General features: G+C 31.8%; 58 protein-coding genes and 1 tRNA gene (1 of these 59 running past the window's edge). 11 read left to right on the forward strand and 48 right to left on the reverse strand.

What is annotated here, in order from left to right; all coding sequences use genetic code 11:
- Positions 1–1,000 (reverse strand): elongation factor Tu (gene tuf, locus ACCQ40_RS03155; RefSeq protein ID WP_410032581.1); only part of this gene is annotated, 1,000 nt, incomplete at its 3' end.
- 126 nt (positions 1,001–1,126) lie between these two features.
- Here tuf and ACCQ40_RS03160 point away from each other — a divergent pair.
- A tRNA-Thr gene (locus tag ACCQ40_RS03160) sits at positions 1,127–1,202 on the forward strand.
- A gap of 145 nt (positions 1,203–1,347) precedes the next feature.
- Here ACCQ40_RS03160 and ACCQ40_RS03165 read toward each other — a convergent pair.
- Positions 1,348–3,765, reverse strand: coding sequence for a glycoside hydrolase family 3 protein (locus ACCQ40_RS03165; RefSeq protein WP_410032582.1), 2,418 nt, complete (start codon positions 3,763–3,765; stop codon positions 1,348–1,350).
- Between the two features lie 161 nt (positions 3,766–3,926).
- On the opposite strand from ACCQ40_RS03165, the gene ypfJ reads away from it, so the two are divergent.
- Positions 3,927–4,844: a KPN_02809 family neutral zinc metallopeptidase gene (gene ypfJ, locus ACCQ40_RS03170; RefSeq protein ID WP_394011636.1), complete on the forward strand. Its 918-nt coding sequence runs from the start codon at positions 3,927–3,929 to the stop codon at positions 4,842–4,844.
- A 28-nt stretch (positions 4,845–4,872) separates the two neighbouring features.
- Here the strand turns inward: ypfJ and ACCQ40_RS03175 are convergent, their stop codons facing one another.
- From ACCQ40_RS03175 to glmM, 10 genes are all read right to left on the reverse strand, one after another.
- On the reverse strand, positions 4,873–5,316 hold the full coding sequence (locus tag ACCQ40_RS03175; protein WP_394011637.1) for a Fur family transcriptional regulator: 444 nt from the start codon (positions 5,314–5,316) through the stop codon (positions 4,873–4,875).
- 113 nt (positions 5,317–5,429) lie between these two features.
- Complete coding sequence (gene rplL / locus ACCQ40_RS03180; RefSeq protein WP_410032583.1) at positions 5,430–5,816, reverse strand: 50S ribosomal protein L7/L12; 387 nt, start codon at positions 5,814–5,816, stop codon at positions 5,430–5,432.
- 82 nt (positions 5,817–5,898) lie between these two features.
- Positions 5,899–6,480 carry a 50S ribosomal protein L10 gene (gene rplJ / locus ACCQ40_RS03185; RefSeq protein ID WP_410032584.1) on the reverse strand — a complete coding sequence of 194 codons (582 nt, stop codon included), beginning with the start codon at positions 6,478–6,480 and terminating at the stop codon, positions 5,899–5,901.
- Between the two features lie 201 nt (positions 6,481–6,681).
- The gene (rplA, locus tag ACCQ40_RS03190; RefSeq protein ID WP_394011640.1) at positions 6,682–7,395 is read right to left on the reverse strand and encodes a 50S ribosomal protein L1; all 714 of its coding nucleotides are present in this window, start codon (positions 7,393–7,395) and stop codon (positions 6,682–6,684) included.
- A gap of 38 nt (positions 7,396–7,433) precedes the next feature.
- Entirely contained in the window at positions 7,434–7,862 is a 429-nt protein-coding gene (gene rplK, locus ACCQ40_RS03195; RefSeq protein ID WP_394011641.1) for a 50S ribosomal protein L11, read from the reverse strand.
- 60 nt (positions 7,863–7,922) lie between these two features.
- Positions 7,923–8,525, reverse strand: coding sequence for a transcription termination/antitermination protein NusG (gene nusG, locus ACCQ40_RS03200; RefSeq protein WP_394011642.1), 603 nt, complete (start codon positions 8,523–8,525; stop codon positions 7,923–7,925).
- A gap of 12 nt (positions 8,526–8,537) precedes the next feature.
- Entirely contained in the window at positions 8,538–8,720 is a 183-nt protein-coding gene (secE, locus tag ACCQ40_RS03205) for a preprotein translocase subunit SecE (protein WP_410032585.1), read from the reverse strand.
- A gap of 9 nt (positions 8,721–8,729) precedes the next feature.
- Positions 8,730–8,879: a 50S ribosomal protein L33 gene (gene rpmG / locus ACCQ40_RS03210; RefSeq protein WP_203127412.1), complete on the reverse strand. Its 150-nt coding sequence runs from the start codon at positions 8,877–8,879 to the stop codon at positions 8,730–8,732.
- A gap of 76 nt (positions 8,880–8,955) precedes the next feature.
- Complete coding sequence (locus tag ACCQ40_RS03215; RefSeq protein WP_394011644.1) at positions 8,956–9,273, reverse strand: aspartate 1-decarboxylase (aspartate alpha-decarboxylase); 318 nt, start codon at positions 9,271–9,273, stop codon at positions 8,956–8,958.
- Complete coding sequence (gene glmM, locus ACCQ40_RS03220; RefSeq protein ID WP_410032586.1) at positions 9,266–10,618, reverse strand: phosphoglucosamine mutase; 1,353 nt, start codon at positions 10,616–10,618, stop codon at positions 9,266–9,268. Before glmM ends, ACCQ40_RS03215 begins: the two co-directional genes overlap by 8 nt.
- Before the next feature lie 117 nt (positions 10,619–10,735).
- Between glmM and ACCQ40_RS03225 the strand changes: the two genes are divergently transcribed.
- The 4 genes from ACCQ40_RS03225 to rsmI all read left to right on the forward strand — a co-directional run bounded on the left by ACCQ40_RS03225 (position 10,736) and on the right by rsmI (position 15,758).
- Positions 10,736–12,160: an aldehyde dehydrogenase family protein gene (locus ACCQ40_RS03225; RefSeq protein ID WP_410032587.1), complete on the forward strand. Its 1,425-nt coding sequence runs from the start codon at positions 10,736–10,738 to the stop codon at positions 12,158–12,160.
- 67 nt (positions 12,161–12,227) lie between these two features.
- Positions 12,228–12,929, forward strand: a complete 702-nt coding sequence (locus ACCQ40_RS03230; RefSeq protein WP_410032588.1) for a tRNA1(Val) (adenine(37)-N6)-methyltransferase — start codon at positions 12,228–12,230, stop codon at positions 12,927–12,929.
- Positions 12,930–13,004: 75 nt separating this feature from the next.
- Complete coding sequence (locus ACCQ40_RS03235; RefSeq protein ID WP_410032589.1) at positions 13,005–14,870, forward strand: FAD-binding protein; 1,866 nt, start codon at positions 13,005–13,007, stop codon at positions 14,868–14,870.
- Positions 14,871–14,936: 66 nt separating this feature from the next.
- Positions 14,937–15,758, forward strand: coding sequence for a 16S rRNA (cytidine(1402)-2'-O)-methyltransferase (rsmI, locus tag ACCQ40_RS03240; protein ID WP_410032590.1), 822 nt, complete (start codon positions 14,937–14,939; stop codon positions 15,756–15,758).
- A gap of 21 nt (positions 15,759–15,779) precedes the next feature.
- Here rsmI and ACCQ40_RS03245 read toward each other — a convergent pair whose 3' ends face one another.
- The 3 genes from ACCQ40_RS03245 to ACCQ40_RS03255 form a co-directional block, all read right to left on the reverse strand.
- Positions 15,780–16,763, reverse strand: a complete 984-nt coding sequence (locus tag ACCQ40_RS03245; RefSeq protein ID WP_410032591.1) for an NAD(P)-dependent oxidoreductase — start codon at positions 16,761–16,763, stop codon at positions 15,780–15,782.
- An 87-nt stretch (positions 16,764–16,850) separates the two neighbouring features.
- Positions 16,851–17,030, reverse strand: coding sequence for a 30S ribosomal protein S21 (rpsU, locus tag ACCQ40_RS03250; protein ID WP_101540532.1), 180 nt, complete (start codon positions 17,028–17,030; stop codon positions 16,851–16,853).
- 59 nt (positions 17,031–17,089) lie between these two features.
- Complete coding sequence (locus ACCQ40_RS03255; protein ID WP_410032592.1) at positions 17,090–17,425, reverse strand: histidine triad nucleotide-binding protein; 336 nt, start codon at positions 17,423–17,425, stop codon at positions 17,090–17,092.
- A 140-nt stretch (positions 17,426–17,565) separates the two neighbouring features.
- Here ACCQ40_RS03255 and ACCQ40_RS03260 point away from each other — a divergent pair, with 140 nt between their 5' ends.
- Positions 17,566–18,237 (forward strand): NAD(P)H-binding protein, encoded by a 672-nt coding sequence (locus ACCQ40_RS03260; protein ID WP_410032593.1) that lies wholly within the window; start codon positions 17,566–17,568, stop codon positions 18,235–18,237.
- Positions 18,238–18,268: 31 nt separating this feature from the next.
- On the opposite strand, the gene mtaB is transcribed toward ACCQ40_RS03260, so the two are convergent.
- The 8 genes from mtaB to ACCQ40_RS03300 form a co-directional block, all read right to left on the reverse strand.
- A complete protein-coding gene (gene mtaB / locus ACCQ40_RS03265) occupies positions 18,269–19,564 on the reverse strand; it encodes a tRNA (N(6)-L-threonylcarbamoyladenosine(37)-C(2))-methylthiotransferase MtaB (protein ID WP_410032594.1) in 1,296 nt (431 codons plus the stop codon).
- Positions 19,564–20,682, reverse strand: coding sequence for a molecular chaperone DnaJ (dnaJ, locus tag ACCQ40_RS03270; protein ID WP_394020550.1), 1,119 nt, complete (start codon positions 20,680–20,682; stop codon positions 19,564–19,566). The genes mtaB and dnaJ overlap by 1 nt, the downstream gene beginning before the upstream one ends.
- A 107-nt stretch (positions 20,683–20,789) precedes the next feature.
- A complete protein-coding gene (gene dnaK / locus ACCQ40_RS03275) occupies positions 20,790–22,604 on the reverse strand; it encodes a molecular chaperone DnaK (RefSeq protein WP_394011655.1) in 1,815 nt (604 codons plus the stop codon).
- A gap of 12 nt (positions 22,605–22,616) precedes the next feature.
- Positions 22,617–23,198, reverse strand: a complete 582-nt coding sequence (gene grpE / locus ACCQ40_RS03280) for a nucleotide exchange factor GrpE (RefSeq protein ID WP_394011656.1) — start codon at positions 23,196–23,198, stop codon at positions 22,617–22,619.
- A gap of 12 nt (positions 23,199–23,210) precedes the next feature.
- The gene (gene hrcA, locus ACCQ40_RS03285; protein ID WP_410032595.1) at positions 23,211–24,224 is read right to left on the reverse strand and encodes a heat-inducible transcriptional repressor HrcA; all 1,014 of its coding nucleotides are present in this window, start codon (positions 24,222–24,224) and stop codon (positions 23,211–23,213) included.
- A 72-nt stretch (positions 24,225–24,296) separates the two neighbouring features.
- Complete coding sequence (hemW, locus tag ACCQ40_RS03290) at positions 24,297–25,421, reverse strand: radical SAM family heme chaperone HemW (protein WP_410032596.1); 1,125 nt, start codon at positions 25,419–25,421, stop codon at positions 24,297–24,299.
- A 50-nt stretch (positions 25,422–25,471) separates the two neighbouring features.
- A complete protein-coding gene (locus tag ACCQ40_RS03295; RefSeq protein ID WP_394011659.1) occupies positions 25,472–26,203 on the reverse strand; it encodes a hypothetical protein in 732 nt (243 codons plus the stop codon).
- A 53-nt stretch (positions 26,204–26,256) separates the two neighbouring features.
- Positions 26,257–27,414: an AI-2E family transporter gene (locus ACCQ40_RS03300; RefSeq protein WP_410032597.1), complete on the reverse strand. Its 1,158-nt coding sequence runs from the start codon at positions 27,412–27,414 to the stop codon at positions 26,257–26,259.
- A gap of 71 nt (positions 27,415–27,485) precedes the next feature.
- On the opposite strand from ACCQ40_RS03300, the gene ACCQ40_RS03305 reads away from it, so the two are divergent.
- Entirely contained in the window at positions 27,486–27,848 is a 363-nt protein-coding gene (locus tag ACCQ40_RS03305; protein ID WP_394011661.1) for a VOC family protein, read from the forward strand.
- Positions 27,849–27,883: 35 nt separating this feature from the next.
- On the opposite strand, the gene lepA is transcribed toward ACCQ40_RS03305, so the two are convergent.
- Both lepA and lepB read right to left on the reverse strand, forming a co-directional pair.
- Positions 27,884–29,704, reverse strand: coding sequence for a translation elongation factor 4 (gene lepA, locus ACCQ40_RS03310; RefSeq protein ID WP_394011662.1), 1,821 nt, complete (start codon positions 29,702–29,704; stop codon positions 27,884–27,886).
- The gene (gene lepB, locus ACCQ40_RS03315; RefSeq protein ID WP_394011663.1) at positions 29,705–30,349 is read right to left on the reverse strand and encodes a signal peptidase I; all 645 of its coding nucleotides are present in this window, start codon (positions 30,347–30,349) and stop codon (positions 29,705–29,707) included.
- Between the two features lie 151 nt (positions 30,350–30,500).
- On the opposite strand from lepB, the gene rpsT reads away from it, so the two are divergent.
- Positions 30,501–30,770, forward strand: a complete 270-nt coding sequence (gene rpsT / locus ACCQ40_RS03320; RefSeq protein WP_410023593.1) for a 30S ribosomal protein S20 — start codon at positions 30,501–30,503, stop codon at positions 30,768–30,770.
- Between the two features lie 60 nt (positions 30,771–30,830).
- Here rpsT and holA read toward each other — a convergent pair whose 3' ends face one another.
- Positions 30,831–31,847, reverse strand: a complete 1,017-nt coding sequence (gene holA, locus ACCQ40_RS03325) for a DNA polymerase III subunit delta (protein ID WP_410032598.1) — start codon at positions 31,845–31,847, stop codon at positions 30,831–30,833.
- On the reverse strand, positions 31,844–34,024 hold the full coding sequence (locus ACCQ40_RS03330; protein WP_410032599.1) for a DNA internalization-related competence protein ComEC/Rec2: 2,181 nt from the start codon (positions 34,022–34,024) through the stop codon (positions 31,844–31,846). Before ACCQ40_RS03330 ends, holA begins: the two co-directional genes overlap by 4 nt.
- Before the next feature lie 67 nt (positions 34,025–34,091).
- Here ACCQ40_RS03330 and ACCQ40_RS03335 point away from each other — a divergent pair, with 67 nt between their 5' ends.
- Positions 34,092–34,718, forward strand: a complete 627-nt coding sequence (locus ACCQ40_RS03335; RefSeq protein ID WP_410032600.1) for an alanyl-tRNA editing protein — start codon at positions 34,092–34,094, stop codon at positions 34,716–34,718.
- Positions 34,719–34,769: 51 nt separating this feature from the next.
- On the opposite strand, the gene ACCQ40_RS03340 is transcribed toward ACCQ40_RS03335, so the two are convergent.
- The 21 genes from ACCQ40_RS03340 to hflX form a co-directional block, all read right to left on the reverse strand.
- Positions 34,770–35,360 carry a TVP38/TMEM64 family protein gene (locus tag ACCQ40_RS03340; RefSeq protein WP_394011668.1) on the reverse strand — a complete coding sequence of 197 codons (591 nt, stop codon included), beginning with the start codon at positions 35,358–35,360 and terminating at the stop codon, positions 34,770–34,772.
- Between the two features lie 69 nt (positions 35,361–35,429).
- Positions 35,430–36,023: a TVP38/TMEM64 family protein gene (locus ACCQ40_RS03345; RefSeq protein WP_394011669.1), complete on the reverse strand. Its 594-nt coding sequence runs from the start codon at positions 36,021–36,023 to the stop codon at positions 35,430–35,432.
- Between the two features lie 125 nt (positions 36,024–36,148).
- Positions 36,149–36,859 carry a DUF5518 domain-containing protein gene (locus ACCQ40_RS03350; RefSeq protein WP_394011670.1) on the reverse strand — a complete coding sequence of 237 codons (711 nt, stop codon included), beginning with the start codon at positions 36,857–36,859 and terminating at the stop codon, positions 36,149–36,151.
- Positions 36,859–37,575, reverse strand: a complete 717-nt coding sequence (locus ACCQ40_RS03355) for a DUF5058 family protein (RefSeq protein WP_394011671.1) — start codon at positions 37,573–37,575, stop codon at positions 36,859–36,861. Before ACCQ40_RS03355 ends, ACCQ40_RS03350 begins: the two co-directional genes overlap by 1 nt.
- A 97-nt stretch (positions 37,576–37,672) precedes the next feature.
- Positions 37,673–38,281 carry an NAD(P)H:quinone oxidoreductase gene (gene wrbA / locus ACCQ40_RS03360; RefSeq protein WP_410023597.1) on the reverse strand — a complete coding sequence of 203 codons (609 nt, stop codon included), beginning with the start codon at positions 38,279–38,281 and terminating at the stop codon, positions 37,673–37,675.
- Positions 38,282–38,416: 135 nt separating this feature from the next.
- Complete coding sequence (gene leuS, locus ACCQ40_RS03365) at positions 38,417–40,828, reverse strand: leucine--tRNA ligase (RefSeq protein ID WP_410032798.1); 2,412 nt, start codon at positions 40,826–40,828, stop codon at positions 38,417–38,419.
- Between the two features lie 29 nt (positions 40,829–40,857).
- On the reverse strand, positions 40,858–42,246 hold the full coding sequence (gene asnS, locus ACCQ40_RS03370; RefSeq protein WP_410032601.1) for an asparagine--tRNA ligase: 1,389 nt from the start codon (positions 42,244–42,246) through the stop codon (positions 40,858–40,860).
- Entirely contained in the window at positions 42,236–43,555 is a 1,320-nt protein-coding gene (locus tag ACCQ40_RS03375; RefSeq protein ID WP_410032602.1) for a replication-associated recombination protein A, read from the reverse strand. Before ACCQ40_RS03375 ends, asnS begins: the two co-directional genes overlap by 11 nt.
- 45 nt (positions 43,556–43,600) lie before the next feature.
- A complete protein-coding gene (gene nrdR / locus ACCQ40_RS03380) occupies positions 43,601–44,071 on the reverse strand; it encodes a transcriptional regulator NrdR (protein WP_394011675.1) in 471 nt (156 codons plus the stop codon).
- A gap of 1 nt (position 44,072) precedes the next feature.
- The gene (gene ftsZ / locus ACCQ40_RS03385; RefSeq protein ID WP_394011676.1) at positions 44,073–45,188 is read right to left on the reverse strand and encodes a cell division protein FtsZ; all 1,116 of its coding nucleotides are present in this window, start codon (positions 45,186–45,188) and stop codon (positions 44,073–44,075) included.
- Between the two features lie 31 nt (positions 45,189–45,219).
- On the reverse strand, positions 45,220–46,050 hold the full coding sequence (locus ACCQ40_RS03390; protein ID WP_410032603.1) for a cell division protein FtsQ/DivIB: 831 nt from the start codon (positions 46,048–46,050) through the stop codon (positions 45,220–45,222).
- 1 nt (position 46,051) lies between these two features.
- Positions 46,052–47,137 (reverse strand): undecaprenyldiphospho-muramoylpentapeptide beta-N-acetylglucosaminyltransferase, encoded by a 1,086-nt coding sequence (gene murG, locus ACCQ40_RS03395; RefSeq protein WP_394011678.1) that lies wholly within the window; start codon positions 47,135–47,137, stop codon positions 46,052–46,054.
- Positions 47,134–48,459, reverse strand: coding sequence for a UDP-N-acetylmuramoyl-L-alanine--D-glutamate ligase (gene murD, locus ACCQ40_RS03400; RefSeq protein ID WP_410032604.1), 1,326 nt, complete (start codon positions 48,457–48,459; stop codon positions 47,134–47,136). The genes murG and murD overlap by 4 nt, the downstream gene beginning before the upstream one ends.
- Positions 48,456–49,406: a phospho-N-acetylmuramoyl-pentapeptide-transferase gene (mraY, locus tag ACCQ40_RS03405; protein ID WP_394011680.1), complete on the reverse strand. Its 951-nt coding sequence runs from the start codon at positions 49,404–49,406 to the stop codon at positions 48,456–48,458. Before mraY ends, murD begins: the two co-directional genes overlap by 4 nt.
- Position 49,407: 1 nt before the next feature.
- The gene (locus ACCQ40_RS03410; protein ID WP_394011681.1) at positions 49,408–49,800 is read right to left on the reverse strand and encodes a hypothetical protein; all 393 of its coding nucleotides are present in this window, start codon (positions 49,798–49,800) and stop codon (positions 49,408–49,410) included.
- Between the two features lies 1 nt (position 49,801).
- Positions 49,802–50,722: a 16S rRNA (cytosine(1402)-N(4))-methyltransferase RsmH gene (gene rsmH, locus ACCQ40_RS03415; protein WP_410032605.1), complete on the reverse strand. Its 921-nt coding sequence runs from the start codon at positions 50,720–50,722 to the stop codon at positions 49,802–49,804.
- Position 50,723: 1 nt separating this feature from the next.
- Positions 50,724–51,137: a division/cell wall cluster transcriptional repressor MraZ gene (mraZ, locus tag ACCQ40_RS03420; RefSeq protein ID WP_394011683.1), complete on the reverse strand. Its 414-nt coding sequence runs from the start codon at positions 51,135–51,137 to the stop codon at positions 50,724–50,726.
- 130 nt (positions 51,138–51,267) lie between these two features.
- Positions 51,268–52,071, reverse strand: a complete 804-nt coding sequence (gene lgt, locus ACCQ40_RS03425) for a prolipoprotein diacylglyceryl transferase (RefSeq protein WP_410023605.1) — start codon at positions 52,069–52,071, stop codon at positions 51,268–51,270.
- The gene (locus ACCQ40_RS03430; protein ID WP_410023606.1) at positions 52,071–52,805 is read right to left on the reverse strand and encodes a YebC/PmpR family DNA-binding transcriptional regulator; all 735 of its coding nucleotides are present in this window, start codon (positions 52,803–52,805) and stop codon (positions 52,071–52,073) included. The genes lgt and ACCQ40_RS03430 overlap by 1 nt, the downstream gene beginning before the upstream one ends.
- An 8-nt stretch (positions 52,806–52,813) precedes the next feature.
- Positions 52,814–53,449 carry a YigZ family protein gene (locus tag ACCQ40_RS03435; RefSeq protein WP_410032606.1) on the reverse strand — a complete coding sequence of 212 codons (636 nt, stop codon included), beginning with the start codon at positions 53,447–53,449 and terminating at the stop codon, positions 52,814–52,816.
- Positions 53,424–54,662, reverse strand: a complete 1,239-nt coding sequence (gene hflX, locus ACCQ40_RS03440) for a GTPase HflX (protein WP_410032607.1) — start codon at positions 54,660–54,662, stop codon at positions 53,424–53,426. Before hflX ends, ACCQ40_RS03435 begins: the two co-directional genes overlap by 26 nt.
- A 137-nt stretch (positions 54,663–54,799) precedes the next feature.
- Here hflX and ACCQ40_RS03445 point away from each other — a divergent pair, with 137 nt between their 5' ends.
- On the forward strand, positions 54,800–57,671 hold the 5' portion of the coding sequence (locus ACCQ40_RS03445; RefSeq protein ID WP_410032608.1) for a penicillin-binding protein 1A. It continues 113 nt past the right edge of the window; 2,872 of the gene's 2,985 nt are visible here — the first part of the coding sequence; the start codon lies at positions 54,800–54,802; the stop codon falls past the right edge of the window.

Raw genomic sequence — 57,671 nt, forward strand, 5'->3', positions numbered from 1 at the left:
GTGGTCTGTATCCACTGAAGAATGGTGTATGACGTCCACCTTCTTCTTTGGTTAGTACGTATACTTGGCCTTCGAATTCTGTGTGTGGTTGTACGCTTCCTGGTTTTGCTAGTACTTGTCCTCTTGAGATTTCGTCTCTTTGTACTCCTCTTAGTAGGATTCCTACGTTATCTCCTGATTCTGCTTGTTCTAGTTGTTTGTGGAACATTTCTACTCCAGTTACTACTGCTTCTGAAGTTTTGTCTGTTAGTCCTACGATTTCTACTGTATCGCCTACTTTTAGTGTTCCTTTTTCTACTCTACCTGTTGCTACTGTACCACGTCCTGAGATTGTCATTACGTCTTCTACTGGCATTAGGAATGGTTGGTCGTTGTCTCTTTCTGGGATGTCAAAGTAGTTGTCTACTTCTTCCATTAGTTTAAGGATTTTGTCTGACCATTCGCCTTCTCCACCTTCTTGTAGGGATTTTAGTGCTGATCCTACTACTACTGGTGCTTCGTCTCCGTCGTATTCGTATTCTGAAAGTAGGTCTCTTACTTCCATTTCTACTAATTCGATTAGTTCGTCATCATCTACTTGGTCTTGTTTGTTTAGGAATACTGCGATTTTTGGTATTCCTACTTGGCGTGCTAGTAGGATGTGTTCTCTTGTTTGTGGCATTGGACCGTCGGCTGCACTTACTACGATGATTGCACCGTCCATTTGTGCTGCTCCTGTGATCATGTTTTTAACGTAGTCGGCGTGGCCTGGAGCGTCGATGTGTGCGTAGTGTCTGTTTGCTGTTTCGTATTCTACTACTGATGTGTTGATTGTGATTCCACGTTCTCTTTCTTCTGGTGCTTTATCGATGTTTTCGTAGTCTACGAATTCACCTGTACCGTATTTTTTGTTTAGAGCTTGTGTAATCGCTGCTGTTGTTGTTGTTTTACCGTGGTCTACGTGACCGATTGTTCCGATATTAATATGTGGTTTACTTCTGTCAAATTGTGCTTTAGACATTTTATCCTCCCAAATTTAATCATTTATCAATATTCTACCATAAAAAGTTACAAAATTCTATATTTCTAGAATATTATTATTTTTATTTGCTTATATCTAAATTATAGTGTATACTATATAAGTAATGCCACTTTAGCTCAGTAGGTAGAGCGCATCCATGGTAAGGATGAGGTCCTCGGTTCGATCCCGGGAAGTGGCTCCATTTTTTTGCCCAAAATGCATTTTTTCAACGTTTTTTAAGATAATATTACACGATATTTCGCGATTTTTTGGCTGTATTGGTAACACGTTGGTAACGCAACATATTGGTACAATATACAATAAAAAAGAGGACAGAGTCCTCTTTTTTATTTATTCTTTTTACTAAACACAAAGGTAGTTGATGCTGTGATAAGAGTTACTATAACGCTTGCCATACCACTGATACCTGTACTTGGGTTTAGTTTTGTTCTTCCTTCTCTTTTTGTTTCGATGCTTTTAATGGGTGTATCTTTTACAATTTCTTGCTTATTTTCATCAACTTCATCTGCCAATGATTTTTCATCAGCATTATTATCTGATAGAATTTCTGCACCTTTTAATCTTGTTTCTAAACCATAGCCTAATTTATAAGCTATTTCATCATTATATTCAAAGTCTTCTGTAAGTCCTGGTACATCTACAGGTAATTTTCCGGTGGATGCTACTTTACCAAAAATTATATCTAGAGAATAAGGAATATTTGGTCCAAATGTTTTAGCTGGATCTTTACCTTTTTCTGTTGGATCCATTCCCTTTGACCCATAGGCTAAGACATGAGCATCAGAATTTTGGTATCTATCTAAATCATATGGTTTACCAATACTTAATATAGTAGACTTTTTATTATTTTCTTTTGCATAACTTGTAAGCATATCTGGAATTTGTGCTAGCCAGTCATCTTTACTTAATTGACCTGCCCTACCTATTTCACTAACTCCTATAATATAGTCATAATCTTTTGTATATTGTTTAATTACTTCTTTAGCGTCATTTGGATTTTCTTTAAAACTTTCAAAGCTAAATACGTCTAATAATGCATCTTTATCTATGATTCCTTCATCTTGTAGCTTTTCAAATCCATATTTAAAACCTGGTATTTCATTTTCATATGGTGTGTATATTAAAACTTTTTCTCCTGCTTTTGGATATAAAGGAAGAGCATTATTTACGTTTTTAGTTACAGTTATAGCCCTATCTGTAATTTCTCTTTGTTTTTCAAAGTGTTCTTTATTCCCCACAACTTTTAAAGCATTATCTATCTTTTCTTCTAAAGGTTTATTGTATTGATCTAAATCTAATATGCCCCTTCTATATTTAAGGTCTAGGATTCTATATACTGAATTGTCAATTTGCTTTTCAGTAATATTTCCTAAATCTAATTCATTTTTAATTCTACCCACAATATTATCCAATTTTTCTAAATCAGCATTTTTTTGAAGTAATGCTGGCATAAGAGGGATATCTACTCCTGCTTTTATAGCCATTATAACTGCATCTTCTTCTCCAAAATGATCAGCTATGGCTTGCATTTTCATAGCATCAGTGATAACTATGCCATCATAGTTCATTTTTTTTCTTATAATTCCGGTGATTATATCATCAGATAATGTTGCAGGAATACCTACTATACTGTCATCTTTCTTTGAAATAGCTGTGTCTTTTTCAAGGTGAGGGTAGGAAATATGAGCTGTCATTATCATATCCACTCCTTCATCCGCAGCTTTTATAAATGGAAATAATTCCAATTTTTCTACTTCTTCATATGATTTATCCACCACTGGCAAACCTAGATGACTATCAGTTGCTGTATCTCCATGACCAGGAAAATGTTTAATTGCAGCAGATACTCCTTGATCTTGCAGACCTCTTAGAACTTCTGAACCTAACTCTCCTACAAGTTTAGGATCTGAAGATATAGAACGCAATCCAATTACAGGGTTGTTTGGATTGTTATTAGTATCCATTACTGGTGCAAGGTTTACGTTTATACCTAGGGCTTTTATTTCATCTGCAATAATTTTCCCGTATTCATAAGCTAATTTTTTATCTCTAGTAGCTCCAAGTGCCATATTGCCAGGTAAGGATGTCCCAGTTCCTAGTCTTACTACAATACCTCCTTCTTGATCTATAGAAATTAATAAAGGGTCTAGACCATTTTCTATAGCAGCTTTCTGGATATTATGAGTAAGTTTTGTAGTTTGTTCGGTATCACGAACATTCTCTGCAAAAAGAATAACTCCACCGACCTTGTATTTTACAATGGCATTTTTTATATCTTCATTTAATTCAGTTACTTCTTTGAGTTCACCATTTTCATCTTCCCAGCTTCTGAATTCTAGCATAAGCATTTGGCCAATTTTTTCATCTAAGGTCATTTTTGCTATCTTATCTTCTATTTTTTTATCTCTAGGTTTATTATTATCATTTTTCCTATCAATGTTATTAGTACTTATTTCACTTGTACTAACTTCTTCATTCTTAGTAGTGGATTCACTAGCATTTTCTGCCTTATAAGCTTGATTTTCGAGATTTTCTTCTTCAATAGGTGTGTTCTCTTCAGAATTTGGTTCATTATCTTTAATAAGCTCTTCCATGTCTTGGCTAAAAACATCATCTAAATTTTGTGCATCATACTCTATAACTGCTTGTTGATTTGTCTCAGAAGCTAGTGCTATATTATTGGGCAGGGTGCCTACTCCCAAAGCTAATAGCATTGCTACACCGTAGCGGTATTTTTTATTCATATATCCCTCCTAGTTTATATATTTTTAGTATAAATTGTTAGAAGTTATAAGTCAAGAAAACATTTTCAAATTTTGTTATATTGTATTTGAAATTTTCTCTATAATTAAATTATCAAATTATTGGGTAATAAATAATATATTAAGATTTATGGAGGAGATATATGAAATGGCAAGATAGACGAAGGAGCTCAAATGTAAGACGAGGTCCAAGCATGGGCGGTGGTGGAAGAGGCGGATATCGAGGCCCAGTATTCTTACCCACTGGCGGACGTGGTGGTCTAGGTGGAATCATTTTATTTTTTATTTTAATGGCACTTTTCAGAGGTATTAGCGGAATCGGTTCAGATGTAGGAAACGATAATGCTAACAATCAAGACCAATACCAAGAACAAATTCAAGTAAATCCAAATTCTCGTAGCAATGATCAATCCAGTGAACGTGATAGACTGGAGGACTTCTTGGCGGTAGTTTTAGCTGATACAGAAGATGTATGGCATGCTAAGTTTGAAGAAATGGATGCAATTTACGAAGAACCTACTATGGTTCCTTTTACAGGATCTACAAGATCAGCTTGTGGAGTTGCTCAATCAAATATGGGACCCTTTTACTGTCCGATTGATGAAAGTATCTATATTGATGTGGACTTTTATAATCAATTAGTTAATCAATTCGGGGCAGGTGGTGACTTTGCCTTTGCCTATGTTTTAGCTCACGAGGTTGGCCACCATGTTCAAAATCAACTGGGTATCTTAGAGCAAACTAACAAACTTAGACAAACTTTACCTACCAAAGAATACAATAAATATTCTGTAGCCCAAGAGCTACAAGCAGATTATTTTGGTGGACTATTTGCTTATTATGTCGAAGAAAAAGGTTATTTAGAGCCTGGAGACATAGATGAAGCAATGAATGCTGCTGCAGCTATAGGTGATGATAAAATTCAAGAAATGTCAGGTAGAAATGTAAATGTAGATACCTTTACCCATGGTTCATCAGCTCAAAGAAAAGAAGCTTTTGACCTAGGATATAAATATCATGATATAGAACATTCTATGGTATTTTTTGATAGAATCCAATAAAAAAAAGACCTCAAATGGAGGTCTTTTTTTATTTACATTTTGGGCAAAGTCCCCTATAAACTATTTCTTCTGATTGAATATCAAAATCACCTAGTTCATTAGGTAAGCGATGATTAATTATTTCAAAATCACTTATGTCACCACATTTTTCACATATAAAATGCCCATAAAATTTTTTCCTAAATTCATATCTTTTGCTACTCATATTAAAGTCTAATTCTTTAATTATCTTTTTATTTGAAAAAAGATTAAGAGTATTGTAAACTGTAGCTTGCGATATAACTGGATCTATTTCTTTTAAATCTTTATATATTTTTTCTGCTGTAGGATGGGTGTGATTTAAAACTAAATAATCTAGTATTAGAAGTCTTTGATGAGATAATCTAATATCATTTGCTTCTAGTATTTTTTTTAATTCATTCATTCTATTTTCAGTATTGAGATCCTTAATCTCCTTAAGTTTAGTTTCCATAGCACCCCTTTCTTTTATTTAGTATACAGTATTATTAGACTTAATCAATAGCTAAAAATTTTAAAATAAAAAAGGCTCTATTATAGAGCCTTTTAATAAAAAGTTTAAAAAACTTATGCAAGTTCTACTTCTGCACCAGCTTCTTCTAATTGAGATTTTAAAGCTTCTGCATCGTCTTTTGAAAGTTTTTCTGCTACTGTTGCAGGTGCACCATCAACTAATGCTTTAGCTTCTTTAAGTCCTAGACCAGCTGCATCTTTTACAACTTTGATTACGTTGATTTTAGCTTGTCCTGCTGATTTAAGAACTACATCAAATTCTGATTTTTCTTCTGCTGCTGCTTCTCCACCAGCTGCTGCTGCTCCTGGTGCTGCTGCAACTACTGCTGCTTGTGCTGTTACGTCAAATTCTTCTTCGATTGCGTGTACTAAGTCAGATAATTCTAGTACTGTAAGTTCTTTAATATCTTCTAATAATTGTGTTACTTTTTCGCTTGCCATTTTAATTCTCCTTTTATAATTTATAGTTAAGCTTTATTTTTTTAGTATTTGATTCTACTTTTTAATCACTGAATCTTACTTATTATTCAGCTGTTGTTTCTTCTACTTCTTCTGCTGTTTCGCCGTTTTCTTCTTTTTTAACACGTACTGCATCAAGAGCAAGGGCAATTTTAGCAATTGTATTATTAAGGTCACCAGCAAGTGATTGGATTGGTGATTGTAATACATTTGCAAGCATTGAGTAAAGAACATCTTTGCTTGGTAATGATGCAATTGCAGTCATTTGTTCGCCTGTTTGGATATTTCCATCTACAAGACCAGCTTTGATTAGAAGTTTTTCTTTTTCTTCATCTCCAGCTTTTCTGTAGTCAACAGCAACTTTTGGACCTGTAACTGAATCTTCATTTGAGAAGATTAATGCGTTTGTTCCTTTTAGTTCACTTGTTAAATCACCGTATCCAAGTTCTTCAAAAGCAAATCTCATCATTGTGTTTTTATAAACTTTGTATTCTGAGTTGCCTTCTCTAAATTTTGAACGTAAATCTGTGATTTCTTGAACATCCATTCTATCAAAACCAACAAGTGTTACAGATTTTGAATTTTCGATTTTTTCTTTAATTTCATTAACAACTTCTTGTTTAGCTGCTATAGCTTTTTCGCTCACTATTTCACCTCCTAAAGGCTTTTTTGGTAGGTATTAAAAAACCCCCACTTTAATAAGCATAATAAATATGCTTACACCGGTGGGGATGTAAGTTTCATTTCTCCCACCTATACGCAATTATTAAACATTACTGTCTGCGTAGTCTTTGGTAGCCTGTTTATTTGACTATGATATTATATCATATATTTTTTATTTTGCAAATTATTTTTTATCAACTAAATCCATTACTCTTTGAGGTGATAGTTTTACACCAGGTCCCATAGTTGATGCTACAGTTACTGATCTGATATATCTACCTTTTGAAGATGCTGGTTTATCTTTTACAATTGCTGTTAGTAGCGCTCTAATATTTTCAGCAAGTTTTTCTTGTCCAAAAGAAATTTTTCCTGTTGGAACGTGGATTAGGTTTGCTTTATCAGTTCTATATTCTACTTTACCAGCTTTGATTTCTTCAATAGCTTGTTTTACATCCATTGTAACTGTTCCAGTTTTTGGGTTTGGCATAAGACCTTGAGGTCCTAATATTCTACCAATTTTACCAACTGTAGCCATCATATCTGGTGTTGCAATTACTACATCAAAATCTAACCAGTTTTCATTTTGAATTCTTTCTGCTAATTCATCTCCACCTGCATAGTCAGCACCTGCAGCTAGAGCTTCATCAATTCTATCTTCTTTAACGAAAGCAAGGATTTTTTGTTCTTTACCTGTTCCGTGTGGAAGTACAATAGTACCTCTTACTTGTTGGTCAGCGTGACGGCTGTCAACACCAAGTTTTAAGTGAAGTTCTACTGTTTCATCAAAGTTAGCTTTTGCTGATTTTTCAACAATTTCTAAAGCGTCATTTAATTCATATTCTTGTGTAATATCATATGAATTTCTAGATTCTAAATATTTTTTTCCTCTTTTTGCCATTTAATTCCTCCTTGTGGTAAGTCGAGTTTCCTCTCCCACTAATCTTCTACAGTTACTCCCATAGATCTTGCTGTTCCTGCTATCATGCTTACTGCTGCTTCTAAGCTAGCTGCATTAAGGTCTTTCATTTTGGTTTGAGCGATTTCTTCTAGTTGGCTTCTTTTAATTGATGCAACTTTGTTTTTGTTTGGCTCACCTGAACCTTTGTTTAGGTTGATAGCTTTTTTGATTAATACTGGTGCTGGTGGTGTTTTTGTAATAAATGTAAAGCTTCTATCCGTAAATACTGTAAGCTCTACCGGTATTATCATTCCAGCTTGATCTGCTGTTTGTGAATTAAATGCTTGTACAAAGTCCATAATATTAATTCCGTGTGGACCTAGTGCTGTACCTACTGGTGGTGCTGGAGATGCTGCTCCTGCTGGTACTTGTAATTTAACTACTGCTTGTACTTCTTTATCTGCCATAATTTACCTCCTTGTGGTCATAGCGGGGGTTTGCCCTCCCACGTTCTAGCAGTTATAAAACTAAATTGTTTCGATATCTGTAAATTCTAAGTCTATTGAAGTATCACGTCCAAAAATATCAACAAATGCTTTTATAGTTTGTTTTTCGGCATCTACTTCGGTAACTTCACCTACAAAATCCTTGAATGGACCTGCGATGATATTTACATTATCTCCTACAGCTACATTGATATCCATAATTGGTTTTTTCTCTTTTACACCAAATTTTCTAACTTCTGCTGGTGTAAGTGGTACAGGTTTTCTATCTGGACCTACAAAACCGGTTACCCCTTGAGTATTTCTAATAATATACCAAGATTTGTTGGTAACATTCATTTTTACCATTACATAGCCTGGGAATAATTTTCTAGTTTTTACTTTTTTCTGATCATTTTTAACTTCAACGTATTCTTCTGTTGGCACTGTTACATCTATGATATCTGGGTTTTGCTCATTATCTATCATTGATCTAATTTTATCACAAACCCTATTTTCATAGCCTGTATAAGTATGAACTACATACCATTTTGCCTTTTCAGAAGCTTCGCTTGTTTCTTCTACTGTATCTTCTACAGCTTCTGCTTGATCTTCTAAAGGTTCGTTTCTGTCAAAAGAATCTGTCATCATGCACCTACATTAAATTATAAAACCTAATAGATTTGCAAATAACATATCTAATAGCCAAATCACAACTCCTGTTATAGCACTGATAGCTAAAACTAAAAGTGTATATTGAATGGTGGTTTGTTTATCTGGCCATTGAATTTTTTTTCTTTCTCTACTAACAGAGGCGAAAAAACCTTCATCTTTTTTTGCCATTATTTGCTCCTATTTTGTTTCTCTATGCAATGTATGTTTTTTACAGAAAGGGCAATACTTATTTAACTCAATTCTTTCTTGGTGAGTTTTTTTATTTTTTGTAGTATCGTAGTTTCTGTTTTTGCATTCAGTACATTCTAATTTTACTTTATCTGCCATTAAAACACCTCCTAATTTTATATACGGATAATTCCTACAAGTGATAATAATACCATCCATATAATAGTTTGTCAACTTAATTTTGCTCTAATTTTTCATAAAAAGATATGCGCCTTGCTACTAAAAATTCTCTTAAATCATCAAGGTCATGATTGGAAAAACATTGATCTTGGTAACCTAATAAAATTTCTTCTATATCTGGTAATACATATATATCTTCATCAAACATCTTTCCAAGATATATATCTTCTCTATCATAATAGACTTCAGGAGGATAATCTTCTAGTTTTCTAGTATCAAAAATTATAAAGCTATCATTTGAATAAACTTTATCTTTTACTATTAAAACTCTTTCTTTTGGATCTATAAGTCTGCCTGTTTTAAAATCACGCATCTATACTCAAACCTTCTTTATTAATTACATCTACTATTTTTTCGCAAGAATCTTTCGCTATTTCATCAGTTTCAGCTTCTACCATTACTCTAATAACAGGTTCTGTTCCACTAGCTCTTACCAATACCCTACCAGTATCTGCTAGCTTATTAGTAATTTCATTTATCTTTTCATTTACTGCTTCATTATTTAAGGTAGCTTCTTTATCCTTTACTCTTACATTTGACATTGTTTGTGGATATATTTTTAAATCTCGGGTCAATGATTTAAGGTCTGATTTTTGTTCAATCATAGCCTCCATTATCCTAAGAGAAGTTAGAATACCATCACCAGTTTTAGCATATTTTCTAAAGATAACGTGACCAGATTGTTCTCCTCCAATCTCATAGTCATTTTCTTCCATAGACTGGTGTACATATTTATCTCCAACTTTAGTTTTTACATAATCTATGCCAAGATTATCTAAAGCTTTATATAGGCCAATATTACTCATAACTGTAGTTACTACTGTATTTGATGGAAGCTTTCCCTCATCCTTCATATGTTTTGCACATACATAAAGGATAGAATCTCCGTCAACAATATTTCCATCGCTATCAACAGCTATACATCTATCCGCATCCCCATCAAATGCAAAACCTACATCAAGTTTATTTTCCAAAACAAATTTTTGTAAATTTTCTATATGAGTGGAACCTGCATCTACATTTATATTAAAACCATTTGGCTTATCATTCATTACATAGGTATCAGCGCCTAGTGCATCATATACTGGTTTAGCTATTGTAAAGCTTGCCCCATTTGCACAATCAAGACCTACTTTTATACCCTCAAAAGATTTATCTACAGTTTGGATTAAAAATGCAATATATCTATTTCTGCCCCCTATAAAGTCAACAGTACGGCCTATATCTTCTCCAATTGCTAGGTCAATATCATTTATATCGCTATCTATATAAGCTTCTAATTTTTCGAGGAAATCATCTTTCATTTTTTCCCCGCTAGAATCTATTATTTTTATTCCATTATCATAGTAAGGATTGTGGCTTGCTGTTATCATTACTCCACAATCAAAATCTTCGCTTCTTACTATATATGATACAGATGGAGTTGGGGTTACGTGTAGTAGGTGGGCGTTTGATCCTGAAGAAGTAATACCTGCTGATAGAGCATCTTCAAACATATAAGATGACCTTCTAGTATCTTTTCCTATTAAAATCTTACCGCTATAGCCGTTTTTTTTATTAAAATAATCTCCTAAAAATCTTCCTATTTTAAAAGCATGGTAGACATTTAGTCCTTTATTTGCTTCTCCTCTAAAACCATCAGTTCCGAAATATTTCATAAAACCTCCTATATGTAAAACAGTTTTATCTATAGGTTTATTATACACTTTGTGGAAACTTTCAAAACAAAATGGTTATTAAAAGTTCAAAGGGTACAATTTATATGAGGTGAGATTATGAATATAGAAACATTAAACAACGAAAAATTTTATATAAATGGAGAATATGTCGATGCTGCTAGTGGTGAGTTTATCGATGTAGAAAATCCAGCTACAGAAGAGATTTTTGCAAAAATCCCTAGCGCAAATGAAGAGGATATAAATAAGGCTGTAGATGCTGCCTATGATGCTTTCCCAGCTTGGTCTAAGACTCCTATAGAAGAGAGAGTAGCATTAGTTAAAAAATTAAACCAATGGATAGATGAACATCAAGATGACTTTGATGAATTAATTTTATTAGAACTTGGTATTCCAATCCATGTTGGTCACGGATCCCAAGTTGGTAGGCAAATTGGCCGTGCTGATGTATTTATTGAACAAGTACAAAATATAGATTTAGAAACTCCAATGGAGGGTGGAATTTTAGTTCGTGAACCAATAGGTGTAGTAGCATCGATAACACCATGGAATTATCCATTAGGACAAATTATTCAAAAAGTAATACCTGCCCTAGTATCAGGATGTACAGTTGTACAAAAACCAGCTACAAATACTCCTTTATCTGCATACTTGCTTGCAAAAGGTATTGATGAAGTAGGCTTCCCAAAAGGTGTATTTAACCTAATAACTGGTCAAGGATCTGAAGTTGGAGATATATTAAATAAGCATCCAAAAGTTGCAATGATTTCCTACACAGGATCTCTTGCAGGTGGTGCTGCTTCAGCTAAAGCTGGAATGGATACTGCAAAAAAAGTTGTTCTAGAACTAGGCGGTAAGTCTCCAGCAGTATTTATAAAAGGAGCTAATATAAAAGAAGGTGTTGAACAAGTACTAAACACTGTTTATAAAAACATCGGACAAACTTGCTCTTGCCTATCACGCGCTGTAGTTACAGAAGATATCTATGATGAAGTATTAGAAGAATTCTTAAATCAATACGAAAACTATCCAGTGGGTGACCCAACAGATGAATCAACAGTAGTAGGACCACTTTCAAGTGAAAAACAATTTGAAAGAGTAAAATATTATATCGAAAAAGGTATAGAAGAAGGTGCTGAATTAATTCGTGGCGAAGTACCAGAAAAATCTGGTAAAGGTTATTACGTAAAACCTGCTATATTTACTAATGTAAAACCTGGAATGATCATCCATGATGAGGAAATATTTGGACCAGTTTTATCAATTGTAAAAGTAAAAGATGTTGATGAAGCTATTGAAGTAGCAAACGCAGTAGACTACGGTCTATCTTCAGCAGTATTTGGTGAAAATGAAAAAGCCTTAGAAGTTGCTAAAGAAATAAAAGCTGGAGAATGCTATGTAAATACATCACAAAAGGGACCAAACCTACCATTTGGCGGTTACAAGCAATCAGGTATCGGCCGTGAAGGTGGACTATACGGATTATTAGAATACTACGAATTAAAATCAATTTATACCAAATAAATTAAAAAATTTTTAAGAAGAGCTTAGGCTCTTCTTTTTTTATGGCAAAGTATACTATAATGAAAGTATGAGAAAATTAGATTACATACCAAAAACAGATATAAAAATGATACATGTAGATAAGTCCTACACTTTTGGAGTTGATTCCATAATTTTATTGGACTTTGCAAGAATGAAGAAAAATAAAACTCTAGCTGATATAGGCAGTGGCTCCGGAATTCTTAGTCTTGGAGCTAATAGTTATTATGATTTAGAGAAAGTTTATGCCATAGAGATTCAAAAAGAAAAGGCAAAACTACTTAAAGAAAATTTAATACTAAACAAAATTTCTAATATAGAAATTATAAATGAGGACTTAAATAAAGTTAATCTTGGCACAAATACGCTCGATTACATAATAACCAATCCTCCCTACTATAAAATTACAGATAATATCGGAAATAAAAGTAAAGAATTTCTTATCTCCCGCCAAGAAAAGTACCTAAGCTTAAAAAATATTTTTGACTTTGCTAATAAAACCTTAAAAGATAGAAGAAAAATGTTTATGATTCATAAGCCAGAACGCATGGTAGAAATCTTTAAAGAATCAGGCAACCTCAAGCCAAAAAGAATAAAATTTGTTCATTCCACATATGATAAAAAGCCCCAGTTTATTTTGATTGAATTTGTAAAAAATGCCAATGATGGAATAAAAATTGAAGATCCACTAATAATTTATGAAAATGGGAACTATAGTCAGCAAATGAAGATTATAAATGGCCTGATTTAATTCCTATAAAATTTGTAATATATTGTTAAAAGTGTTAAAATATTGTTGAAAAATTATATCATATTAGGAGGAAATATGAAAATTAATCAACTTAAACCATTAGTTCTAGCCCTGTCACTATCATTGGTTTTTTCTGGTTGTGATAATAATGCAAATACGAATGAGCAAAAGCCAGAAAATGAACAGAGTGAACAAGTAGAAGAAACCACAAAAGTTGAGGAAGAAGCTACTAGCGAAGGAAATACAGAAAAAAATTCTGAGGAAGCTGAAGATGAGAAGGCTGACTCAAAAGATAAAAAAGAGAATAGTACATCCTTAAAAGATGGTACATATAAGGCAAGTGCTAATGGCTATGACCGTGAACTAAATCTAGAAGTAACAATTGCAGATGGCAAAATCTCAGACATAGAACTTTTAGAAAATCACGAGACAGATGCTGTTATAAACAGAGCATTTCCTATAATCAAAGAAAAAATAATAGAAGCAAATAGCCCAGATGTAGACTCTGTATCTGCTGCTACTTACTCAACAACAGCTATTAAGCAAGCAACATTATCTGCATTAGAGGAAGCAGGACTTGATAAAGATTCTATAAAAGTAACCAATTCTACAGGCTATGAAGAAGATAGAGAATTATCTGAAGCAGAAGATAAAACTACGGACCTTCTTGTAATCGGTGCTGGCCCTGCTGGCCTTTCTTCAGCTATTCAAGCTAAACAAGATGGTGTAGAAAACGTAACTGTTATCGAAAAAATGGATATCCTAAGTGGTAACGGTAAATTTGATATGAACTTCTTTGACATGGCTAATTCTGAAGCTATGAAAGCAAATAATAACGAAGTAACTAAAGAAGAATACAAAGAAAATTACCTAGAAAAATCTTGGGACAGCGAAGAAAGAATCGATGCTATTACAGATGGAGCTTTTGAAATAGATAGTTGGTTAAGAGACCAAGGTATAGAACTTGACCATAACTTTGGTGAAGATGGCTCTATGAACCACATGGCCAAAGAAGATGAATATGCTGGTGACTATATTCAAACAAAATTAGAAGCAACCGCAAAAGAACTTGGTGTGGACATAATTCCAGGAACAAAAGCTACAGATTTACTAATAGAAGATGTTAAAGCAACTGGAGCAGTAGTAGAAGATAAGGAAAATACTTATAATATAAATGCTACATCTACAGTTATTGCAACAGGTGGTTTCTCTAATAATCCTGATTTATTAGCAGAGTATATACCAGGAGCAGAAGAGATCCCTACATCAAACCAAATGGGTGCAACTGGTGACTTTGTAGAAATAGCTAAAAATCACAACATCAAATTAGACGATATGGAAAAACCATCCATCTTCCCTAAAATCTTAGATCCTAGACGTGACCTTACTGGTGCTTTTGATAGTAATTTTATTTTTGTAAATGAAAATGGAGAAAGATTTATAGATGAAACTAGTGGTGGTGTAGAATACGGTCAAGAAATGATGAAAAATCGCCCAGTATACTACATCTTTGATGAAGCAGCAAGGGATTCTTTCTATAGACTAACAAGTCAAGTAGAAAAAGGTTATATAGCAGAATACGATAATATAGAATCTTTAGCTGAAGCAATTGGATGTGAAGCTGATACTCTAAAAGAAACATTTGATACCTACAATAAAGCTGTAAAAGATGAAATTGATGATCCATTTAGAGAAGAAGTTGCAGAAGAAGAAATAAATACAGACGGCAAATTATACTGTGTAACAGTTACCCCTGCAGTACACATGACTAAAGGTGGTATAGTTGCAAATGAAAAAGCCCAAGTATTAGATAATGAAGATAATATAATCGAAGGCTTATACGCAGCAGGTGAAGTAACAGATACATCTGGTGCTTACTCATCAGCAGTAATATTTGGTAGAATATCTGGTAAATCAGCAGCAGAAAATATCAATAAATAAGATTTTAAAAACGCGTCTAATTTGTTTTAGGCGTGTTTTTTGATACAATAAATTAAAGGAGTTTTTATGGACTATCAAATTTATTTTATTCCTACACCAATAGGAAATCTTGACGATATGACAATTAGGGCAATTAATACCCTAAAAGAAGTAAATATTGTAGCCTGCGAAGACACTAGGGAAAGTAAAAAGCTACTAGACCATTATGGCATAAATAAACCCCTTACCTCCTACCATAAATTTAACGAAACAAGTAAGAGTATAGAAATAATAGAAAATGTCAATGCTGGTAAAACTTATGGAATAATAACTGACCAAGGCATGCCTGGTATATCAGACCCAGGTCATATCCTTATAAAAAAATGTATAGAAGAAAATATTTCATATACAATTTTACCAGGAGCAAGCTCGATAATAACTGCCCTTGTAGGATCAGGACTAGATAATGACCGCTTCTCTTATTATGGTTTCATTCCAAAGAAAAATGGAGATAAAAAGAAATTATATCAAGAATTAGAAAATGAATATAAAACATCAATCTTATTTGATACCCCTCACAACTTAGAAAATACTCTTAATGATTTTAAAGAATATTTTGCTGACCGCAAACTTTGTATAGCCCGTGAGCTTACAAAAAAGTTTGAGGAATATGTATTAGAAGATATAACTGATATAAAAATTGAAGATATAACCTTAAAAGGCGAATTTGTTCTGATTTTATCTGGCAAAGTTAAAAGCGAGGATGCTGACATAAGTGCTTATGAGGATGAGATTAAAAAACAAATAGATGAGGGACTTAGGACAAAGGATATAGTTAAAAATATAAAAAAAGTAAGTGATTTCTCAAAAAATGAAATCTATGAATACGTCTTATCTTTAAATAAATAAATCGGGCGATGTGCCCGATTTTTAATTTACTCTATTTTCAGAATCCCCTGTTTTTATAACTTCTACTGCGCTATCTAGGGCATATTTCATTTGATTTTCTAAAGCAGTATCAGTAAAAAATGCTATGTGACTATACATATCTACTTTAGGATGATTAAGCAGCGTATCAAATAATTTATCATCATAGTCTGGATTATTTTTACCATAAATACCATCTTCATTTTCATAAACATCTAGGGCTGCTCCATCAATTTTGCCATCATCTATAGCATCTAATAAGGCTTTTGTATCTATAAGTCCTCCACGAGATGTATTTACTATTAGTGCCCCATCTTTCATTTTATCAAAAGCATCTTTATCAAATTGGTGGAAATTTTCATCAACTAGGGCCGCATGAATAGAAAAAATATCTGATTTTTCTAAAAGTTCATCAAATTCTACAAAGTCTACTGTGTTTTTTGCATAAGATTTTGGGTGAGGAGTGGTAGCTATTATCTTTACTCCAAACGGTTTTAAGCCTTCAGCAACTAAGTAACCAATAGTGCCTAGACCATAGATACCAACTGTTTTTCCTCTTAAAGTTTTACCTAGTTTATTTTCACTAAAGCGAAAATCTTTTTTCTCCATATCATTTTGGATCTCACTATCTTTTTTAAGTAGTTTTAAAATCATCATTACAGTAAATTCGGCAATTGATTCTGGAGAATAATCTGGTGTATTAGTTACTACTAGTCCAGCTTCATTTGCTTTTTCTAAATTTATCCTATCATAGCCAACGGATGTTATAGAAATTTGTTTGATCCCATAATCTGCAATCTTTTGATACATATCATCGCTAAGTTTACTTGATGCTGCTAGCACTAACCCATCAGCATCCTCTAGTCTTGAAATATTCTCATTATTTATAGGTTCATCTACTATATCTACTTCTATATTATTTTTCTCTTCCCATTGTTTGATGTATTTTATAGAAAGAGAATTAGGATTATATATGCAAATCTTCATTTCTAGCTCCTTTAAAAGTTTATATAGTATCTCTACCCTATTTTTAAGCAAAATAAAAAGAACCCTTAGGTTCTTTAAATTATAAAATTATTTTTTTCTGTTTTTTCTTTTAGCTGCGTCATTTTTTTTCTTTTTAATAACGCTTGGTTTTTCGTAGTGTTCTCTTCTTCTGTATTCAGAAAGTACACCGGATCTTGCGCATTGTCTTTTGAATCTTTTAATTGCACTATCGATTGATTCGTTTTCTCCAACTTTAATTTCTGTCATCTCTATCCCCCCTCTCGTATTACACAAAAATTTTTTCATATTCTATTGTGGATTACATTTTAGCCTGGAGGCCAGTGAAATGCTCTGCCACCTAGAACGTGAAAATGCAAGTGAGGAACTGTCTGTCCCCCGTCTTCGCCGATATTTGTAACAACTCTATAGCTTTCTAGATTATTTTCTGAAGCTAATTTCTGGATAGCTAGCATAATTCTACCTATAAGAGCGCTGTCACTTTCTTCTATCTGCGCTAAACTTGTTATGTGCTTTTTTGGTATAACAAGAAAATGGATAGGTGCTTGTGGATCTAAATCATTAAAGGCAATTATGTCTTCATCTTCGTAGATTTTGTCACTAGGAATCTCTCCTGTAACAATCTTACAAAATACACAATCCATACTTCACCCCCATTAGTATATATTTTACCACAATAAAAAAACCGAGTCAATAAATTACATTGATAAATGCACATCTTTTATGTAAATATTTTTAATTAGGGTATACAATAAATAATGACTTTGAAAAGAAAGGATATATAATGAAAATTTTAATTTTAGGTTCTAATGGTGGAGTTGGAAGTAAAGTAACTAAGCTTCTAAAAGAGTCCAATGCAGATTTTACAGCAAGTGTAAGAGATGAAAAAAAGTTAGAAGAACTTAAAGCTAGTGATATAGATGCAAAATTAATTGATGTTGCCAAAGACTCTATAGATGATATGGTAGAAAGTTTTAAAGGTTATGATAAAGTATTATTTACTATAGGAGCTGGTGGTAAGGATGGTGCTGAAACTACTGTTAAAGTTGACCTAGATGGTGCTGTCAAAACTATGGAGGCTGCTAAAAAAGCAGGAGTTGACCAATACTATATGGTTTCTACCTGGGACTCATCAAGAGAAGCTGTAGAAAATCCAGATGACCCAATCAAAACCTATACAATTTGCAAACACTATGCAGATTTGTATCTAAAAAATAATTCTGGATTAACTTATACTATAATTCACCCATCAAGCTTAAATGATAATCCTGGTCAGGGAACTATCGAAGTAACTGACACCCACTCAACAAAAGTAGCAGGTGATCAGTCTATATCTCGTAGTGATGTCGCTAAAGTAGTTGCAAAGTTACTTTTAAGCGATGGATACAAAAACGAAGAAATTCAAATTGCAGCTGGAGATACTGATATAGATGAAGCTTTAGAAGATATAAAATAGCAATCAAAAAGACAGCTCACAAGCTGTCTTTTTATATACGTTCTCCTACTAACTCATAATTGACTATTTCAGTAATCTTCACATCAATAATAGTATTAGCAGGGATATCTTCTTTTACATTTACTTTTAAGTAATTTGTAGAATATCCCCCACTATATCCTTCTAAGTCTGATTTTGATTCTACTAAAACTGATAAGACTTTTCCAATTTGCTTTTCTAAAAATTCTTCACGATTAGTTTCTTCAATTTTTTCTAAATCATGGAGTCTATCTTTTTTGATATTACCATTTATTTGATTACCCATTTTTGCAGCACGAGTACCTTCTCTTGGGGAGAATTTGAATAAATGGGTTTTTGAAAATTTAATATCATTTACAAAATCCATAGTTTGCTTGTGATTTTCTTCTGTCTCGCCAGGAAAACCAACTATAATATCTGTAGTTATCCCCGCATTTGGGAAAACTTGCCTAATTTCTTCTACTTTTTCTTTATATAAAGCTCTATCATATTTTCTATTCATAGCTTTTAGAACATCATCTGATCCTGATTGCAGGGATAGGTGGAAGTGGTCACAAGCTTTTCCGGTAGCTTTCATTCTTTCTAAAAACTCTATAGAAATATGCCTAGGTTCCATAGAAGATAATCTTATTCTTTCTATACCATCTACTTTTGCTACAGCTTCTATAACATCTATTAGGCTAGATCCATCGTCAAAGTCTTTTCCATAGCTTGATACATGAATACCTGTTAAAACTATTTCTTTAAAGTTATTTTTAGCTAATCTTTTAGTTTCTTCTACAATTGATGGTATATCACGGCTAACTATATTGCCCCTTGCATAGGGAATTAGACAATAGGAACAGTACATATTGCAGCCATCTTGGATTTTTAGGTAGGCTCTTGTCATTTCTGTTTGGTTAGAAATTTGTAGTTCTTCAAAACTTTTTGTTTCACTTGGGGCTATTATTTTATCAATAGCTCCCTTATTTTGTAAAACATCTTCGCAAAGTTCTACTACATTTTCTTTATTACGAGAACCTAATACAATATCTACTCCCTCAATTGCTGCAACTTCTTCAGGTTTTACTTGGGAATAGCAACCCATAACTGCAACAACTGCTTCTGGATTATCACGGCGGGCACGGGATATCATTTGCCTACTTTTTCTATCACTCATATTGGTTACAGTGCAGGTATTTATCACGTATATATCAGCGTTTTCATTAGCTTTTTCATAGCCTTTTTGTAAAAATAATTCTTCTACTGCTTCTGATTCGTACTGGTTTACCTTGCAACCTAGAGTTATTATGTTAAATGAATTTGTCATTAGTCAAATAAGTCCTTAATTTTTGCAAAGAATCCTTTTTCGTGTGCCTTTACTTCTTCTCCTAAAGTATTGGCATAAGTTTCTAAGGCTTCTTTTTGTTCATTGTTTAAGTTTGTTGGAGTTACAACATTTACATAGAAGTATAAGTCACCTGTTCTTTTTGTTCTGCTATCTGTAATTCCTTCTCTTTTAAGCTTAAACTTAGTACCTGTCTGAGTACCTGCAGGAATTTCAAATTTTGTAGTTTGATGTAAGGTTGGTACTTCTATTTCACCACCTAGGGTCGCTGTTGGGAATGATATTGGCATATCGTAATAAATGTCTAAACCATCACGTTTAAATATTTCATGATCTTCTACATCTAATACTACATACAAGTCTCCATATGGACCACCATTTTCTCCAGCATTTCCTTTGCCAGTTATACGCATTACATTATTTGTTTCCACTCCTGATGGGATATCAAGTTTTATGCGTTCAGATTTTATAACTGTTCCTTCACCATGACATACTTTACATGGGTCATCTATGATTTCACCTGTACCGCCACATTTTTCACAAGTAACAGTTCTACTCATCCTACCAAATGGTGTTTGGCTTACTTCATTTACTACTCCAGCTCCGTTACACTTATCACAGGTATGAACTGAGTTTTGATTTTCTGCACCTGTTCCATTACAAGTTTCACATTCTACTTCGCGTCTTACTTGTATTTCTTTGCTTGCCCCAAAAGCTGCTTCGGCAAAGGTTAGTTTTACTATTTGTTGAATATCTGAACCCTTGGTTGGCCTATTGCTAGCCCCTCCACCGGCACCATAAAATAAATCACCAAATAAATCTCCAAAAAGATCTCCAAATCCTCCTGAAAATCCTCCGCCGTAGCCACCAGCTCCACCGTTTTCAAAGGCAGCTGCTCCATACCTATCGTATTGGGCTCTTTTTTCACTATCTGATAATATTTCATAGCTTAAAGTTGCTTCTTTAAACTTTTGTTCTGCTTCTTCATCACCAGGATTTAAATCTGGGTGATATTTTTTAGCAAGTTTTCTGTATTCTCTTTTTATTTCTTGGTCGCTAGCATCACGGCTAACGCCAAGTACTTCATATGGATCTTGCATATTTCCTCCATTTACACTTAAAAAAAGCTATTTCACAATGAAATAGCTTTTTATTTTATTTAATTTATTATACTTATTTTACCTAAGTTTGCTATTATAAATTAAATTTATTCTTCATCATCATCGATAACTTCGTAGTCTGCATCTACTACGTCATCATCTGCACTACCAGCTTCAGCACCTTCTGCTCCTGCAGCTTTATACATTTGTTCACTCATGGAGTAGATTTTTTCTTGAAGGGCTTCTGTTTGAGCTTTGATTTCTTCTGTATTGTCTGAAGCAATTGCATCTTCTAGTTTTTTAATTTCTGCTTCGATCTCATCTTTTTGAGCACCTTCAATACCAGCTTCTTCTAGTGTTTTACGAGCTTGGTATACTAGGCTTTCTGCATTATTTTTTGTATCGATATCTTCTTTTTTCTTTTTATCTTCTTCAGCAAATTGTTCTGCTTCTTTTACTTTTCTATCGATTTCTTCATCTGTTAGGTTAGATGATGATGTGATAGTAATTTTTTGTTCTTTTCCTGAACCTTGGTCTTTAGCAGTTACATTTACAATACCATTTGCATCTATATCAAATGTTACTTCAATTTGTGGAACACCACGTCTTGCTGCTGGGATACCTGTTAATTGGAAACGTCCAAGTGTTGTATTGTCTGCAGCCATTTCACGTTCACCTTGAACAACGTGGATATCTACTTCTGTTTGACCATCTGCTGCAGTAGTGAATACTTGTGATTTTTTAGTTGGAATTGTTGTATTTCTTTCGATAAGTTTTGTAGCAACTCCACCTAGTGTTTCAATTCCTAATGATAGTGGTGTAACATCTAGTAATAGTAAGTCTTTTACTTCACCTGTTAGTACCCCACCTTGGATAGCTGCACCAAGTGCTACGGATTCATCTGGGTTGATATCTCTTTGTGGTTCTTTACCTACTAAGTTTTTAACTAAGTCTTGAACAGCTGGGATTCTTGTAGATCCACCTACTAGAAGTACTTTATCAATATCAGATGATTTTAAACCTGCATCTGATAATGCATCTTCTACTGGTTTTCTTGTTTCATCAACTAAATCTTTTGTAAGTTCATCAAATTTGGCTCTTGAAATTGAGATATCTAAGTGAACTGGTTGACCATCAACTGCTGTAATAAATGGTAAGTTTACATTTGTAGTCATTGTTGATGATAATTCTTTTTTAGCTTTTTCAGCTGCATCTTTAAGTCTTTGCATAGCTGTTAAATCTTTTGTAAGATCTACGCCATTTTCTTTTTTAAATTCACTTGCTAGGTAGTCTACTAATTTGTTATCAAAGTCATCCCCACCTAGTTTATTGTTACCACGTGTTGAAAGTACTTCAAATACTCCATCACCTACTTCTAGAATAGAAACGTCAAATGTACCACCACCAAGGTCATAAACCATGATTTTAGATTGGTCATGTTCTTTATCTAAACCATATGCTAATGAAGCTGCAGTAGGTTCGTTGATAATTCTATCTACTGTTAGACCTGCAATTTTTCCTGCGTCTTTTGTTGCTTGTCTTTGAGCATCTGTAAAGTAAGCAGGTACTGTGATTACCGCATTAGTAACTGTGTCATTTAAATATTTTTCTGCATCTGATTTTAATTTTTGTAAGATCATAGCAGAAATTTCTTCTGGTGAATATTTTTTACCATCAATTTCTGCTGTCTTATAGTCAGAACCCATTTCTCTTTTGATAGATGAGATTGTTCTATCTGGGTTTGTTATTGCTTGTCTTTTAGCTGTTTCACCAACTAATCTTTCTCCATCTTTTGTAAATGCTACAACTGATGGAGTAGTTCTGTTACCTTCACTGTTTGGAATAATTACTGGGCTTCCACCTTCCATAACAGCTACTGCTGAGTTTGTTGTACCTAAGTCAATTCCTATAATTTTTGCCATATTAATAGCCTCCTATTTTGCTACCTTAACCATTGCTGGTCTTATAACTTTATTATTTAATTTGTATCCTTTTTGAAATGTTTCAATAATATGATCGCTTTCAACCTCATCAGAATCTTCAGCCAAAACTGCTTGGTGAACATTTGGATCAAAAATTTCACCATCTGATGGTATTTCTTCTAAACCTTCGTTTTTAAGGATATTTAACATTTCATCACGAGTCATCACTATTCCTTTAACAAGTCCATCTTCTGGGTCTTGGTCTTTTAAGGCTCTATCAAAGTTATCGAGAACTGGTAAAAGTTTTTCTACTAAGTTACTTACTGCAAATTTTTTAAAATCTACCTTGCTAGCTTCTTCTCTTTGTTTATAGTTTGTAAAATCCGCTAGAAGTCTTTGATATTTATCTTTAAACTCGTTGAAATCTTCTTCAAGTTTTTCATTAGTTACTTCGTTATTCTCTTTATCTTCATCAACGGCTTCATAATCATCATCAACTATTTCGCCATCGATAATTTCATCTTCTTCTAAGATTTCTTGATTTTCAGTCTGGTCTTTATCAAGCTTTTCATCATTTAATTTTTTTTCATCCATCCTTAAGCCCTTTCAATCATTAAGTAGTCTAGATATCATCATTATATCTGATATTACTTCGATATAATTGATACGAGTTAGCCCTATTACTCCGATGTGTCCAATGACATCATTGTTTATTTTAAAAGATGATGTAATGACAGTATTTTCTTTTAGTTCATCGAGCTTATTTTCATATCCTATTGTTATATCGAGTTTATCGTATAAGTTGTTACCCAAAAAACTATTTACTTTTTCTTTACTATCTAATAGTTTAATAAAATCACGAGCCTTAGATAAATCATCATATTCTTTAAAATTAAAGATATTTCCAAGCCCTTCAATTTGTATTTCTCTATTTTGCTTACCAAAAGACTGGCTTTGTAGCCTTTTTTCTATAATCTCAAGTAAAGATTTATAATCATTTAGCAAAGTAATTTCAAGTAAATTAAGATTATTATAAACCTCATTGATATCAGTTTCTACCATTGTCTTTTTAAGAACGTTATTAATAAATAATAGCTCATCAGGAGTTATTTCATAATCAAGATATATACTATCTTTTACTATAAGTCCATTGTCAAATACTGCTAGTAATAGCAATTGACTATCCGATAATCTGATAAGCTCCATATTTACTATCATTTTTATTTCATTTTTATGAGTCATAGATACTGCTGTTAAATTCGTAAGTTCAGCTAGCATCTTAGTTGCAGTCTCCACAATGTCTTCTGCATTGTGATAATTTTTATCAAGTAAGTTTATAATTGTTTCACTTTTCTTTGCCTTTGATATATCCTCCATTTCATTTTTAAGAATATAATCTACAAACATTCTATATCCCTTATCAGAAGGAAGTCTACCACTTGAAGAGTGAGCTTTTTCTATTAAGCCCATTTTTTCAAGAGAACTCATTTCGTTTCTGATTGTTGCAGGTGATACATCCAATTTGTAGGTATCTGCAAGGCTTTTTGAGCCAATTGGCTCACCATCTATAATGTAAGAGTCTATGATAGAGAATAATATTTTTAACTTTCTATCATTCAAATTTATCTCCTTTAGCACTCTTTAGTATCGACTGCTAATATTAGTATACTAGGTAAAAACCCCCTGTCAAGATTAAATAATTAATCTTAAAAATTCATTAGATAAATTCATTCCTTTTTGGCTAAATTTAAAGTTTTGATCAATAATAAAAAAGTTTTGGTCAGTAAATTTTTCTATCTCTTTTTTATATTTTTCTAAGAAATTATAGCCAAATTTTTTCTTAAATTCTTCTAAGTTTATACCAGAAGTTTCTCTTAATTTAAAAATTATATATTCTATCTCACGCTCATTCTTATCTATATAGTTATAGTCATATATTGGTAAGACATTTTTATTTATTTTGTCATTATAATGAATAAAGTTTCGAGTATTTGTATACCTATAGTTTGATAAATAACCTGATGCACTCATCCCAAAAGCGATATATCCCTCGCCTTCCCAATATTTTTTATTATGGTAGGACTGATAGCCATTTTTGGCAAAGTTTGAAACTTCATAGCGATGGAGGCCAATTTTTTCAAGTTCATCAACTAAATCATTAAAAATATCTATTTCTTTGTCATCATCCATCAAATCTAGCTTACCTTTTTTATCTAGGGCATAAAATCTGGACCCTTCTTCTAGAATAAGTGAATACCAAGATATATGTTCTGGGGATATTCTTTTTACAATTTCTAAATCATTTTTTACTGACTTATAATCTTGGTGGGGCAAGTTTAACATCAAATCAAAACTTAGATTATCAAATCCTACACTTCTTATAAGCTCTATATCCTTAATAGCAATGTCTGCAGTATGGTTTCTACCAATTGCTTTTAAAACTTTATCATCAAATGATTGGACACCTAGAGATATACGATTAATTCCTAAATCTTTATACAAAAGTAATTCATCTTTAGATATAGAATTTGGATTGCATTCTATGGTAAATTCTTTTATATTATCAATTTTAAAACCATCTAAGACTCTTCTTATCTTCTCTATATATTTTCCATCTATATAAGAAGGAGTTCCCCCACCTATATAAATAGAGTCTATCTCACAAGATAGTTTTTCTTGGTAGAGTTTTATTTCTTTTATTAAATTATTTATGTAATTATCTATCCTATGCTCAACATTCATATACGCACAAAAATCGCAGTAATAGCATTTTTTTTGGCAGAAGGGAATGTGGATGTAGCAACCTACTTTTTGCATTTTTTCTCCTTATTACTAAGTAATAAAAAAGATGGCAACTGCCATCCTTTTTAGATTATAATATTATATTTTTCTAGTGTTTCAAATACTATATCTCTTTTTTCTAAGTCTTTATCAATTATAATTTGATCATCTTTTATACCATTTTCCCTTAAGATATAGAGAGTATCAAGGACAAAAATCTCACTTCCTACCACATAAAAATAAGCATCAGCTTTTTCTTTGGCAAGATCTGCTAGTTTTTCTAGATATTCTTTTCTAGATTCTATCCAATATTTTATAAAAGCAGATCCATCCACACATTCAAAATCTTTTTCATAAAGGTGGTTATCTTTTTTATTTACATTTAAACTAATAAGCTCAGGGATATTTGAACTATCTATTTCAAATTTTTTAATCAAAGGACGCATAGTAGACATGGCTAAACCTTGGGATAATAAAACTAATGGTTTATCTTCACGTCTAAGGTTCATATTTGACTTAAATTTAAATATACTAACCTCATCCCCCACTTCTAGTTTTGATAATGCTTTTTTAAATATAGATTTTCTTATAGGAATTTTTGTTGTAAATCTAATATTTCCTTCATCAGTTAGGGTGTTAATACTTAAATGATGAACTAGTTTTTTATTTACCTCACTGCCTTCATCATAACCAGGTAAACCTAAATGAAAACTACTTCCCTCATCCCATACTAATTCTTCTGGTTTTTCTAAGGTGTAAGTATATACATTTTTATATTCTTCTTTTATATCTAAAATCTTAACTAAATATTTATCCATTTTCACTCCTTGATGATAACTGTTATCACTAACCTCACTATACCATTTGGAAACTATTCTTCATCCTCTACATCGATATTTCTTTTGCCAATATTTAAAGTAGTCTGAATATAATCAAAAAATAATTTGTAATCGTAAACCCAATTATCTATGATGCCAGACCTATATATACCTACAATAAATATTAAAACAACGGGAAAAAATACTGCTCCGCTTATTCCAAATAATTTAAGACCAGAATAAAGAGCAATTACCGATAATATTGGATGTATATTTGCAGAGGAACCAATTACCTTAGGTGCGATTACTTGACGTAAAGCTGTCCAAATTATCAAAACTACAAGAAGACCTATGCCTTTTGTTGAATTATTAAATACAAAAAGTTCTATAACAGACCATGGCAAAAGTAAAATTATAGGACCAATCATCGGAAGCAAATCTAAAAATCCTAACAATAAAGCTACTGGTATAAAATACTGTTGACCCATAATCTCTAAAGCTATCGCCATAATAAAACCGCATAAAAGAGCAAGTTTAAGCTGAGCTTTAATATAATTCCAAGTAGAATTTTTAAAAACTTTTCTAATTAGGCTCAGATTATTTCTAGTTCTTTCTGAAAATTTTGAATAATACTTTATTTTAGCATCTTCCATATCTCCTAAAATAATATAGAAGGCCACAATAAAGGTTATAGCAAAAAATATTATATCATTTGAGGTATTGATAAAAGCTGTTGTAAAACCCAGTGTGATATCAACTGCATTTTTTTGTAAATTGTTTAAAAATTGATAGATAGATGTAAGTCCACTTTTTATAGCATTGGAGACGAATTCTGGTAATAAATTTATTTGAGAATTTACTGAATCAATCCAGTCATTTGTTGATGAAACTATTTTGTCCCGATTGCCTGTTATATTTCCTATCAAACCACTAACCTGACTTACAATTAATTGAATAAACCAGATTAATAAAAAAATCACTGCTATCAACAGAACAGTACCAACTATATACGAAACGAGTGTATGTTTTATAGGTAAAATCTCATCTACTTTTTTTATAAAAGGAGCTAGAAGTGCCACTAAACCCAAGGCCAATATAATTGGTAAAAGGGCATCAATCAGAGAAGGTGCTATAAATATAAAAAATAAAACCGATAATATTATTATTCCAGTTCTTAAAAAGATACGCTCATAAAGATTTTTAGAATTCATAATGTTCTCCTATTCTTTAAAAATATTTTATCACAATATAGGGTATAAATTAAATATAAAAAGGAGGCAATATGATAGATCATATAAGTTTACAAGTTTCTGATATAGAAAAAGCAAAAGAATTTTATGAGAAAGTTCTAAGTGAAATTGGTTTAATTAAAAAAGTTGATTATAAAGATGCAGTTGGTTTTGGTAAAGAAGATTCTAATTTTGCAAATGAATTATGGCTTGTTGAAGGCAATCCAAATAATTTTCATCTAGCCTTTAGAGTTGATAGTGAAGAAGAAGTAAACAATTTTTACAATAAGGCTTTAGAATTGGGTGCAAAAGATAATGGTGCTCCTGGTATAAGAGAACATTATGCACCAAACTATTACGCAGCATTTTTCCATGATTTAGATGGAAATAATATTGAAGCAGTTTTTTATAAATAAAAAAGAGCGATTTAGTTTTAACTAAATCGCCTTTTTTAGTTGGCTTGGTCATCATCGTATTTTAGTACAGCTAAGAATGCATCTTGTGGCACTTCTACATTTCCTAACTGACGCATACGCTTTTTACCTTCTTTTTGTTTTTCAAGAAGTTTTTTCTTACGAGAAATATCTCCCCCATAACATTTAGCAATAACATCTTTTCTAAGAGCTCTTACAGTTTCACGGGCAATTACCTTACCACCAATAGCTGCTTGGATAGGGACAGCAAATTGTTGACGTGGTATCTCATCTTTTAGTTTTTCAACTATACCACGGCCTCTTGTATAAGCACTATCCTTATGAACAATAATAGAAAGTGCATCTACTATTTGATCGTTGATTAGGATTTCTAGTTTTACTAGGTCACTTGGTGCATAACCAGTTACTTCATAGTCAAGGGATGCATAACCACGAGTTCTAGATTTTAAGCTATCAAAAAAATTATAAATAACTTCATTTAATGGTAGCTTATATTTTATAGAAACCCTTGTTTCATCTATATAGTGCATATCTATTAGCTCACCACGACGATTTTGGGCAAGGCTCATTATTTGTCCAATATAATCACTTGGAGTTATAATTTCTGCCCTAGTCATAGGCTCTTCTATATAGTCAATTGTTGCTGGATCTGGAAAATCATTTGGGTTTTGAATTTCTATTTCATCCTCTTGACCCTTTAATTTGACCCTATAAATAACTGATGGAGCTGTTGCTATAATATTTAAATCATATTCACGTTCTAATCTTTGGGTGATGATGTCCATGTGAAGAAGTCCTAAAAATCCTGCACGTAAACCTACACCTAAAGCTTGGGAATTTTCTTGTTCAAATACTAGGGCTGCATCGTTTACTTGTAATTTTTCTAAGGCATCACGCAGTTTATCAAAACTTTCACCCTCAGCTGGATATATACCAGAATAAACCATAGGTAATACTTCTTTATATCCAGAAAGCGGTGCATCTGTTGGATGCTCAGCATTGGTAATAGTATCCCCAACCCTTGCATCTTTTACCTCTTTTATACTTGCTTCTATAAAACCTACATCTCCAGAACGTAATTCTTTTGTCTCGATACGATTTTTCATGGTATAACCTACGGTATTTACTTCATAAGTTTTACCTGTATTCATCATTTTTATAGTATCGCCCGGTTTTACCACACCTTCAAAAATTCTTACATAACAAATTACTCCACGGTAGGCATCATAATATGAGTCAAATATAAGTGCTTTTAGTGGTTTATCATCATGGTCTTCTGGTGCTGGAATATTTTCTACTATATCTTCTAAGACATCTTCTATATTTAAACCAGTTTTGGCCGAAACTAGTGGTATGTCTTCAGTTTCTAGGCCAATTTGATTTTCAATTTCTTTTTTTACTTCATCAACTCTAGCTGATGGAAGGTCTATTTTATTTAAAACTGGCAGAATTTCTAAATCTTGGTCTAGGGCAAGATATGTATTTGCTAAAGTTTGTGCTTCTACACCTTGGCTAGAGTCCACAACAAGTATTGCACCCTCACAAGCTTTTAAAGATCTGGATACTTCATAGTTAAAGTCAACGTGACCAGGCGTGTCAATTAAGTTTAAATCATAAATATTACCATCATTGGCTTTATAATGAATTTTAATTGATTTTAATTTTATGGTAATACCACGTTCACGCTCTAGTTCCATATCATCTAGCATTTGGTTTTGCATCTCACGTTTAGATAAGTGCTCAGATTTTTCAATTAACCTATCAGCTAGGGTACTCTTACCGTGGTCTATGTGGGCAATTATAGAAAAATTTCTTATATTGTCTTTTCTTTGTGTCATCTAATTACTTTCTCCATATGGATTATTATCTATATTTCCCATATCACTAAATGGGTAAAATCTGAAAAATGCATGTCCAACTATTTCATCTTTTTCAACTGGACCATAATTTCTTGAATCGTTACTTGCTCCTTCTGCCCTGTTATCACCTAATAAAAAGTATTGATTATCTAATAAATACCATTCGTAAGTATCACTTGTTTGTAAGGTGTAATCAACAGAAGTATATGGTTCATTAAGCTCTTCGCCATTTAAATAAACTTTTTCATCTTTTAAAGTTACAGTATCGCCAGGAACTCCAACTACTCTCTTTACATACAATTTATTATAAGCATCTGGGGCTTTCAATATTACTATATCTCCCCTTTCATAATCATGGAAATGCTTACCAATTTTATTTACAAAAAGCATATCATCATTGTGCAGAGTATTTAACATTGAATTTCCTGAAACTCTTGTAGCATCAAGAAATAGCCATTTAATCACAGCAGCTATAGCTAGGGCAATTACTATAGATTTTATCCATTCAAGAACACCATCTTCATCTTTTTTTGGCGGTTTTTGATTAGCTTTAATAGTAGGTCCCTTATCTGATTCTGGCTCTATTATTATCTTGTCTTTTTCATTTTCATTAGTCATTTGCATTACCTCTCATTCATTATTATATTATAATATAAATATACGAAACTACCAATTTTTTACCTACAATTTTAAATAAAACTTGTATGAAAGTAATTTCTATGGTAAAATGTATCAGTCAAGCAAAAAAAGACTTACTAAGAAAGAGGGTGAAATAATGGCAAATATTAAATCAGCTCAAAAAAGAATTGAAGTAGCAAAAAGAAATACTGAAAGAAATAAAGCTAAAAAATCAGAAATCAAAACATACATCAAAAAATTTGATCAAGCTATCGAAGCTGGTAATGTTGATCAAGCACAAGAAATTTTCAAAAACGTTGACAAAAAAATGAAAAAAGCTGAAGCTAAAAACATTATCCACAAAAATAAAGTAGCGAAAACAACTTCTAGATTACAAAAAGCAATCAATGAAGCACAAAACGCTTAATAAAAAATGAGCAATAATCAGTAATGGATCCACACATATGTCTACTGATAATTGCTCATTTTATTTTGCAGAAATTTCTCTAAGTAAGAGTAATAATTCTATTTCCATATCAAAATCAACTGACTTTTGCCTATATTCCATGTCAAAAATCCTACTATGGATATCAAATAATTCTGTCAGTGAAAAATTTCTAGAAAATCCCTTCACCTTTTTTAATTCATATGATCCTATTCCCAGATTTTTCATCATGAAGGTATCATTATAACCATTTACATAAAGACTTTTTACACCAATTAAATTTCTTATTTGTCTAATAACCATATGATAAATCATAAATAAATCTTCATTGGCTCTAGCCATTTTTAGATAAATATCGATAGTATCCTTACTATTTTTTGCACTCATGGCATCTGTTAGATTAAATATATTTATATTTAAAACTTCATCTAACTGGTCAAAGACATCCTGAGCTTTTACTATTTTATCATCAGAACTTGCTATTATCTTATCTACCACATTTACTACTTCATAAAGGTCGATTTCACTATCTTTACTTAGATAAGAAAATCTATTTACAATTTCTGTAACTAGAGATTTTTGAATTTTTTTGCCATTCCTTACAAATCTTTTGCCAATAAATGATTCTAGCTCTCTTTGGTTAAGTCTATTTATTTCTACAACTGTACCATTTTTATTTACTGCCTTATAAAATTTGCCCTTAAAGGGTGGATTATCTGAGAAAATTAAAAGAGTAGCAAAGTCTGGGAACTCTTTAAAATCTTCTGCCAGTACATTTAAAGTGCTTTCATATTCTTTTATAGAATTTTTAGATAAATCTATATTTCTCCATATTATATATTTTTTATCTTCCATTACCGGATAAGTTTCATAGGAATTTTTTATAGTTTCCACATCTTTACTGCCTTTTATTTCAATAAGGTTAAAGTCTGGGACACTTACTTTATTTTTTACTTCTTCAATAATTGTGTCATTTAAGAACTCTTCCTTGGAGTCAAATAAATATACTCCCTTTAACTTATCACCTATTAATAGATTCATAAATTCTTTAAAATTCATCTAAAAAATCCTCCTTTCAAATATTTTTCTATTCTTACATCTTTATCAAAATATATTTTAACCATACCATCCGTTTGAGTATTATAAATTTTTATCCCATCAAGGTTTTCAAGAACTTCTTTTGTAGGATGCCCGTAACGGTTATTACGTCCTGCAGAAATTAAAGCAGCTTTTGGCCTTACTTTTCCTACAAAATCTTTGGATGTAGAAGTTTTTGATCCATGGTGGGATACTTTTAATATATCTGCCTTTATATCTAGTGTATCTTCGTATTCTTTTGGTAAGTCACCTAAGGTTAATATTTTTATTCCTTCTATATTTATTAAAAGACCCATAGACTCAGCATTTTCTTCCCCCTTTGTTCCATCGAAAACACAAGCTATGTATCCATTTTTAAGTTTAATCTTATCATTTTTTTTGATAATTTTTGGCTGATACTTTGCCAAGCTTCCTATATTATTTTGGCTTGTGATGACATTTTTAATATTAAAATTCTTATTTAATATCTCCATGTTCCCACTATGATCCCTGTCCTCATGAGAAATAAAAACAGCTTTTATATCTCTTACTCCAATAGACTTTAAATATGGGACTAAAATTTTTTCTCCACTATCATAATTATCAAATTTAGGACCGCCTACATCTATTAAATAATAGTCACCCCTATCATTTATTAAAAATGTATCACCTTGACCTATATCTATCATAGAAAAACTGGTTTCTGGATTTAGCTTTTCATAGCCTAAGCTTAGCATGATTACTACTATATTTACAATATAAAAATTTTTTATAAGTTTCTTATTAGACTTTTTAATATAGACAATTACCAATATTAAAAAGTACAGGTAAATTGAAATTAATATGCTCTGGTGGATAAATTCTATATTTAAAAATTTAAAGCTATTTAATATTAATGTTAAATTTAGCATAGATTCCAGTAGATAATTTATAATTACAAAAAAAGGTGTCATTATAAAACTTAAAATAGGATAAAAAATTATTATAGCAAAAATAATATACATAGCTAAAGTGAAAACTGGAACAATCAAAAAATTTGCAAGTATACTGATAAAATTTATTTTACCATAATAATAAGCAGTAAAGGGTAAAAGTGTGGCTTGAATAGCAGTAGTAAATCCAATATTATCTGCTAGTAAATCTTTATTAAGATACTTCCTAAGTTTTGGGTATACCAGGTAAACTCCACTAGTTGCTACAAAAGATAAAACAAATCCTGCATTTAAAACTGCAAAGGGATTATAAATTAATATTACAAGAGCTGCTATTAATAAGGACTTTATCTTATCTTCAGGATACTGATATAAAAACGCCAAAAACCCTATTAGATTTATAATTAACACTCTAATAATAGAGTATGGAAAACCAATCAAAGCCCCATATAAAAAAGCAAGTGTCAAAGCACTCATATAACCATACCTATAATTAAGATTTATTTTGCTAAAAACATATAAAATAAAGCCTATCAATAAATCTATATGCAAACCAGAAACAGCTAAGATATGAGCAAGACCTAAATCTTTTATATCTTCATTTTGAATAAGGTTCTCTCCTAATACCACAGATATCACAAAATTAGCACTATTCTTATTCAAGTTATTTTCAAAGATACTATGAATATAATTATAAAATTTATCTCGTAAGTTGAGCAAAATTGATGAGCTACGCCCCTCTTTATATATCCTCTTAATCTTAATATTTGATCCTATGCTCTTTGATATCAAATAATTTCTATAGTTAAATAAATTTGGATTAGTATTTTTATTAGCAAGAGTAATCTCTCCATCTATCAAGTACTTTTGCCCAATAGGAAAGTCTTCCTCTGTAAAAATGACAGATTTTTCGCTTATATTTGCTCCACGAACTTTTACAAAGTACCTATAACTATCATCCACTTTTCTTTTTTCTGTAATAGTAATTTCTAATTTTTGATCTGAATTATCTATTAACCTATAGCTATTAAGTTCATAAAAACTTAAAGAAAAACCAACAGCAAGGGCTATGGGAAACACTATTAGTTTTTTATCTATAAATAGTAAAATCAATGCCATAACGGCACTTATAGATAAAATATATATAGGATTTATAGTCTCAAAACTGATAAATAATCCTATTCCTGCCAATAACCCTATTAAAGCGATAAAAATTTTCTTTCTCATAGCCGTAAACCTCGGGTATATTATATCATATGATTTACAAATAGTTTTTAAAATAGAAAGGCAAGCTATGCAGAAAATTTATTTAAAATATCCAGAAATTTCTGAAATAAAAGCAAATATAGTTTCTAGACGTGTTCAAGGGGATAAGACACAAATTATCTTAGATCGTACAATTTTTATGCCAAAAACTAATGGCTTTTTATCAGATAGTGGTAAAATTGACGATTTAGATATCGTATCTATCGAAGAAAAACGCGATAACATCATACATACAGTTTCAGGTAAGCCAAATAAATCAGAAGTCACTTTAAAACTAGCTAGTAAGAATCGCATTAAAAACTTATCCTATAATACGGCATTTATAATCTTTAAATTAGTTTTTGAAAGTTTCTATAATGTAGCAGATTTAAAACTAAATTTAGAAGCTGATAGGTCAGTGATAAAAATTATAGATTTTTTTGAAAGTCTTGATACTACTCTTATAGAAAACCAAGTCAATTTCATAATAGAAAAAGCTTTAAAAGTGGAAAATAATCAAGGCATCACATCAATTCCTCCACTAGGAGACTTAATAAATAATGAGATTTGCTTTAATAATACTGCTAAAATACGCGGTTTTAAAATTGTAAATAGTGAAAGTTTTGGTAATGATTTAGAAATAGAGTTTGTAGCTGGTAGAGATATCATCTCTTAAAAACAAGCATATCAACAAAAAAAGCGACTAGATTTACTTTCTAATCGCTTTTTATATTTTATTTACAATCCATTCTAATCCCATAGCCCATCCCATAGAATAAATAAATATGGATGGAGGCTTACATAGAAGAATTATCGTTGCAAACTTCTTAAAACTCATATCAGATAGTCCAGTTAGATAACATAAGAAGTCATCTGGTGCTACTGGAAGTAAAATTGCCCAAGCAAAAAATTTCTCATAAGACTTATCTTTTATTTTATGTTTATATTTATCAAAAGTTTCTTCACCGAAAAAATTTAGCACAATTGATTTTCCAAAGGTTCTTGATATGAAAAATACCAACATTGATCCAATACATATGGATATATAATTGTAGATAAATCCCCAAAATGGACCAAATATTACGACTCCAAATATCGTAGTAAGACCACCAGGTATGATTGGCACTACAATTTGAGTTATTTGTACTAGCATAAAAATAATATTTGCCAAGGCTCCATAGGATAAAATAAAATCTCTAAAAGTATCTATAGAGTTAAATAAACCTCTTTTATACCCAATATACCCTAAAACTGACAAAATTAAAAGCACTATTATTGCTATTATATTGTAAAAATTCTTTTTTAAAAATTGTTTCATATTACCTTCTTTACTGTATCGCTAGTCTAATACAATAATACATACTATTACTTATCTTGTCAATTCTTCTTACTTTATCTTCTTAATAAACCAATCAAAACCATAGTACCAAGCCATGGAATATGCTAAGATAGATGGAGGCTTGCAAAGAAATATTATTTTAACATATTTTTTGAAAGTCATATTACTTAAGCCTGTTAGATAGCATAAAAAATCATCAGGGGCTGCTGGTAGTAATATTGCTGTTGCAAAAAACTTCTCATAGGTATCATCCTTAATTTTATCCTTGTATTTATTAAAAGTTTTTTCTCCAAATATTTTTAAAACAAGCTGTTGGCCAAAAGTCCTAGATATCCAAAAGTTTATCATGCACCCTACACAGATAGAAAGATAATTATAGATAAACCCTTTTACAGGGCCAAAAGTTATAACACCAAATGCAAGTATTATCCCACCTGGTACCCCTGGTACTACTACTTGAATAATATTGGATAGGAAAAATATTAAAAAAGTTAAATTACCAAAGGATAGAATATAATTTCTAAAACTATCTATAGAATTAAAAAGACCTTTCTTATATCCTAGGTAAGCTAAACTTGCAAATAAGATAAAAATCGTTAGAGATATTATATTGTATATATTTCTTTTTAAAAATTCTTTCATAAATCCTTCTATTATTTTAAATTAAAAGTAAAATAAAAAATTACTTTCTAATCATTAGCTTATTAAAAAAATAAGGTGTATCATTATAGATAATACACCTTATTTTTTAGTTTACAAATTTAATTTCATTTTTCCTTGGATCTAAGACTTATAATTCCTTTCTTATAAAGTATATATGCCAAAAATATTGATAATAGCATTATCCCCACCATAGCAAAACCTTGCTTTCCGTCAAGACTGGTTATAAAAATATTTATTAAAAATACTACTACCAGGTCTATAATTCCTATTAGTGCTTTATTTTCTGCTACATAATTTCCTGCAGATTTATTAGTAAGAATTCCTACAAGCATTGATCCAAATAAGGCTGGCATTATATAACTTGTAGCAGTTTTCACTGCAGGAGAGGTTAATATAGGACTTAATGGCACTAAAAGTATAAGACCAATTAATATAATAATCATAGTTGTCATTCCAGAAATACAAACTGCAATCATTCCCATTACATCTGCTTCTTCAGATCCTGGGTCTTGGTTAATAGATGAAAGGGCTGTAAGATAGGCTGGAAACTTTATATTTGTTACATTTCCCATTATAGAATTTATATATGCTGAGTTTCCGGTTATAGGTATCATTGATAATTGCTCAGCAAGAGCAACCGGAATATACATAGCTAAAAGTGGTCCTGCTGCACCCATAACTGAGTCAAAACTTGGCCAAATATTGTAAGCTGTACAAATAATGGATGGAATAATAAACATAATTAAAATACATATTATAGTTGCTATTCTTCCAAGTTTATAAGTCCTATCCATATATGAACTATTTTTATTCATTATAAAACTCCTTCAAAAAATACACCTGCAGCCATGCCAATTATAAGTGCAAAACTCATTATAAAATCAGATAACCAACTTACTTCATATTTTTTTGAAATTTTTCCTAAAATAATTGTAACTAGAATTGATGTGATAGCTACAGCAGCATGAGTTTTTGATTTTAAAAATTCTACTGGGAAAAATACAGTAACCATACCAAAGGTTAGTACTGATAGGGCCAGTTCCCTAAATGGTGATTGTTTTGCTCCTACACCAGAAACTTTTTTGTGGTATTTTTCTAAGAAAAATATATTAAAAATCATACCCCCAAGGATAGCAATAGTCATAGTAAACATTATGGTACCTATAGCAGAAATATCAGCAGAACCCTGATATGAAGCAAGGTCAGCATAACCTAATCCCTTTACAGCCAGATCAGCTGCTGTTAGCTCATAAGGTAGGGACCCAACAACTGATAACCTAAACCATGGCCAAGGTATACCTAAAAGTGGTGTAAGAGTTATAAGTCCAATAATAACTGCAATAGATGGCACTATTGAAAAAATCAATGAACTTTTTATAGTAGCTTTTATCTTTTCATCTTCTATACCTAATTCTTTAGCACGTTTTTTTGCTCTCATAAAAAACATTAGGCAGATTAAAAATATTATTAATAAACCAATAGCTACAAGTATGTATAATAATCTGCTATTTAATATGTCAAATATATCCATAAAACCTCCTTTAAAAATAAATATGTTTAATTATACTATAAAATTATACCTTAATTGCACAAAAAAAACCTAGCAATAAATGCTAGGCTTATTATCATTAATCATTTATATATTTTTGTGCAATCTCTATTAATCTTCTTGTTTGATGTTCTATAGCAGGTTTTATATCATTACTTATTTCGTAAGTTTCAGGTGATTGAGTTGCAGAAACACCATATGGATTTCCACCTTGGGCAAAGATTGAATCATCTGTATAACCTGTTGGAACAACTATTGCTCCCCAGTGCATAGCAGATGTGTAAATAGCACGGATAGTATGTTCTTGACCACCATTTGGATTTTGTGATGATGCAAAAGCTGTTACAAATTTGTTTACAAGTTTACCTTCGCTCCATACTCCTCCAAGGGAATCAAAGAAGTCTTTCATTTGGCTAGACACATTACCAAATCTTGTTGGTGTTGAGAAAATTATTGCATCTGCCCATACTAAATCTTCTGGTGTTGCAATTTTTAAATCTTCTGTTGCTTTGATTGTCTTATCCCATAATGAATCAGGCTCAACTACTGATGTATCTCTAAGTTCTTTTACTTTTAATAATCTAACTTCTGCTCCATTTTTTTCTGCTTCTTCTTTGGCGATGGATGCCATTTTATAATTAACTCCTGTTTGGGAATAAAAAACTATAGCTAATTTTACTTTACTCATAACTATATCCTTTCTTCGTTAATTTGTATGCTGTATTTTATATCTACCCATATATTTTTAATATTAGCAAAATTTTATTATTATTATAAAAATAAATTTTATATAAAAAAGTAGGGCAAAAGCCCTACTAATTTATTATCCCACTACTATATTTAAAATTTTTCCTGGAACATATATTATTTTTCTTATTTCTTTACCTTCTAAGTGGCTTGAGATATTATTATCTGATTTTGCGGCAGCTATTGCATCATCCTCGCTAGCATCCATAGCCATTAGAACTTTACCACGCATCTTACCATTTACTTGTACAGGCATTTCAAATTCATCAAGCACTAATTTATCTTCATCATAGCTTGGCCATGCTACTTCATTTAATTTACCTTCAAAGCCAGCTAGTTCCCATAGCTCTTCTGTTAAGTGTGGAGCAACTGGGTTAAGCAAGATGATATATGTTTTAAAGTCAGCTTTAGTTATTTTACCAAGCGATCTCATATCATTTGAAAGTGACATCAAACTTGCTATTGCAGTATTAAATTTAAGATTTTCGTAATCTTCTGATACTTTTTTGATGGTTTGGTGGATTGCTACCTCAAGGTCTTTGCTGTAATCTTCACCATCTTCTACCATTTCTAGCATATTATAAACACGTTCTAGATATTTTCTACAACCACGTACACCTTCATCTGACCAAATAGCTGTTGAACCAAAATCACCTATAAACATTTCATAAGTTCTTAAAGTATCTGCACCATAGTCACGAATAATATCATCTGGATTTACAACATTACCACGAGATTTACTCATTTTTTGGTGGTCTTCTCCTAAAATCATTCCATGGCTAGTTCTTTTTTGGTATGGTTCTTTAGTAGGTACTACTCCTATATCGTATAGGAATTTATGCCAAAATCTTGAATAAAGTAAGTGAAGGGTTGTATGTTCCATTCCCCCATTATACCAATCAACTGGACTATAATAATCTAGAGCTTCTTTGCTGGCAATAGCATCTGGATTTTTTGGATCCATATATCTTAAATAATACCAAGAGCTTCCTGCCCATTGAGGCATAGTATCTGTTTCTCTTTTTGCAGGTCCACCACAAACTGGACAAGTTGTATTAACAAATTCATCAATTTCTGATAGTGGTGATTCGCCAGTAGCTGTTGGTTCATAAGTTTCTACTTCTGGCAATTTTATTGGTAGTTCACTTTCATCTACTGGATTCCAACCGTGCTCCTCACAGTAAATAATAGGAATTGGTTCTCCCCAATATCTTTGGCGTGAGAATACCCAGTCACGTAATTTAAAGTTTTCTGTAGCTTCACCTAGTTTATTTTCTTCTATATACTCTATAGCTTTTTTCTTAGCATCTGCTACATCAAGACCATTTAAGAACTCAGAATTAATTGCTGTACCCTTATTAATATCTGTTAAAGGAAGTTCAGCATCGCTTTCTGTTTCGTAAACAGGAATAATCGGCATATCAAATTTTTTAGCAAATTCATAGTCACGGCTATCATGAGCTGGTACTGCCATTATAGCTCCAGTACCATAGGTCATTAAAACATAATCTGAAACCCAGATAGGAATTTCCTTACCAGATAATGGATTAATTGCGCTAATGCCATCAAGCATAACACCAGTTTTATCTTTATTTAATTCAGCTCTTTCAAAGTCAGATTTTTTGCGGGCTTCATCTTGATAAGATATAACTTCATCAAAATTATTAATATTTTCTTTAAATTCATTAAGCAATGGATGTTCTGGTGAAATTACCATATAGGATACACCAAAAATTGTATCTGGTCTTGTTGTATAAACTGTTAATTTATAATCAGAATCTTTTACTTTAAAGTCAACATTTGCTCCCTTTGATCTACCAATCCAGTTTATTTGTTGAGCTTTTATTCTATCTTCATAATCAACATCATCTAAATCATCGATTAGTCTATCAGCGTATTCTGTGATTTTAAGCATCCATTGATTTTTCATTTTGTGGACTACTTCTGTACCACATCTTTCACATTTACCATCTACAACTTCTTCATTAGCAAGACCTACTTGACAAGATGGGCACCAGTTTACGCTCATTTCATTTTTATAAGCTAATCCATGCTTGTATAGTTGGATAAAAATCCATTGGCTCCACTTGTAATAGTCCGGATCAGTTGTATTTACTTCCCTATCCCAGTCAAAAGAAAATCCAATTGATTTTAATTGTGCTTTAAAGTTTGCAATATTATCTTCAGTTACTTTTGCTGGGTGGATTTTATTTTTTATAGCGTAGTTTTCTGTTGGAAGACCAAAAGCATCCCATCCCATTGGAAAAAGAACATTATATCCTTCTAGTCTTCTTTTTCTAGAAACTACATCTAAGGCAGTATATGGTCTTGGGTGACCAACGTGAAGCCCTTGTCCTGATGGATAAGGAAACTCTACAAGACCATAAAATTTTTCTTTATTATGGTCTATTTCGCTATGAAAGGTTTTATCTTCATCCCAGATTTTTTGCCATTTTTTTTCGATAGCATTGGGATTATATTCTGGTATATTTGAATAATTTTCTGTCATATTCTCTCCTAATTTTGGCTTGAAAGTGCGTTTACATATCTTGGATAAGATACAACATCGCGGATATTTTTCATTCCTGTAACATACATAACAGCTCTTTCAAAACCTAGTCCAAATCCTGAGTGTACTACTGTACCAAATCTTCTTAAGTCTAAGTAGTTTTGATAATCTTCTTCTTTAAGTCCATTTTCTTCAAAAGATTTTAGAAGTTCATCGATGTTTTCTTCCCTTTGAGATCCACCGATTAGCTCACCTACTCCTGGCACTAGCATATCGAAAGCTGCAACTGTCTTACCATCAGTATTTCTTTTCATATAGAAGGCTTTTATATCTTTTGGATAGTCAGTTACAAATACTGGACCATTTACTATTACTTCTGAAAGGTATCTCTCATGTTCTGTTTGTAAGTCCATGCCCCATTCTACTGGGAATTCGAAATCTTGACCGCTTGCTTTAAGCTTTTCTATTGCTTCTGTATAAGTTACTCTGGCAAACTCTTTGCTTCTAACTTGTTCAAGTCGATCAAATAATCCTTCATCTATAAATCTATTAAAAAATTCCATTTCATCTGGGTTATTTTCTAGTAGGTAATCAATTACATATTTGATCATATCTTCTGCAACATCCATGGCTTGATTATAATCTGCAAAGGCCATTTCTGGTTCTAGCATCCAAAACTCTGCGGCATGTCTTGGTGTGTTTGATAATTCTGCTCTAAATGTAGGTCCAAATGTATATACATCACCAAAAGCTAGTGCATAGTCTTCTGCTTCTAATTGTCCAGAAACAGTTAAGTAAGATTTTTTACCAAAGAAATCTTTGTTGTAATCTACACTTCCATCTTCTGTAATTGGAGCATCGCTTGGGTCAATTGTTGTTATATTAAACATCTCTCCAGCACCCTCTGCATCTGATCCTGTAACTATTGGTGGGTTTACATATAAAAATCCACGTTCTTGGAAAAATTTGTGAAGAGCAAATGCTAGTGAACTTCTTACTTTAAATACTGCTCTATAAGTATTTGTTCTTGGGCGAAGGTGAGGAATTGTTCTCATAAATTCTAAAGTTTGTCTTTGTTTTTGGATAGGAAACTTATCTGAAGATTCACCTAAAACTTTTATTTCTTCTGCTTGAATTTCGTATGGAGTTTTGTTATTACCAGTTGCAACTAATTTACCTTTTACTTCTAAACTAGCTGATAAAAATTGGTGAGAAAGCTCATCATAAGCTGGGTAGTCAGATCCAACCACAACTTGGAGGTTTTTAAAGGTACTACCATCATTTAGCTCAATAAATCCTACATTTTTACCAAATCTAGAATTTCTTATCCAGCCGCTTACAACCACTTCTTGGTCCACATACGAATCAACATCTTTTAAAATTTCTCTAATCTTCATTAGTTCCATCCTTCCTTTTTTTAAGTTTTTCATTTAGTTCTTTTTCATAGCCTATCTCAAGGGCCTGGTAAAATTTCTCTTTTACAAAATCATCTGGTAGGTAAGTTTGCTCTACATATCCACCATAAGAATGAGGGTATAAATACTCTTCATGGATTAAATTTTTACTTCCTTGATAATGGGCATCTTTTAATTTATTTGGCACTTCTTTATCCCTATTTTCTCTAACAAATTTTAAAGCCTTATCTATAGCAAGATAAGTTGAATTACTTTTGTCTGCTAGAGCCAAGTAAGTTACAGTTTGAGCTAAAATAATGCGTGCTTCTGGCATACCTACTGTATTTACTGCATCAAAAGTATTTGTTGCAAGAATTAAAGCCTGTGGGTCTGCATTTGAAATATCTTCTGCTGCAAAAATAATCATACGACGAGCAATGAATTTTATATCTTCCCCAGATTCTAGCATTTTTGCCAAATAATATAGGGCGGCATCTGGATCTGACCCTCTCATAGACTTTATAAAAGCTGAGATAGTATCATAGTGCCTGTCACCCTTTTTGTCACAGATAGCAATCTTTTTTTGAATAGAATTTTCGATTGTATCCTTGCCTATATTTATTTTACCATCTTTCTCATTTTCTGAAAATATAGCAATTTCTAAGGCATTTAAAAGAGCCCTGCTATCCCCATTTGAATATTTTATTAATGTATTTCTAGCTTCATCATCTATAGATACATTTTTGCTTTGTAAAATAGTATCCTTGCTAAGAGCCAAATTGATCAAATCATTAAGCTCATCATCAGATAGGGATTGTAACTCAAAAACATACATTCGAGAAATCAGGGCTTTATTCACTTCAAAATAGGGATTTTCTGTAGTTGCTCCTATCAAAATAATTGTAGAATCTTCTACAAAAGGAAGTAAATAGTCTTGCTGAGATTTATTGAACCTATGAATCTCATCTATAAATAGGATAGTTTTTTTATTTTCATATTTAAGATTATCTTTTGCTATCTCAATTTTCTTTTTTACATCTGCTATCCCACTAGTAACTGCAGATAACTCTTCATAAGCCATGTGAGTTGTTTCTGAAATAATTTTTGCTAGGGTAGTCTTACCAACCCCTGGTGGCCCATAAAAAATCATTGAATAAATTCTATCAGCCTTTATCATACGACTAATTATTTTTCCATCGCCTACTAGATGTTTTTGACCAATGTAGGTCTCTAAAGTCTTTGGCCTTAGTCTATCAGCAAGAGGTGCTGATTTTTCTAATTCTCTTTGTCTATTTAGCTCAAATAAATCCATATTTGCCTTTCTAGTACAAAAAAAGATGCAGCGGATTCTGCATCATTAATCTTTACTGGCATCTTTTTTATCTCTTAAATTAACAATTTCATTATAAAATGAATCGACATCTTTAAATTCTCTATAAACTGAAGCAAATCTAACATATGCCACAGGATCTAAATCTTTTAGCTCATCCATGACAAGCTCTCCGATATAGGTCGATGTAACTTCTTTTTTGCCTGTATGGTTTATTTTAATTTCCACATTTTTAGCTACTTGCTCAATTTGATCCAGAGACACGGGTCTTTTTTGACAGCTTTTTACAATACCATTTATAAGTTTGGATCGGTCATAGGCCTCACGAGTTTCATCCTTTTTTATAACCATAAGGGTAATATCCTCATAGCGTTCATAAGTTGAAAATCTTTTTTGACAATCTTCGCAAAGTCTCCTACGTCTTATAGCTGTATCATCTTCAGTGGTCCTTGAGTCCAGTACCTTTGTGTTATTTGAATGACAATACGGGCATTTCATATTATTTTAAGAAATCTGGTAGATCTATATCATCAAATGGGTTTGAGCTTTTTCTTTTTTCCTCTACTGGACGAGATGTTCTTGCTTGTGATTCATATTCTGATCTAGAGTTTCTAGTTGGAGCATTCATCTCAGCTCCTCTAGAAGAAGTAGGTCTACCTTGGTTATCAAAACCTGTTGCGATAACAGTAATTTTGATTTCATCTCCCATAGATTCATCAGAACCAACACCGAAGATAATATTTGCATCAGAGTCGATATTATCACGGATAAGTTCAGCTGCCTCATTTGCTTCCATAAGTCCAACTTCTGCAGCTGTAACATTAAGAAGAACTGCTTTAGCTCCTTCAATTGATGTTTCAAGAAGTGGTGAGTTAACTGCAGCTTTAGCAGCATCTACAGCTCTATTTTCACCTGCAGCACGTCCTATACCCATGTGTGCAATACCTTGATCAGACATAATTGATTCAACGTCTGCAAAGTCAAGGTTGATTACGTTTGGTATAGCGATTAATTCTGAAATACCACTTACTGCATCCATTAATACATTATCAGCTAGCTTAAAGGCATCCACCATAGATGTTCTTTTTTCAACTATTTGTAGCAATCTATCATTTGGAATAGTAATAAGGGTATCTACATTTTCTTTTAGTCTTTCAATACCAGCTTCTGCTTGTGATTGTCTTTTTCTACCTTCAAATGTAAATGGTTTTGTAACTACACCTACTGTTAGGATGTCCATATCCTTTGCAACACCTGCAACAACTGGAGCAGCACCTGTACCAGTACCACCACCCATTCCAGCAGTGATAAATACCATATCAGCTCCTTTTAGAGCTTCTGTTATATCATTTTTAGATTCTTCTGCAGCTTTTTCACCAACAGATGGATTTGCACCTGCACCAAGACCTCTAGTAAGTTTTTCACCAATTTGTAATCTTAAGTCAGCATTTGATTCTTGTAGAGTTTGTAAATCAGTATTTACTGCTACAAATTCTACTCCTGATAGTCCATTGTCTCTCATGCGGCTGATAGCGTTATTTCCACCACCACCAACTCCGATAACTTTAATTTTAGCTAAAGAGTTATCATCCATTTCCATGTTTATGTTTGCCATATTTTCCCCCGTGTTCTAGTTTCATTTTTGTTTAATAATTTAGATTATCGCTATATGAGTCTGGGCTTACTTTTACTATAGGATTTTTTCCATTATCTAAGTCTATTGCTGTAATTTCAATAGATTTTTCCCTTGCATCATTTAGGATATTATCTAAAATTTTAAGTTTATAGTCTATGTCGTTCAAATCTCCGAATTTCACATCTATATCATTTAACATTATACCAATTTGAGCTTTGTTTTCCAAATTTAATTGATTTACCTCATTAAAATATGAAAATCCTTGAATTGCCTTTAAAAAATTTATACTTGCTTCTGATCCTGTGAAGTTTTCTCCTATTTCACTTCTAAGTTTTGCACCCTTTATTTCTTTTAATAAGCTCTTATCAAACTCTCCTATATCTTCTCCAAGTAAGGAACCAGTATTTGAAATATAATAGTCTTTCCCATCACTATTTTGAAAAAATAAAGGATAATTTTCTTCTACATTTATATTTAAAAGATTTGGAAAAACTTTTTTTATGCTTGCATTTTCTATATAAGGCAGCTTTTTTATATTCGCTTCATTTTTCTCTGGCTTATACAAGATAATATTTTCTCCAATAGGATTACCTATTTCAGCTATAATTTCTCCATCAGATGTTGCTTTATTGCCTGTTATATAGATATTTGATATTTTCATATAATTATTCAAATATATACTATATAGTATAGATGCTAGGGCTAGAAAAATCAGAAATATTGTAAAGCCTTTGCTAAAAAGTTTTACATTCTTTTCTTTACTGTGCTTCTTAGCCACATATTTTTTATTTACTGTCTTACCATCTTTTTTTAAGTATCTATCTTCATTGGAATTTTGCATATTAATTCTCGATTAACTCTAAAACTAGCTTTAAAATAGCATCGCTTGCACCATCTTGAGCAAGTTTGGCACTATTTTTTCCCATTTCTTCTAGTTTCTCTTTATCATTTATCACACTCATAATATTGTTATATAAGATTTTTCCATCAAGTTCTTTTTCTAATATCATAAGAGAGGCGCCATTTTTTACATAGGTTTCAGCATTATATTGCTGATGGTTTTCTGTTGTGTAGCCTTTTGGTATAAGTATCGATGGTTTTTTTACACTTGATATTTCAGCCAGACTCATAGCCCCACTTGATGCGATTATTAAATCACTTACTGCATAAAAAAGGTCTATGTTATCTATATAAGGGAATACTTTTAGGTACTTATTTTCTGGTAAATCTTTTATAAAATCATCAAAGTTTCTCTTACCTGTTTGATGAAGCAAGTAAAAATCACCCTTAAGATTTGCTACTAGTTCTTTTACTGCCTTATTCATAGCATAGGAACCATTTGATCCGCCAAAGGAAAATACTACTGGTATATCTTTGCCTATCCCTAATTTTTCCAAATCATAATCAGTATAAGTATCATTAAAGTTATTTCTAACTGGGTTTCCAGTAACTACTATTTTTTCTTTGTGTTTAAAGTGTTTAATAGCTTCTGCATAGGAAATACATACATAGTCTACTTTTTTTGATAAATATTTTGATGTGATACCTGGATAAGAGTTTGACTCATGGATAATTGTTGGGACTTTTAGTTTTGCAGCTTGATATATAATAGGTCCACATACATATCCACCTGTACCTATAGCTATATCAGGTTTAAATTCATTTATGATTCTTCTAGCTGATTTAAAACCCTTCATATTTGTTGATAGGGATTTGAAAAATTTTTTGTTTATTTTTCTTGGCATCCCCATTCCTTCTATAGGTTCAAAGTTATAGCCATATTTTTTTGCAATTGTTTCTTCAGGTCCGCCCTTAATTCCTACATATAAAATATTTACATCTTCAATATTTTCTTGGATTTTTTGGGCTATGGCTATGGCAGGATAAATATGTCCACCGGTGCCTCCCCCAGAAATAATTACATTCATTTTATCATTCCTTTATATTTTTCTATTTTTTCTTTAAAATCTCTGCCTCTTATTTCATAGGACTTATACATATCCCAGCTTGCGCTAGCTGGGGATAAGAGTATTACATTATTTTTGCTTGCATTTTCTAATGCAATTTTTACGGATTGTTCCATATCTTCTGCTAAGATATAGTTTATACCTTCTTCTTCACAAAGTTTTTTAAGTTGGTCTTTGGTTTCTCCCATAATGACCATAAGTTTACCATTTTCTTTAAAAGCTTTTACATATTCACTATAATCTATTTTTTTATCATAGCCACCAGCTATAATTATTATAGGATTTGTAAAGGAATTAATGGCCTTTACTGCACTATCCACATTTGTAGCTTTGGAGTCGTTATAAACTTTCACTCCCTTTATTTCATCTACCAACTCTAAACGATGTTCTATAGATACAAATGTTTTAGCAGCCTTAGCAATAGAAACAAAGTCTAGACCAAATAAATAACACTCTAACATAGCGGCCATTAAATTTTCGTAATTGTGGTTGCCAATTATTTTTAATTCATCGGTATTTAAGACTTCTATCTTTTGTTGCTCATCTTTATAATAAATTATATTTTCATCTAAATATAAGCCTTTTTCTACTGGATTGGTAGATGAAAACTCATAAATATTTGCCCTAAAACTATTTTTGCTTTTTTGTAGTATCTCATCATTTTTATTCAATATTAAATAATCATCTTCTGTTTGCTTAGCAGTTATATTTAATTTAGATGATATATAATCATTCAAATCCCCATGCCAGTCTATGTGATCTGGTGTAATATTTAAAATACTTGCAATATGAGGGTGGAATTTATAAGTATTTTTTAATTGAAATGAGGATAACTCGTCTACAAAAACGACATCTTTATTATACATCTGCCATAAAATACCCTCACCAATATTACCAACTGATACTGCCTTTACTCCCGACTCATTTAGTATATGAGTTATCATTGAGGTAGTAGATGTTTTTCCGTTTGTGCCAGTAATAGCTAATATTTTTTTCTCAGGAAATAACCTATATGATAGTTCTATATCACTAATAATCTCATACTTTTTACTTAGTTTTTTTACTATATCATCACTTGGTTTTATACCTGGAGATTTTACTACAAATTCATAATCATATTCTGTCAAATTTAAAACAGAAATAGGGCTATAATCATAGCCCTTTAATTCATCAATTTCTTCTTTATTTTTGTCAAAAGTATAAACATCATATCCCATCTTAGATAAAGTTTTTGCTGTAGATATGCCGCTTACACCTAGTCCATAAATTAAAACTTTTTTCATAATATAGCCACCAAAGTAATTAAGCATAAAATAACAGATACTATGCTAAATGCTGAAACAATTTTAGGTTCTTTGTATCCTTTTAATTCAAAATGGTGATGGATAGGAGTCATTAAAAATACTCTTTTTTTGTTACGATATCTGTAGGATAAGACTTGAATAATAACTGATAAAGTTTCCATAACATATACTCCACCAAAAATAACCAAATAAATTGGAATTTTTTCTATAATAGCTAAAGCAACAATCGCACCACCAATGGCCATTGATCCTGTATCTCCCATAAAAACCGAAGCTGGATTTGTATTAAAATATAAAAATCCTAATAAGGAACCAAATAAGATTATAGAAAATATTCTAGTACTATCTGATGTTGCTAATAAAAATAAGCAAAGAGCAACAGGTAGTGTAACACTTGTTGCGAGTCCATCTAAACCATCAGTTAGGTTTACTGCATTTGTTGTACCTACTATTATAAATACCAAAATTGGAAACCCTAAAAAGCTTACATGTAAAGGATAGTTTGAAAATGGAATAGTTAGATATGTAACACTTTCCTTATCATTTACATAAGCTAGGATTACTAATAAAATAGCCAAACCAAACTGAAGAATGATTTTTTCATTTGGTTTTAGTCCTTCAGATTGCTTTAAAACTAATTTTCTAAAATCATCTATAAAGCCTATAGCTCCATAACCTATAAATGAAATTAAAATAATAGCTGTACTCAAGTTGAAGGGAACAAATATAAGTGTCATCAAAAAGGCTGCTATTAAAAATATAATTCCACCCATAGTAGGTGTTCCTGCCTTCTGGTAATGACTTTTTGGACCTTCTTTTCTAATATTTTGGCCAACTTTCATATTTTTTAATATAGGCAATATTACATAACCTAATACTATAGTTGTAATAATAGTTATCAACGTTATTTTAAATATTTCATTCATATTAATTATCTATTCTTTCTGCTCCAGTTTTCTCGTACACCATTCCTAATTCTTCTAAAGCATACCTTTGTATACGATTTATATCTACTGTATTCTCAAGTTTTGCTTCTAGTCTATCTCTTTTTAATTCTTGTGAAATAGTTTCACTAGCTAATTTTCTATATTCTGCTCTTTTTGCCAACAATTGATTTCTTGTATTTAGAGTAAAATATCCAAGTGTCAAAACTAGAGCTAGAGTTAGAATAGATATTGTAAGTTTAGTCTTTCTGTCCTTTTTTTGCTGAATTTTTATATTTTTTTTCCTACTGGACTTTGGACTATCTTTTGCCTTTAATCTTTTTCTATCTTGGTTTGTATTTCTTGTTTGTGTTGCTTTTTGTATTCTTTCCGCCATATTAAATCCTCTGACACACTCTAAGTTTGGCGCTCTTTGCCCTAGAGTTTTCTTTTAGTTCTTTTTTACTTGCTATAATAGGTTTTTTTGTTATTATTTTAACCTTAGCTTTATGATTGCAAGCACATAATGGTAGTCCAGGTGGGCATATGCAATCTTTTTCTAATTCTTTAAAAGTATTTTTTACAATACGATCTTCTAAAGAATGGAAGGTTATAACGCACAGTCTACCATCTTTATTCAGATAATCTATTACTTTTTCTAAAGTATTTTCTAAGACCTCAAGCTCTCTATTTACTTCAATTCTTAGTGCTTGAAACACTCTTTTTTCCGGATGGGCTTCTTTTGATCTAACAGATTTATTTATCAAATCTCTTAGTTTAAAAGTAGTATCTATTCGCTGTTCATCTCTAGTTTCTACAATATTTCTAGCTATGGTTTTTGAAAATCTTTCTTCTCCATATTTAGAAAATATTTCTTGAAGCTCATCCAAAGAGTATTCATTTACGATTTTTTCTGCTGTTAACTCATTGTTAGTATCCATTCTCATATCTAAAGGTCCATCGTGCATATAAGAAAATCCACGATCTGCATTATCTATTTGATATGAGCTGACACCTATATCCATCAAAGCACCATCAATCTTATCAATGCCTAACTCATCTAATACCTTATCTAAATTTTCAAAATTACTTTTTACAAAAGTCACATTTGAAAATTCAGATAAATTTTTTTTAGCTGCATTTAGAGCATCTTGGTCCTGGTCTAGGGCTATTAACCTACCATTTTCAGATAAATTTTCTAAAATTCTTTTACTATGACCGCCCTTGCCTAAAGTAAGATCTACATAAATTCCATCAGATTTAATATTTAAATTTTCTATTACTTCATCAGCTAAAACTGATATGTGTTTAAATTCCATATTAATCATCCATTATATCGGATAAGTTCACCTCAACTTCATTTATGTAATCATTCCATTCATTTACATCCCAGACTTCAATAGTAAGGTTATTGCCAATAATCATAGCTTCACCTTCTATGTGGGCATAGTCTCTTAAATTTTTATTTAATAAAAGTCTGCCTTGTTTATCAAGACTGGTTTTTACAGTGGATGAGAAAAATAATCTCTTGATTGCCCTATTTTTCTTATTTTCATTTATAAGTTCATCAAGTCTTTTACTCTGCCTTTGAAATTCTTCTGTAGTATAAATAACTAAAGAATTTTCAGGTCCTTTTGTGATAAAAAACTCATCGCTTAGGTCATCACGGAACTCACTTGGCATTATTATTCTATTTTTAGAATCTAATTTATGAGTAAATTCCCCTAAAAACAACTTTTTACCACCTTAAACCACTTTATTCCACTTTATAATTATTTTATCCTATAAGAGATAAAAAATCAAACAAAAAAGCCGGCTACAAAGCCGGCTTATTTTTTTAGTTTATTAATAAAATATTAGGTAATTACTGAAATCTAATAATATTTGGTTCTTTTTCTTTGACTTTATTTTTTGGCTTAAAGTATGGTGGGAGATTTTTTTTATTTGCATATATAAATAACAAAACTCCACCTATTACAAATAATAAGGATATGAGTTGGGCTGTTCTAAATTGTCCCCAGTATAGGGAATCTGTTCGAAGTCCTTCTACAAAGTATCTTAGTATACCATAGCCTATAAGATAAGACGCTGTAACCTTACCCTTATCTGGGTTCTTTTTGATAGCATTAATCAAGATTAAAAAAATTATTACATCTCCTATTGACTCATATAAAAATGTAGGATGTACTTTTTGCCCATCAATAATTATTCCCCAAGGTAGGTCTGTTGGACCACCGTGGGCTTCTTGATTCATAAAATTTCCCCAACGACCAATTCCTTGGCCTAGGGCAAGCGATGGCGTAAGAATATCTGTCATATCTAAAAATGGTACTAGATGCTTTTTACAATAGAAATATAAGGCTAGGGCGCCAAATATTATTCCACCATGGATAGCAAGCCCTCCTCCACGGATGTTTAGAATTTGACCTGGATTTTGTGAATAATAATCCCATTCAAATAAAACATACCAAAATCTTGCTCCTAGTATACCTATAGGGATTATTACAAATAAAGCATCGTAGATAAAGTCTTCATCAAAACCACGCCTCATGGCTTCCTTTTTTGCAAAGTATGAACCTAGCAACATACCTGCAATTATAATAAGGGCATACCAGCGAATTTCTATACCAAAAATAGAAAAAGCCACTGGATCAAAATTAAATTCCATTATTCTTCCTCCCTAGGTGCATCCCAGTTGGTATATACCTCTTGAACATCATCGTTATCTTCTAGGGTATCAATTAATTTTTCTAGTTTTTGGTGATGTTCACTGGCTACTTCTATTTCGTTTTGAGCTATATAAGATATTTCAGAACGCTCTACCTTATATCCAGCATTTTTTAGATTTTCTACTGCATCATTAAAGGTCTCGATACTTGTAATAGCTTCAAAATATTCGTCTTCTTCTATTACATCATCTGCTCCAGCTTCAAGGGCATCCATCATAAATTGATCAAAATCTTTGTCAGTATTATTTACTAAAATCTCACCCTTGTGGTCAAACATAAACATTACTGAACCATCTGTTCCAAGGTTTCCTCCATTTTTATCAAAAGCATGACGTACATCTGGAGCTGTTCTTTGAACATTATCTGTTAAGCAATCAACTATTACTGCAACTCCACCTGGACCATAACCTTCATAAATTATTCTAGAATAGTTATCTCCAGCCCCTTCTCCACTAGCTTTTTTTATAGCTCTATCAATATTATCATTTGGCATATTATCAGCTTTTGCTTTATCAATAGCTTGTTTTAAGGCTGGGTTATAATCTGGATTATCTCCTCCTTGTCTAGCTGCTACTGTTATATTTCTAGCATGTTTTGTAAAAATTTTACCTCTTTTAGCATCTTCATTGCCTTTTTTATTTTTAATCTTGCTCCACTTATTGTGTCCTGACATATATCCTCCTATTTACTAAAAAGCATAACTGCTTCTTTATTTATTATTTTTATATTATCGCTTGTTAGGTTAATTAAATCAGACTTTACCTTATCAAAGTCTTCTTCTCTTATATATAAGCTAATTTTTACTTCATCGGTGTAACTTTTGTCTATCACTTTAAATTTATGCTCATTTATATAATTTTCAATTATCCCAAGCAAGCCATAAGAATGAATTAATTCTACTACAAAAAATGGTCTTTTGTAAATTACATTATTTTCTAATGTCTCACTTACTCCCCTACCATAAGCTCGAACTAAGCCACCCTTGCCTAAAAGTTTACCACCAAAATATCTAGTTACTACTGCAGCAACATTAGTTACTTCTTCTTTTTCTAAAACTGAAAGCATTGGCAGGCCTGCCGATCCTTGGGGCTCACCGTTATCATTATATCTTTTTATAACTGGAGTTTCATTTATGATAAAGACTGTGCAATTATGTGTAGCATCCTTATATTTTTCAGAAATTTCAACAATAAATTTATTGGCCTCTTGTTCACTTTCTACATGGGCCATTGTTGTAATAAACCTGGATTTTTCTTCTTCAAATTCTGATTGTATTTGCCCTTTAATTGTCTTATAAGCCTTGGATATATTTTCCATATTTTTCCATATCCTCTTTTGAAATTTCAAACTCAATATTAGTACCATCTTCATCATACTCAGTTGCTATGATATCATAATTTGTCATCATATAATCAAGGATATCTCCATTTGCAAATGGTATGTGCATCTTTACTAGCTGGTAGTTAGCTTTTATTATACTTACTATTTTTTCTTTTAATCTTTCTAAATCATCCTCATCTCTTGCAGAAATATAAATTCTTTCTTGATCTCTTTTAAAAAGTTTTACTGCAAAGTCATTTTCTACCTTATCCATTTTGTTAAATACATAAAGTATATCTTTTCTATCCATATCAATATCCGTTATAGCTGTCTCTATAGCGTGAATTTGATGTTCAATATTGTGGCTTGCATCAATTACTATCAAAAGCATATCAGCAAACTTTATTTCATCTAGCGTTGTTAAAAAAGAATCATTTAATTCATCTGATAAATTATCAATAAAACCTACTGTGTCAGTTAAGGTAACTTTTGTATTTGCAAAATCTAGTCTTCTAGTTGATGTATCTAGGGTTGCAAACAGTAGGTCATCTGAATAAACAAGCTTATCTTTTCCATATAATTGCATCATGCCATTTAAAATTGTTGATTTTCCTGCATTGGTATAACCTAAAAGAGAAATATTTGTTATATTTTTACGAGCCTGTCTATTTATTCTTTTTGTTTTTTCTATATCTTTTAACTGTCTTTCTAGTGATTTGATATCACGTACTACAGCACGTCTATCTGTTTCAAGCATGGTTTCCCCAGGTCCTCTGGTTCCTATTCCCCCTGCCTGACGAGATAAATATGAAAACCACTTATTAAGTCTTGGTAGCTGGTATTTTAGTTGAGCAAGTTTAATTTTTAGTCTACTTTCTTTGGTATTTGCTCTTTGGGCAAAGATATCTAGTATTAAAGTTGTCCAATCTACCACATGTAGTTTTAATTCTTCTTCTAAATTGTAAAGCTGGCTAGCTGATAGCTCTACATCTAGGATAACTGTTTTAACTTCTAACTTTTCTGCCAAATCTTTTATCTCAGCTACTTTTCCTTTTCCGATATAGTATCTTGGATTTATCTTATCTACTACTTGGCTAACATAGGCAGCAGTTGTACCACCTGCTGTATTTATAAGTGATTCAAGTTCATAAACTTTATTTTCTTCATCATCGTCTCTTTTTAAGACATTTACTTGTATAACTTCTTGCATAAACTCCCTTTCTTTTGTTAATTATACGATTAAGTTAAAATTTATAAAGAATAATCAATATGGATAAAATGACAAAAGAATGATAAAATGTATTAATAAAATGTCTAAATTTAAATTTTAAAATTTTAGGAGGAATAATGGTTAAAAAAATCACCTCTGTAGTATTAAAACTTATTTTAATAGTTTTTTTAATATTGGTATCAGTTGGTGTAGTTTTTGCAGGCCTTAGTGGTGGTGCAATACTAGAAGTTATGAAAACAGCACCAGAAATTGATGCAGATATTGTAAAGTATGAGATGAGTCAAAATTCTACTATAGTTGATGAAGACGGAAATGAAGTAGATTCCATTGCTACTAAAGAATATAGAGAGATAGTTGATTACGATAAGATACCTGATTATTTAAAACAAGCCTTTGTTGCTGTTGAAGATGAGAGATTTTACAAACATCCTGGTCTTGATCCCCAATCAATTATAGGTTCTGCAATAGAAAACTTTAGGGCTGGTGGCATTGTACGTGGTGGTTCCACAATAACACAACAATTAGCTCGTAATACTTATCTTAATAACGATCAAACTTATGAAAGAAAAATTAGAGAGATATATCTAGCTTTAGAGATAGAAGAAAATTTAAGTAAAGACGAAATACTTGGAGCTTATTTAAACCGTGTATTCATGGGACAAAACTCATACGGTGTCCAAGCTGCGGCTAGAACTTATTTTGATAAGGATGTATCAGAATTAAATTTAGCTCAATGCGCAGCTCTAGCCGGTATTGTTCAATCCCCATCTGAGAATTCTTTATACAAGGCTATAAAAATTAGTGAAGTTACTGATCAAAAAGTCTTAGGTGAATTTACTATAGAAGGAGAAAAATACGCAGCCGTATATAATCCAGCTCCTTTTGAAAGAGAAATGTATGTTCTAGATAAGATGTTAGAGCATGGTTACATTTCTAAAGAAGAATATGAAGAGGCAAAAAACTTTGATGTAGCTTCATCTATAGTCCCTGCTGAAAGAACTAATACAGAAATTGCTAGTTATTTTAATTCCCTACTTGAAAAACAAGTTGTAAGCAAACTTATGGAAATTTATAATATGAGTGAAAATCAAGCTTGGGATAGACTTTATTATGGTGGTCTTAGAATAACTACAACCGTAGATGCTGATATGCAAAAACAACTTGAAAGCATATACTCAGATTTTTCTTCATATCTAATGGGTGATACATCTGGCTGGTCGAGTGCTCCTCTTCTTGATTTAAAATATGATGATTATGGAAATATTGTAAATAGCGATGGCAATTTACTTTATTATAGTAAGTCTAATATTTTAAATGAAAATAATGATATAAGACTTAGAAATGATGAAGCATGGTTTGATGAAGATGGTAATATTGTTTTATCAACTAATAAGGCCTATCTTGACCAAACTAATCTTGTATTTAGAGATTATTATTCACTAGATGATACAAATAAAAATCTTAGAACACATAAGATTGGGTCTATTGCATTTAAGACAAATGATGATATAAGACTAAATGATGATAAAAATATCGTTATTTCTAAAAAATATTTAGAAAATAATCCAAAGTTATTTACTTACTATGACGATGAAACATTTTCAATAAATAAAGATTTTTATGATATTGACCTTAATGGAGTTATCCAACCTCAAGCATCAACAGTAGTAATGGATCAAGAGAATGGACACATAAAAGCAATTATGGGTGGCCGTGATCAATCTGGTGTAAGGGTTTTAGATAGAGCATCTGCTATTCCTCGTCAACCAGGTTCATCAATAAAACCAATTGCAACCTATACCCCAGCTTTAGATAATGGATTTAACCTTGCAACTGGAGTTGATGATGTACCATTATTAATGAACGAAGATGACGAGCCTTGGCCAAAAAACGTATATGATTATTACGAGGGATTAGTCCCTATTAGAAAGGCAATTGAAAGATCAATAAATACAATTGCTGTTCGTACATTAAATGAAGTTGGGATACCAACAAGTATAGATTATCTAAAAAACTTTGGAATAATTAAAGAAGATGGTAATGATAACTTTGTAACTGAAGCTGAAAATAGCAAAACAAACGATGAAAATTTAGCTGCCTTAGGTGTTGGTGCTATGACTCATGGTTTAACTAACTTAGAAATGACCGCAGCCTATGCAGCTCTTGCGAATAAAGGTGAATATAACGAACCTCTAACATTTTCTAAAATAGAAGATTCTACAGGTAAAGTTTTATTTGATAGTGAAAATGTCGTTAAACACAAAGTTACTAGCGAAGAAACCGCATATCAAATAACATCCGCTCTTCAATCTACAGGCCAAAGTTATGGAAATATTTATGTAAACGGTAATGATTTTGCAACCAAAACTGGTACTACCGATGATTATGTAGACTTCTGGTGTGTGGGATATACCCCATACTATACAGTTGGTGTTTGGATGGGTGCTGATGATCAAAGTATCAGAATGAACGGTACTTCTATACAAAGAGCAGCTTTAATGTGGAATACAATAAATAATCAAATTCTAGATGGTTATGAACCAAGAACTTTTGAAAGACCAGATTCAATTGTAGAAATGGAAGTAGATACTATGAGTGGTAAGCTACCAACAGAACTATCATATATGGATCCACGCGGTACAGTAACTACAGAAATTTTTGGTCCAGAAAATAAACCAAATAAAGATGATGATATCCATACCCTAGTTTCCATAGATACTAGAAATAATCTATTGGCCTCAGATGTTACTCCAAGGTGGGCGATGGCTCAGGTTTCATATTTAAAACCAAAAAGCAACTATGATCCAAAAGAATTTAATGATATATATCCAAGAGACTGGCAATATAGAGCGCCTACTCAATATTCAGACCTCATCTATGTTGCTCCTTTACCAGACTATAATTCTAATATTGATGATGAGGATAAAGATAAGGAAGATGAAAAGACAGATAACGAAAATACCGAAAACGAAGCTACAGATGAAAATC

Origin of the sequence: Anaerococcus cruorum (assembly GCF_046365495.1) — a bacterium.
Taxonomy (GTDB): domain Bacteria; phylum Bacillota; class Clostridia; order Tissierellales; family Peptoniphilaceae; genus Anaerococcus; species Anaerococcus cruorum.

Bases quoted from the DNA above. Each gene is read 5' to 3' on its own strand.
- ACCQ40_RS03165 (WP_410032582.1), bottom strand. From the start codon at position 3,765: ATGAATAAAAAATACCGCTACGGTGTAGCAATGCTATTAGCTTTGGGA.
- ypfJ (WP_394011636.1), top strand. From the start codon at position 3,927: ATGAAATGGCAAGATAGACGAAGGAGCTCAAATGTAAGACGAGGTCCA.
- ACCQ40_RS03175 (WP_394011637.1), bottom strand. From the start codon at position 5,316: ATGGAAACTAAACTTAAGGAGATTAAGGATCTCAATACTGAAAATAGA.
- rplL (WP_410032583.1), bottom strand. From the start codon at position 5,816: ATGGCAAGCGAAAAAGTAACACAATTATTAGAAGATATTAAAGAACTT.
- rplA (WP_394011640.1), bottom strand. From the start codon at position 7,395: ATGGCAAAAAGAGGAAAAAAATATTTAGAATCTAGAAATTCATATGAT.
- rplK (WP_394011641.1), bottom strand. From the start codon at position 7,862: ATGGCAGATAAAGAAGTACAAGCAGTAGTTAAATTACAAGTACCAGCA.
- nusG (WP_394011642.1), bottom strand. From the start codon at position 8,525: ATGACAGATTCTTTTGACAGAAACGAACCTTTAGAAGATCAAGCAGAA.
- secE (WP_410032585.1), bottom strand. From the start codon at position 8,720: ATGGCAAAAAAAGATGAAGGTTTTTTCGCCTCTGTTAGTAGAGAAAGA.
- rpmG (WP_203127412.1), bottom strand. From the start codon at position 8,879: ATGGCAGATAAAGTAAAATTAGAATGTACTGAATGCAAAAACAGAAAC.
- ACCQ40_RS03215 (WP_394011644.1), bottom strand. From the start codon at position 9,273: ATGCGTGATTTTAAAACAGGCAGACTTATAGATCCAAAAGAAAGAGTT.
- glmM (WP_410032586.1), bottom strand. From the start codon at position 10,618: ATGAAATATTTCGGAACTGATGGTTTTAGAGGAGAAGCAAATAAAGGA.
- ACCQ40_RS03225 (WP_410032587.1), top strand. From the start codon at position 10,736: ATGAATATAGAAACATTAAACAACGAAAAATTTTATATAAATGGAGAA.
- ACCQ40_RS03230 (WP_410032588.1), top strand. From the start codon at position 12,228: ATGAGAAAATTAGATTACATACCAAAAACAGATATAAAAATGATACAT.
- ACCQ40_RS03235 (WP_410032589.1), top strand. From the start codon at position 13,005: ATGAAAATTAATCAACTTAAACCATTAGTTCTAGCCCTGTCACTATCA.
- rsmI (WP_410032590.1), top strand. From the start codon at position 14,937: ATGGACTATCAAATTTATTTTATTCCTACACCAATAGGAAATCTTGAC.
- ACCQ40_RS03245 (WP_410032591.1), bottom strand. From the start codon at position 16,763: ATGAAGATTTGCATATATAATCCTAATTCTCTTTCTATAAAATACATC.
- rpsU (WP_101540532.1), bottom strand. From the start codon at position 17,030: ATGACAGAAATTAAAGTTGGAGAAAACGAATCAATCGATAGTGCAATT.
- ACCQ40_RS03255 (WP_410032592.1), bottom strand. From the start codon at position 17,425: ATGGATTGTGTATTTTGTAAGATTGTTACAGGAGAGATTCCTAGTGAC.
- ACCQ40_RS03260 (WP_410032593.1), top strand. From the start codon at position 17,566: ATGAAAATTTTAATTTTAGGTTCTAATGGTGGAGTTGGAAGTAAAGTA.
- mtaB (WP_410032594.1), bottom strand. From the start codon at position 19,564: ATGACAAATTCATTTAACATAATAACTCTAGGTTGCAAGGTAAACCAG.
- dnaJ (WP_394020550.1), bottom strand. From the start codon at position 20,682: ATGCAAGATCCATATGAAGTACTTGGCGTTAGCCGTGATGCTAGCGAC.
- dnaK (WP_394011655.1), bottom strand. From the start codon at position 22,604: ATGGCAAAAATTATAGGAATTGACTTAGGTACAACAAACTCAGCAGTA.
- grpE (WP_394011656.1), bottom strand. From the start codon at position 23,198: ATGGATGAAAAAAAATTAAATGATGAAAAGCTTGATAAAGACCAGACT.
- hemW (WP_410032596.1), bottom strand. From the start codon at position 25,421: ATGCAAAAAGTAGGTTGCTACATCCACATTCCCTTCTGCCAAAAAAAA.
- ACCQ40_RS03295 (WP_394011659.1), bottom strand. From the start codon at position 26,203: ATGGATAAATATTTAGTTAAGATTTTAGATATAAAAGAAGAATATAAA.
- ACCQ40_RS03300 (WP_410032597.1), bottom strand. From the start codon at position 27,414: ATGAATTCTAAAAATCTTTATGAGCGTATCTTTTTAAGAACTGGAATA.
- ACCQ40_RS03305 (WP_394011661.1), top strand. From the start codon at position 27,486: ATGATAGATCATATAAGTTTACAAGTTTCTGATATAGAAAAAGCAAAA.
- lepA (WP_394011662.1), bottom strand. From the start codon at position 29,704: ATGACACAAAGAAAAGACAATATAAGAAATTTTTCTATAATTGCCCAC.
- lepB (WP_394011663.1), bottom strand. From the start codon at position 30,349: ATGCAAATGACTAATGAAAATGAAAAAGACAAGATAATAATAGAGCCA.
- rpsT (WP_410023593.1), top strand. From the start codon at position 30,501: ATGGCAAATATTAAATCAGCTCAAAAAAGAATTGAAGTAGCAAAAAGA.
- holA (WP_410032598.1), bottom strand. From the start codon at position 31,847: ATGAATTTTAAAGAATTTATGAATCTATTAATAGGTGATAAGTTAAAG.
- ACCQ40_RS03330 (WP_410032599.1), bottom strand. From the start codon at position 34,024: ATGAGAAAGAAAATTTTTATCGCTTTAATAGGGTTATTGGCAGGAATA.
- ACCQ40_RS03335 (WP_410032600.1), top strand. From the start codon at position 34,092: ATGCAGAAAATTTATTTAAAATATCCAGAAATTTCTGAAATAAAAGCA.
- ACCQ40_RS03340 (WP_394011668.1), bottom strand. From the start codon at position 35,360: ATGAAACAATTTTTAAAAAAGAATTTTTACAATATAATAGCAATAATA.
- ACCQ40_RS03345 (WP_394011669.1), bottom strand. From the start codon at position 36,023: ATGAAAGAATTTTTAAAAAGAAATATATACAATATAATATCTCTAACG.
- ACCQ40_RS03350 (WP_394011670.1), bottom strand. From the start codon at position 36,859: ATGAATAAAAATAGTTCATATATGGATAGGACTTATAAACTTGGAAGA.
- ACCQ40_RS03355 (WP_394011671.1), bottom strand. From the start codon at position 37,575: ATGGATATATTTGACATATTAAATAGCAGATTATTATACATACTTGTA.
- wrbA (WP_410023597.1), bottom strand. From the start codon at position 38,281: ATGAGTAAAGTAAAATTAGCTATAGTTTTTTATTCCCAAACAGGAGTT.
- asnS (WP_410032601.1), bottom strand. From the start codon at position 42,246: ATGAAGATTAGAGAAATTTTAAAAGATGTTGATTCGTATGTGGACCAA.
- ACCQ40_RS03375 (WP_410032602.1), bottom strand. From the start codon at position 43,555: ATGGATTTATTTGAGCTAAATAGACAAAGAGAATTAGAAAAATCAGCA.
- nrdR (WP_394011675.1), bottom strand. From the start codon at position 44,071: ATGAAATGCCCGTATTGTCATTCAAATAACACAAAGGTACTGGACTCA.
- ftsZ (WP_394011676.1), bottom strand. From the start codon at position 45,188: ATGGCAAACATAAACATGGAAATGGATGATAACTCTTTAGCTAAAATT.
- ACCQ40_RS03390 (WP_410032603.1), bottom strand. From the start codon at position 46,050: ATGCAAAATTCCAATGAAGATAGATACTTAAAAAAAGATGGTAAGACA.
- murG (WP_394011678.1), bottom strand. From the start codon at position 47,137: ATGAATGTAATTATTTCTGGGGGAGGCACCGGTGGACATATTTATCCT.
- murD (WP_410032604.1), bottom strand. From the start codon at position 48,459: ATGAAAAAAGTTTTAATTTATGGACTAGGTGTAAGCGGCATATCTACA.
- mraY (WP_394011680.1), bottom strand. From the start codon at position 49,406: ATGAATGAAATATTTAAAATAACGTTGATAACTATTATTACAACTATA.
- ACCQ40_RS03410 (WP_394011681.1), bottom strand. From the start codon at position 49,800: ATGGCGGAAAGAATACAAAAAGCAACACAAACAAGAAATACAAACCAA.
- rsmH (WP_410032605.1), bottom strand. From the start codon at position 50,722: ATGGAATTTAAACACATATCAGTTTTAGCTGATGAAGTAATAGAAAAT.
- lgt (WP_410023605.1), bottom strand. From the start codon at position 52,071: ATGGAATTTAATTTTGATCCAGTGGCTTTTTCTATTTTTGGTATAGAA.
- ACCQ40_RS03430 (WP_410023606.1), bottom strand. From the start codon at position 52,805: ATGTCAGGACACAATAAGTGGAGCAAGATTAAAAATAAAAAAGGCAAT.
- ACCQ40_RS03435 (WP_410032606.1), bottom strand. From the start codon at position 53,449: ATGGAAAATATATCCAAGGCTTATAAGACAATTAAAGGGCAAATACAA.
- hflX (WP_410032607.1), bottom strand. From the start codon at position 54,662: ATGCAAGAAGTTATACAAGTAAATGTCTTAAAAAGAGACGATGATGAA.